Here is a 56,231-nt window from a genome sequence, read left to right as displayed (position 1 = left end):
ATTATGTTGGATTTTTTTACAAAATATCCTCAATGTCTTCTTGCTTTTTCCTCTGATTTTCCAACTCCTTTATCTCCTTCCAAACTTGCAGAAAACAAAAAAGGTTCTTCTTTTTAGCTTTCTAGTGAGTCTTGGAATCGAGTGCACACAGCTAGTTTTAGACTTTTTCTTTGATTTCAATCGGGTATTTGAGATTGATGATTTGTGGACCAATACCTTGGGTGGCTATCTGGCTTGGCTACTTTATAAACGATTACATAAAAACAAGATAAGGAATTAAAATGAGTATTTTAGAAGTTAAAAATCTGAGTCACGGTTTTGGTGACCGTGCAATTTTTGAAGATGTGTCCTTCCGTCTTCTCAAGGGAGAACATATCGGTCTGGTCGGTGCCAATGGTGAAGGGAAATCAACCTTTATGAGTATTGTGACTGGTAAGATGTTGCCAGATGAAGGGAAGGTTGAGTGGTCTAAATATGTTACTGCTGGTTACTTGGATCAGCACTCAGTACTTGCTGAAGGGCAGTCGGTGCGTGATGTTCTCCGTACAGCCTTTGATGAGCTTTTTAAAGCTGAATCCCGTATCAATGACCTTTATATGGAAATGGCTGAAGACGGAGCGGATGTTGATGCTCTCATGGAAGAAGTTGGCGAACTTCAAGACCGTCTGGAGAGTCGTGATTTCTATACCTTGGATGCTAAGATTGATGAAGTAGCGCGTGCCCTTGGTGTTATGGACTTTGGTATGGATACAGATGTAACTTCTTTGTCAGGTGGGCAAAGAACCAAGGTGCTTTTGGCCAAGCTTCTCCTTGAAAAGCCAGATATCTTGCTCTTGGACGAGCCGACCAACTACTTGGATGCTGAGCATATTGAATGGCTCAAGCGTTATCTGCAGAATTATGAGAATGCCTTTGTCCTTATTTCGCACGATATTCCATTTCTGAACGACGTTATCAATATTGTTTATCATGTGGAAAATCAACAGCTGACGCGTTATTCTGGTGACTATTACCAGTTCCAAGAAGTTTATGCAATGAAGAAATCTCAGTTGGAGGCTGCCTACGAACGCCAGCAAAAAGAGATTGCCGACCTCAAGGATTTTGTGGCTCGAAACAAAGCGCGTGTTGCAACACGAAATATGGCCATGTCTCGTCAGAAGAAATTGGATAAGATGGATATTATCGAGTTGCAAAGTGAGAAACCAAAACCATCCTTTGATTTCAAACCAGCTCGTACACCAGGGCGCTTTATCTTCCAAGCCAAGGACTTGCAGATAGGTTATGATCGTCCACTTACAAAGCCTTTAAATCTTACCTTTGAACGCAATCAAAAGGTTGCCATTATCGGAGCAAATGGTATTGGGAAAACAACTCTCTTGAAGAGTCTCTTGGGAATTATCCCTCCAATCGCTGGGGAAGTGGAACGCGGTGACTACCTAGAACTCGGTTACTTTGAGCAGGAAGTAGAAGGAGGCAATCGTCAGACACCTTTAGAAGCAGTCTGGAATGCCTTTCCAGCCCTTAATCAAGCAGAAGTTCGTGCAGCCCTTGCTCGTTGTGGTTTGACCACCAAGCATATTGAAAGTCAGATTCAAGTTCTGTCAGGTGGAGAACAAGCCAAGGTTCGTTTCTGTCTCTTGATGAACCGTGAGAACAATGTCCTTGTTCTAGACGAACCTACCAACCACTTGGATGTGGATGCTAAGGACGAGCTCAAACGAGCTCTGAAAGAATATAAAGGATCTATCCTTATGGTTTGCCACGAACCAGACTTTTATGAAGGCTGGATGGACCAAATCTGGGATTTTAATAATTTAACTTAAGAATGAGAGTAAAAGAAATACAGTATCGAATGTGGATACTGTATTTTTTGGATTTTTAATACTCTTCGAAAATCTCTTCAAACCACGTCAGCGTCGCCTTACCGTAGGTATAGGTAACTGACTTCGTCAGTCTTATCTAAAACCTCAAAACTGTGTTTTTAGCAGCCTGCGGCTAGCTTCCTAGTTTGCTCTTTGATTTTCATTGAGTATAAGAATGAGAGTAAAAGAAATACAGTACCGAATGTGGATACTGTATTTTTTGGTTTTTAAGATTTAAAATCGTAGTCTTTCACCACTTCGATGCTATCGATAGTAATAGCAGTAGTTGGCTTGTCTTTTTCATCTTTTTCGGCTTTAGCAATCTTATCTACAACATCCATACCATCAATCACTTGACCAAAGACTGGGTGTTTGCCATCAAGGCTAGGATTTCCCCCTTCTTTATATGCTTCGATGATTTTCTTTGGATACTTGCTTGTAGGCAGTTTAGCAGAATAGTCTGTTGTACTTTGGTTGATGAAGAATTGGCTACCATTTGAGCTTGGTTGACCAGTATTAGCCATGGATAGAGAACCACGGATATTATAAAGGTATGGAGAGATTTCATTTTTAAAACCTGTCCCCTTGTCCTTGGTTTTATCTTTATCGTGCCAGATAGATTCACCACCTGTACCATCCCCTTTTGGATCTCCGGTTTGTACCATAAATCCGTCAATCACACGATGGAAAGTAACCCCATTGTAGTAGCCTTCCTTAGCGTGAGTAAGGAAGTTTTCAACCGCAAGTGGAGCTAACTTTGGAAAGAGCTTGATGCGGATATCCCCTTGGCTGGTGTGGAGGATAGCTTCAGCCTCGTTCTCAGCAACTTCCTTAGAAAGTTGAGGGAAGTTAGCATTTTCATTAGTTAAGGCGTCTTTCAAATCTTTTTCTGCTTGGGCAGTCGTTTTTGAACTTTCCTCAGCAGCAATCTTAGAATCCACGTAATCATCACCACGCAGACTACGTTGGATACTGCTACATCCGGCTAGGGCCACAGTGGACAGTAAAAGAAGGGTTGCTAGTTTTTTCATTCTATTCCTCTCAAAAATTCATTTCTACCATTGTACCCTAAAAGGAAGGGGATTTCAAATATTAGTGACAATACAATTTTAGAGAAAGTCAACCAAAAAGTCGCTTGCTTAGAGATTTTTATTTGGATAACGGTCGATAATTTCCTGGTACTGTCTCAGTATATGCTCTCCTTTTGGAGTCAATTTGTAGCCACGAATGGTAAAGTGACTTGCTAATTCTTCCTCCGTCAAGTTGTCATGAAGGGGTTGGTCCAGATCTGTATCCTTCATTTTAGAAAGACCTGTAATTCCCTTTCTTTTCAGGATATTCTTTTTCATAGTAGCATTTAGATGGTTAAGTGAGTCAAATGCAGTTTCAATAAGAGCATAACCTTTTTCTACCAGAGTTTTTAGATGTTTAGGGGCATCAATACCATAAGTGTATTCAAAGTATTTAGGAAACCAGATTTTAAGAAAGTTTTTAAAGCATCACAATTAGTAAACGTTAATTCGAAAGAATTACTATATTTTAAAAGAGCACATTTCAAATGATTCTTTCTTTTGGCTTCAATTCCTAATTAATCAATGAATTTAATACTAGGTCTCGAAAAGAATTATGCTTCCTCATTCTGTCTGAGTTCAAAGAGATCTTCTACTTTCAGATTAAAAACTTGAGCAATTTTAAGAGCCATTTCCAGCGAAGGATTGTAACGGTTATTTTCCAAGTGAAGAATTGTCTCGCGTCGCATGCCGATGAGGTCGGCTAACTCTTGCTGGGTCATGCCTGTGGACTCACGAACAGATTTGAGATTAGTAATAATATTGCTTTCTTTGGCCATACTTATCCTCTCCGTTCCAAGATAAGATAGACAACCGCAAAGATGCAAATCAAGGCAGCTATGCTAAAAAATATCTGTCCCATGTAAAGAGTGAGAGACCCCATATACCCAATGATAACTGCTAGGATCATCAGTGCGCCTAGTATAAAAACAAACATCAAGCTAGCTGCCTTGGCTAAATTAGCATAAAAGCGTTCGTCCGGAGTTTCCTTGACATTTTTCAAACAGAAAAAAGCAAATAAAATCACTTCAATAATGAGGCCAATTCCCAAAATCCATTCTTTAATACCAGAACTTAAGCTTGGGGTCGCAACCCAAATTCCTAATGTATAAAAAATACTTGCTGCAAACAAAAGTATCGTGTAAAGCTTAGCAGACAAGTCAAAAATAATCTTTCCCTTACCTTTCTGACTTTTATGAGACCATAGTTTCATATGTAGCCAGCTCCAAATAGCTATAATTTGGCCTGACACTGAAATACCAGTAATAACTAACTTGGGTCCCCAACTAAGATTAGAACCAAATAAAACAATAAAATCAATAATGAGAGCTACGGCAATCATTGCAATGAGGCCACGCATTTTTTGACTTTTTTTCATGATAGACTCCTTTTTTGTGTTATAAATATATAACATTTAAATGTTATGTTATAAATATATCACACTTAAATTTAGAAAGCAAGAATTTTATGTGTCAATGTGGTAATTATTTGAAAAAATTTTTTAATTAAAGACCTCGCTAGTCAAACAACTAAAGAATTCTTTGAAGCAATGCATTGGATTTGATTTGGATAGTTTCGTTAATAATATTTGATGATAAAGAATATTTGGAAAATCTAGATACTGTATGAATCTCTACTTTTTTCTTAGACTGTTATAAAGTCTGTCAGAATAAGCTTTGTAGGTGTAGATGTTAATTTTTCAGAATTAAATTATTCCCCTATTTAGAATCTATTAATTCATATTTTATAAATTAATTAGTAGATATCGTTCTTAAAATCTTTGATATTTCACTTGGGAACAGGCTTTGGATTTAGGATTTAGGCATCTAAATCACGTTCAGGAGAGATGAAAGGTTTGACTTGATGGTCTTTGTAAATTTTCTCAATAGTAGTACTCATAAAGTTTCTCTTTCTAATTTATCCCTATTAGTCTAACAAATTTCTAAAAAATTTAAAAATTTTAAAGTCTGTCAAGTTTTTTTCTTGACACCTGTTAGAAATCTGCTATAATAGAACATGTGCTAAATAGCTCAGCTATTTCACTGAACTAAAAAATAAAAGAAAAGAGATATTAAAAATGGCAGTAAAAATCCGTTTGACTCGTATGGGTTCTAAGAAAAAACCTTTCTACCGTATTAACGTAGCAGATTCACGTTCACCACGTGACGGACGTTTCATCGAAACAGTTGGAACTTACAACCCACTTGTTGCTGAAAACCAAGTAACTTTGAAAGAAGACCGCGTTCTTGCATGGTTGGCTGATGGAGCTCAACCTTCAGATACAGTACGTAACATCCTTTCAAAAGAAGGCGTATTGAAAAAATTCCACGATTCTAAATTCTCAAAATAAGTTTAAAGTAGGTTGACAGATGGATACGATTGAAAATCTCATTATTGCGATTGTGAAACCCTTGATTTCACAACCAGATGCCTTAACTATCAAGATTGAAGATACACCAGAATTTTTGGAATATCACTTGGATCTTGATCAAAGCGATGTGGGTCGTGTAATCGGTCGTAAGGGTCGCACTATTTCTGCGATAAGAACGATTGTCTACTCTGTCCCAACTGAAGACAAAAAAGTAAGAATCGTTATTGACGAAAAATAAGAAGGGCGGGACGAATGTCTCGCTTTTTTGTGAGGAATAGAGGATGAAAGATTTAACGTTTAGACAATTACAAGACTACTTACTCGAACATTACCGGCAGTCTAGGACTGAGGAAGGTCTTTTTATCAAGCTAGTGGAGGAAGTCGGAGAAGTAGCCGAAGTTTTGAATGGGCGCTCTGGTCGAAAAGAGGGGGTTCAGGACTCGAACGAGGAACTTGCCAAAGAACTGGCTGATATCATTCACTACACCGTCGCAATCGCAGCTATTAATCATATTGACCTTACTAAAACTATCTTTGAGAAAGATAAAACTGCAGCCATTAAGTACCAACATGAACGAGATTTGGAAGGATTTCTGAAAGGAAACTGAAAGAAGAATGAATATTGATTGTGTTTTTAACATAGATTGGTCAATGTGTATTGATTGGCTATTACGAATTTTACAAATTGCGACATTTATTGCTGTGATTATAAAGATAACTTTCCAGAATAAGGTTTATATCAATAATATTGAAATCAAGGAAATTAAACCATTCGAGTTTGAATCTTTACATATAAAGTTTCACTATATTCATGAATTTACACATAATGTAAGTAGCAAACCTTTTAATCATTTGATTTTTTATCCCAAAGAAGTTGATATTGAAATAGTAGAATTTTATTCTTTAAACTATGATTCAAAAAGCAATTGTTTGATTGTTAATAATAAACTGCATACAATTAAAAATTTAAAGAATTATACATGCTTATTGATTCATACAAATTTACCAGAGAATATGCCTAGTTTAAGAATGAAATGGAAAACAAGTCAGGGTGAAATTGGGGAATATACATTTTATAGCAATATGTATAACGGGAATGTAAATATCTCATCTTTTAAATATAAATTAACATTAAAGAGAAAATTATTAGCACTTTTGGGACTATAGGGCCCCTCTATGTATCTTCCTCCAACTTGTGAAAATCCATAGAACGTGATAAAATAAAGGATAGAAATAGATACAGGAGACAAGATGAACTACTTTAATGTTGGGAAAATCGTCAATACGCAAGGGTTGCAGGGTGAGATGCGAGTCTTGTCTGTGACGGATTTTGCAGAAGAACGCTTTAAAAAAGGCGCTGAGCTGTCTTTGTTTGATGAAAAAGATCAGTTTGTCCAAACAGTGACTATCGCTAGTCACCGTAAACAGAAGAATTTTGACATTATTAAATTCAAAGATATGTACCATATCAATGCGATTGAAAAATTCAAGGGATACAGTCTCAAGGTAGCTGAGGAAGATTTGAATGACCTAGACGATGGTGAATTTTACTATCACGAGATTATCGGTTTGGAGGTCTATGAGGGGGATAACTTGATTGGAACCATCAAGGAAATCCTGCAACCAGGTGCCAACGATGTCTGGGTAGTCAAGAGAAAAGGCAAACGTGATTTGTTACTGCCTTATATCCCACCAGTGATTCTCAATGTGGATATTCCAAATAAACGGGTCGATGTGGAAATCTTAGAAGGATTAGACGATGAAGATTGATATATTAACCCTCTTTCCAGAGATGTTCTCTCCACTGGAGCACTCAATCGTCGGAAAGGCTCGAGAAAAAGGGCTCTTGGATATCCAGTATCATAATTTTCGAGAACATGCTGAAAAGGCTCGCCATGTAGACGACGAGCCATACGGAGGCGGACAGGGGATGTTGCTCCGGGCGCAACCTATTTTCGATGCCTTTGACGCTATTGAAAAGAAAAATCCGCGCGTCATTCTCCTCGATCCAGCTGGAAAGCAGTTTGATCAGGCCTATGCTGAGGATTTGGCTCAAGAGGAAGAACTTATCTTTATCTGCGGGCACTACGAGGGTTATGATGAGCGTATTAAGACCTTGGTAACAGATGAGATTTCCCTAGGAGACTATGTCTTGACTGGTGGAGAACTGGCAGCAATGACCATGATTGATGCTACGGTTCGCTTGATTCCAGAGGTGATTGGCAAGGAGTCTAGCCACCAAGATGATAGTTTTTCATCAGGACTTCTCGAATATCCTCAGTATACCCGTCCTTACGACTATCGAGGAATGGTCGTCCCAGATGTTCTGATGAGTGGTCACCATGAAAAGATTCGTCAGTGGCGTCTGTATGAGAGTTTAAAGAAAACCTACGAGCGCAGACCGGATTTGTTAAAACATTATCAACTGACAGCAGAAGAAGAAAAAATGCTGGCAGAAATCAAGGAAAATAAAGATTAAAGGAGAAACCAATGCAAGTAATCAAACGTGATGGTGAAATTGCTGAATTTAATCCAGATAAGATTTACCAAGCTATCTTAAAGGCGGCCCAGACTGTCTATGTATTGACAGATGATTTGCGTCAAAACCTTGCACAAGTCACTAAGAAAGTGGTTTTGGATTTGGAAGAAGCCAAGGTGGAACGTGCTACCATTAGCATGATTCAGTCTTTAGTTGAACATCGTTTATTGGGCGCAGGTTACATTACCATTGCAGAGCACTACATTTCCTATCGTTTACAACGTGACTTGGAAAGAAGTGGTTATGGAGATCATATCGCCGTTCATTTGCATTTTGAACAAGTTCGCTAAGAAAAAAGAGTGGGATGAAGCAAGACATCTCACTCTTTCTTAAATCTATTTTTTTGGGCTGTTTGGACAGTTGAAGGGACAAATCGCAGGCGTTGAATATCGCTTATGCGGATAATACGGGTCATATTTTTGGCAAAATTTTTCACGATAATTTGCTGGCGTTGCTGATCGTATTTGATGATGTCACCTGTAAAGCTTGCCTCAGACAAGATAAGGTGAACAGCAGTTTGTTTCTGGATAGCCTCTTCAATAGTGGCTGTAAGGGAGTTGCTTTCAGTATGGTCTGGTTCTTCATGTCCATTTAAAAAGTCATGTATTTTATCTATAACTTGCTGGAATTTATGTCTCATATTGGCCTCCCTTCTTTTATACCATATTATATAAAATTTTCCTAAAATCTACAAGATTTTACGAATAATCAAATGAAAGCTAAAAAAGGAGAAGAAAATGGCAGAATTTAAATTTGAAATCGAAGAGCACTTGTTGACTCTTTCTGAAAACGAAAAAGGTTGGACCAAGGAAATCAACCGTGTGAGCTTTAATGGTGCCCCTGCAAAGTTTGATATTCGTGCTTGGAGTCCAGATCATACTAAAATGGGCAAAGGGATTACTCTCTCCAATGAAGAATTTCAAACAATGGTGGATGCCTTTAAAGGAAACTAAGTTTTCAAAATGAAAGAAAAGGATATTGAGTTATGACAACTCGATATCCTTTTTTAGTTAGCAAAGTAAGCCTGATTTTTAAGGCGTTGAAGTAATGGACGGCTAATAAAACTAATAGCAATAATTTTACCAAAATCTGGGATGATAAAGGGAAATACCCCCACAATAAGAGCTTTTTCAAATGCCATTCCAGCTAGGAAATGCAATCCAATGATCCCACCGACAAAAACAAGTGTATCTCCCAAGAGATTTGCTAGAAAAATTCTGACAAAACCACTATCACTGCTAGTTAGAGAAGAGGTAAGTCCAGAATAAACAAGATAAAACCAAAGATAGCCTGCAGTAGGACCAATCAAAGCATGAAATCCAGCTCCACCTCCTGCAAAGACAGGAAGACCGATAGCACCTAGAAGAAGATAGAGTCCAACAGAAAGTACAGCCTCTCTAGGTCTAAAGACAGTAGCAATCAAGCCGATTGCAAAGTTCTGCAGAGTGAAGGGAACAGGTCCAATTGGAAGACTGATTTGTGCCAAAACAGCAATGAGAGCAGCCCCAATAGCAGGGATAGCATAAACGTGAGCTTTTTTCAAAATAGTTAACCTCTTTTCTGATGTATAGTAACTATTATACTCGTAGAGTAATTATTGTCAACCATTTTTTAAAACAAGGTAACAAAAAACTGTAACGGCCGATTTTGCTTACTGGGTAAGTTGTTTTCATCGATTGTAAATCATCAAAAAAGAAGCCGACACATTTGTATCAGCTTCTTTTGTTTCGATTAACGCATAGTTACAAATTCTTCAGATGCAGTTGGGTGAATTGCCACAGTTGCATCAAAGTCTGCTTTGGTTGCTCCCATTTTGATAGCAACAGCAAATCCTTGAATCATTTCATCAACGCCGTAGCCAATTCCATGAAGTCCGACAACTTTTTCTTCTGAACCAGCTGTTATCAATTTGAAACGAGTTTCTTGACGGTTGCAAGTGCAAGCAGAGTACATAGACGTAAAGCTTGATTTGTAAACCTTGATTTGGTCTTGACCGTATTCTTTAATAGCTTGCTCTTCTGTCAAACCAACCGTTCCGATAGCAGGGTGTGAAAAGACAACAGTTGGAATAGTTGAGTAGTCCATTTTTGCAGTTGTTTTTCCGTTAAAGAGACGTTCAGATAGGGTACGCCCAGCCTTGATAGCAACTGGAGTCAGTTCTTTTTCACCAGTTACATCACCTAGAGCATAGATTCCCTCAACAACAGTATTTTGGTATTCATCCACTTGGATAAAGCCACGTTCGTTCAGAGTTACTCCAGCTTTTTCAAGTTGCAAGCTCTTAACATTTGGACGGCGGCCTGTAGCCCAGATAACTTGGCTAGCTGTGTGACTAGTACCATCTTCGAAATGAATGGTAATGCCATCAGTAGTTTTTTCTAACTTGGCAGGGACTTTGTGAGTATGAAGTGGCAAGTTTGTTCTTTCCATTTCCTTTACCAAACCTTCAACGATGTAAGAATCAAAACCACGTAAAGGACGATCGCGGCGAACAAAGAGGTCTGTCTTGACACCAAAGGTGTGGAGTACGCCAGCCAATTCCACAGCGATATAACCAGCGCCTAGAATAGCAACTGACTCTGGCAATTCTTCCCAAGCAAATACATCATCAGAAGAGCCACCTAGCTCAGCACCAGGAATATTTGGGATACTTGGATGGGCACCAGTCGCAATCACAATATGTTTAGCACGAATCAGTTCACCATTTACGCTAACAGTATGAGAATCTACAAATTCAGCATGACCTTCAATCAAATCTACACCGTTGCGTTTAAAACTGCCATCATAAGAAGAACGAGCGAGATCGATGTAGGCTTCACGATTGCGACGTAGTGTTGCAAAGTCAAAGTTAAGATCAGTAGTCTTAAAGCCGTAGTCTTCTCCAAATTGATGGAAAGTTTCAGCGATTTGCGCTCCGTACCACATGATTTTTTTAGGAACACAACCGACGTTGACACAGGTTCCACCTAATTTCTTTTCCTCAATAACGGCCGCTTTAGCTCCGTGTTCACCAGCACGGTTCATGGTAGCAATTCCTCCGCTACCTCCACCGATAGCAATGATATCGTATTCTCTCATTGAAAACTCCTTTATACTCTTTGAAATAGTAGAGTGTCATTTTTTGATAGTCATATTCTATCTTTTTTTTTATCTGATTGCAAAAATCTGCTACGTTCAAAAAAATTAAAGAAAAGGCTTGCAAAAAGGAAAAATAAAGCGTATTATATATCTAGTACAATAACTAAACAAAAATTCCGAACAATAATTGAGTCCTGAAATGTCATTATTTCGTTCTAAACTGTTATTGTTTATATTTGGTAATTTTTGTATAATATTGTTAAGGACTTTAAATCAAAAAGGAGTTTCATTATGAAAAAGAATGGTAAAGCTAAAAAGTGGCAATTGTATGCAGCAATAGGTGCTGCAAGTGTAGTTGTATTGGGTGCTGGAGGGATTTTACTCTTTAGACAACCATCTCAAACCGCTGTAAAAGATGAACCTACTCATCTTGTTGTTGCCAAGGAAGGAAGCGTGGTATCCTCTGTTTTATTGTCAGGGACAGTAACAGCAAAAAATGAACAATATGTTTATTTTGATGCTAGTAAGGGAGATTTAGATGAAATCCTTGTTTCTGTGGGTGATAAGGTCAGCGAAGGGCAGGCTTTAGTCAAGTACAGTAGTTCAGAAGCCCAGGCGGCCTATGATTCAGCGAGCCGAGCAGTCGCGAAGGCAGACCGTCATATCAACGAACTCAATCAAGCACGAAATGAAGCCGCTTCAGCTCCGGCTCCACAGTTACCAGCGTCAGCAGGAGGAGAAAGTGCAGCAGCCCAAACTCCAGCTCCAGTCTCAGGAAATTCAGTTTCATCTATTGATGCACAACTAGGTGATGCTCGTGATGCTCGTGCAGATGCAGCAGCACAATTAAGTAAGGCTCAAAGTCAGTTGGATGCAATGACGGTTCTCAGCACTCTAGAAGGAACTGTGGTCGAAGTCAACCGTAATGTTTCTAAATCTCCAACTGGAGCTAGCCAGGTGGTAGTTCATGTCGTTAGCAATGAAAACTTGCAAGTTAAGGGTGAACTATCTGAATATAACCTTGCCAACTTATCTGTAGGTCAAGAAGTGACCTTTACTTCTAAAGTTTATCAAGATAAGAGCTGGACAGGTAAGCTTAGCTATATTTCTGACTACCCTAAAAACAATGGCGAAGCAGCAAGCGTAGCTGCAGCAGCAGGCGGTAACTCTGGTTCTAAATATCCATATACCATCGATGTTACAAGTGAAATCGGTGATTTGAAACAAGGATTTTCAGTAAGTGTTGAGGTTAAGAATAAGAGTAAAGCTATTCTAGTTCCTTTAACAAGTGTTGTGACTGAAAATGATAAGAACTATGTCTGGGTACTTGACGAGCAGAAAAAGGCCAAGAAAGTGGAAGTTGGTTTGGGGAATGCTGATGCAGACAACCAAGAAATCACTTCAGGTCTGACAAATGGAGTCAAGGTCATCAGTAACCCAACGTCTTCTCTAGAGGAAGGAAAAGAGGTGAAGGCTGATGAAGCAACTAATTAGTCTAAAAAATATCTGCAGAAGTTACCGGAATGGTGACCAAGAACTGCAGGTTCTCAAAAATATCAACCTAGAAGTGAATGAGGGTGAATTTGTTGCCATCATGGGACCATCTGGTTCAGGTAAGTCAACCCTCATGAACACCATTGGGATGTTGGATACTCCTACAAGTGGTCAGTATTTTCTAGATGGCAAAGAAGTAGCCGGTCTGGGTGAAAAACAATTAGCCAAGGTTCGAAATCAGGAAATCGGCTTCGTCTTTCAACAATTCTTTCTCTTGTCTAAAATGAATGCCCTCCAAAATGTGGAACTTCCTCTGATTTATGCAGGAGTTGGTGCTTCAAAACGTCGCAAATTAGCAGAAGAGTATCTGGAAAAGGTTGAGTTGACTGAGCGTAGTCATCACTTACCTTCGGAGTTGTCAGGTGGTCAGAAGCAACGTGTGGCTATTGCGCGTGCCTTGGTAAACAATCCTTCTATTATCTTAGCAGACGAACCGACAGGAGCCTTGGATACCAAAACAGGGAATCAAATCATGCAATTATTAGTTGAACTAAATAAAGAAGGAAAAACTATTATCATGGTAACGCATGAGCCTGAGATCGCTGCTTATGCCCAACGCCAAATTGTCATTCGAGATGGAGTTATTTCATCTGATAGTGCGCAGTTAGAAAAGGAGGAAAACTAAGATGCAGAATCTGAAATTTGCCTTTTCATCCATTATGGCTCACAAGATGCGTTCTTTCTTAACCATGATTGGTATCATTATCGGCGTATCATCCGTTGTCGTCATCATGGCCTTGGGAGACTCCCTGTCGCGCCAAGTCAATAAAAACATGACCAAGTCCCAGAAAGATATCCATGTCTTTTTCTCACCTACCAAGAGTAAGGACGGTTCCTTTACCCAGAAGCAATCTGCTTTAACAGTTTCTGGGAAAGAAGAGGAAATTCCTGTGGAACTACCAAAACCGCAAGAATCTTGGGTTAGGGAGGCGGCTAAACTCAAGGGAGTGGATAGTTACTATGTGACTAACTCAGCCAATGTGACCTTGACTTATAAGGATAAAAAGGTTGAACGTGCCAGCTTGACAGGTGGAAATATCACTTATATGGATGCAGTCGAAAATGTAATCGTCGCAGGCCGTAGTTTAAAACCACAAGATTATAAGGATTTCGCTAGTGTTATCATTTTAGATGAAGAACTTGCTAATAGTCTTTTTGGTTCTGCACAGGAAGCACTCAATCAGCTTGTTGAAGTAAATGAAATCAGTTATCGTGTTATTGGTGTTTATGCTAGTAAGGAAGCTAAGGCTGCAAAAACCTTTGGGATTGGAGGACTACCAATCACGACCAATATTTCTCTTGCGGCCAATTTTAACACCGACGAAATTTCTAATATCGTTTTTCGTGTTAACGATACGACCTTAACTCAGACTTTAGGACCAGAATTGGCTAGAAGAATGACAGAGATTGCAGGTCTCCAACAAGGGGAGTATCAGGTAGGAGATGCTTCTGCCGCCTTCCAAGAAGTACAACAAATGTTTGGCTTTGTAACAACTGTCATCAGTGCTATTGCTGGGATTTCCCTCTTTGTTGGTGGTACCGGTGTTATGAACATTATGCTGGTTTCGGTGACAGAGCGTACCCGTGAGATTGGTCTACGAAAAGCACTAGGAGCTACACGAGCTAATATTCTGGTTCAATTTTTGATTGAATCAATGATTTTAACCTTGTTAGGAGGGTTCATCGGTCTTGTGCTGGCTGCAGGAGTGACAATGCTTGCAGGAGTTCTTCTTCAAAATATGATTGCAGGAATCGAAGTTGGCGTATCCATTCCAATCGCTCTCTTTAGCTTAGCTGTCTCAGCTGGCATCGGTATGATTTTTGGAGTCTTGCCAGCCAACAAGGCATCGAAACTTGATCCAATTGAAGCCCTTCGTTATGAATAAGATCAACAAGGTGGACACTTGTCTATCTTGTTTTTGTATAGATTTCCCTATCGAAAATCCTTAAAAATGTGATATAATGAAGTGTTAGAAAAACAGGTTTCATTTGCCTGGAAAGGAAAAATTATGTCTGAAAAGAATTTTTATATTACAACGCCGATTTACTATCCATCTGGTAAACTTCATATCGGTTCTGCCTACACAACTATCGCATGTGATGTCCTAGCACGTTACAAACGCCTGATGGGCTACGATGTCTTTTATTTGACAGGTCTTGATGAGCATGGTCAAAAGATTCAACAAAAAGCAGAAGAAGCTGGCATTACACCACAAGCCTATGTTGATGGAATGGCAGTTGGAGTTAAAGAACTCTGGCAATTACTCGATATCTCATACGATAAATTTATCCGTACAACGGATGATTACCATGAAAAAGTAGTGGCTCAAGTATTTGAGCGCTTGCTTGCTCAAGATGATATCTATTTGGGTGAATACTCTGGTTGGTATTCAGTCTCAGATGAGGAGTTCTTTACAGAAAGCCAGCTTGCAGAAGTTTTCCGTGACGAAGCTGGAAATGTGACTGGGGGTATTGCTCCATCAGGTCACGAGGTTGAATGGGTATCTGAAGAATCATACTTCCTTCGCCTCAGCAAATACCAAGACCGTTTGGTCGAATTTTTCAAATCACATCCTGATTTTATCACTCCTGATGGTCGTCTCAATGAAATGTTGCGTAACTTCATTGAGCCTGGTTTGGAAGACTTGGCAGTTTCTCGTACAACCTTTACTTGGGGTGTACCAGTTCCATCAAATCCGAAACACGTTGTCTATGTTTGGATTGATGCCCTTCTTAACTATGCGACAGCTCTTGGTTACGGTCAAGATGAACATGGTAACTTTGATAAGTTCTGGAATGGAACGGTCTTCCATATGGTAGGGAAAGACATCCTTCGTTTCCACTCAATCTACTGGCCAATCCTTCTTATGATGTTGGATATTAAATTGCCAGATCGTTTGATTGCTCACGGTTGGTTTGTCATGAAAGACGGTAAGATGTCTAAGTCAAAAGGAAATGTGGTTTACCCTGAAATGTTGGTAGAGCGTTATGGACTAGATCCACTTCGTTACTACCTCATGCGTAGCCTTCCGGTTGGTTCAGACGGAACCTTCACTCCAGAAGACTATGTAGGCCGTATCAACTATGAATTAGCAAATGACCTTGGAAACCTTCTTAACCGTACGGTTTCTATGATTAACAAGTACTTTGATGGGCAAATCCCTGCCTATGTAGAGGGTGTGACAGAGTTTGATAATGCTCTTGCTGACGTTGCAGAACAATCAATCGCTGACTACCACACATATATGGAAGCAGTTGACTACCCACGTTCACTTGAAGCAGTCTGGACACTGATCTCTCGTACTAACAAATACATTGATGAGACAGCACCATGGGTCTTGGCTAAGGATGAAGCTCTCCGTGACCAATTGGCAAGTGTTATGAGCCACTTGGCAGCTAGCCTTCGTGTCGTAGCGCATTTGATTGAACCATTTATGATCGAAACCAGTCGTGCAGTCTTGACTCAACTTGGTCTAGCAGAAGTTGCTAGCCTTGAGAACTTGAGTTTAGCTGGTTTCCCTGCAGGTGTAACGGTAGTTGCCAAAGGAACACCAATCTTCCCACGTCTGGATATGGAAGAAGAAATCGCCTATATCAAGGAACAAATGGAAGGCAACAAGCCAGCTGTCGAGAAAGAATGGAATCCAGATGAAGTCGAACTCAAACTAAACAAGGAAGAAATCAAGTTTGAAGACTTCGATAAGGTTGAAATTCGTGTCGCAGAAGTCAAAGAAGTTTCTAAAGTAGAAGGTTCTGATAAGTTGCTTCAATTCCGCCTAGATGCTGGCGATGGTGAAGATCGTCAAATCCTCTCTGGAATTGCCAAATACTATCCAAATGAACAAGAATTGGTCGGCAAGAAAGTTCAAATCGTTGCCAATCTCAAACCACGTAAGATGATGAAAAAATATGTCAGCCAAGGAATGATTCTCTCAGCTGAGCATGATGGCAAATTAACCCTTCTCACAGTGGATCCAGCTGTACCAAATGGAAGTGTGATTGGGTAATATTTAAAAGGACCAGTTTGAACTGGTTCTTTTCTTTTGTAAGGTGTCAGTTGATAAAAGTGTCATTCTCCTTTATAATGAATGAAGACGGAGGAAGTTGCTATGAAATACATTAGATTTGGTCAAGAGAAAAAAGAACTGTCAGAAATTGTGCTCGGTATGATGCGCATCAGTGATAAGTCGGTCAAAGAGGTTGAGGAGCTGGTTGAAACAGCCCTGTCCGTTGAAATCAATGCCTTTGACTTGGCGGATATTTACGGTCGTGGTCGTTGTGAAGAACTGTTAGGTCTTGTCCTAAAAAATCGTCCAGATTTAAGAGAAAAGATGTGGATTCAGTCCAAATGTGGCATTCGAATAGAAGAATTTACTTATTTTGATTTTTCTAAGGACTATATTATAAAATCAGTAGACGGAATTTTGCAAAGATTGAAGATTGATCATCTAGATAGCTTGCTTCTTCACCGTCCAGATGCTTTGATGGAAGCTGACCAAGTAGCAGAAGCATTTGACATTCTCCACACATCAGGCAAAGTTCGAGATTTTGGTGTGTCCAACCAAAATCCTATGATGATGGAGTTGCTGAAGAAAGAAGTCAAACAGCCTCTAACTATCAATCAATTACAACTAAGTGCAGCTTTCACACCTGGCTTTGAAGCAGGATTTCATGTCAATATGGAAGGGAACAAGGCGGCTGTCCGTGATGGAAGCGTCTTCGAATACTGTAAATTGAACGACATGGTTATTCAAGCCTGGTCAGTTTTGCAGTTTGGCTACTTTAAGGGTAATTTTGTTGGCAATGAGAAGTTCCAACAACTAAACCAAGTCCTAAATCGACTAGCCTTAAAATACGGTGTGAGCTCATCAGCTATTGCTATCGCTTGGGTGTTACGCTACCCAGCCAAGATGCAGGCAGTGGTAGGGACCACCAATCCGAAGCATTTAGTAGAGGCAAGTCAAGCAAGTCGTATCAACCTGACTCGAAAAGAATGGTATGAGATTTACCTCGCTGCAGGGAATGATTTGCCGTAAGGGGAATTTGCAATTCAGAAATCATAGTCAAAAAGCCGTTGGAAAGCGGTTTTTTGTTATAATGAAATTAAGGGTTATAGATAACAAAGGAGAAAATCATGACATTTGAAGAAATCTTGCCTGGACTAAAGGCAAAAAAGAAATATGTGCGTACTGGTTGGAGTGGAGCTGAAAACTATGTCCAGCTCTTTGATACCATTGAACAAAATGGCGTCGCCCTTGAAGTGACACCCTATTTCCTCATCAACGTATCAGGTGAAGGGGAAGGTTTTTCTATGTGGAGCCCAACTCCTTGTGATGTCTTAGCGACAGATTGGGTGGAAGTCCATGACTAAACGTGTACTGATTACAGGCGTTAGCTCAGGTATCGGTCTTGCCCAGGCTCGTCTATTTTTAGAAAAAGGTTATCAGGTTTATGGTGTAGATCAAGGAGAAAATCCAGTCTTAGACGGTGATTTCCACTTTTTACAACGTGATTTAACGCTTGACTTGGAACCAATTTTTGACTGGTGCCCTCAGGTGGATGTTCTCTGCAATACGGCTGGAGTTTTGGATGATTACAAACCTTTACTAGAACAATCTGCCCAGGAAATTCAAGAGATTTTTGAAATCAACTATGTGACTCCAGTGGAGTTGGCTCGACATTATTTGACACAAATGCTGGAGAATAAAAAAGGAATCATTATCAATATGTGCTCCATTGCTTCAAGCCTGGCAGGCGGTGGTGGTCACGCCTATACCTCGTCTAAGCACGCCTTGGCTGGCTTTACCAAGCAATTGGCTCTAGACTATGCTGAAGCTGGGATTCAGGTCTTTGGTATCGCTCCAGGAGCAGTCAAGACAGCTATGACTGCTGCGGACTTTGAGCCAGGTGGATTGGCTGACTGGGTGGCTAGCGAAACGCCAATCAAGCGCTGGATTGAGCCAGAGGAAGTGGCAGAAGTCAGTCTCTTCTTAGCCAGTGGAAAGGCATCTGCCATGCAAGGACAAATATTGACAATAGATGGTGGCTGGAGTTTGAAGTAGGAGGGGGTGGATGGAAATCAAACATCATTTTGGTGTATACGGAGTCTGTCTTCAAGATGGTAGACTTCTCTGCATTGAAAAAACGAGAGGCCCTTATCAAAATCGTTATGATTTACCTGGTGGTAGTCAGAAACTAGGTGAGGGGTTGACAGAAACTCTCAAGAGGGAAGTTATGGAAGAGACGGGGTATACGCTTAGAGATTATTCAAACCCTAGAATCTATGATGTGCTAGTTCAAGAAAATGGGCAAAACTTCGCCGTACATCATATTATGGCCTTTTATGATATTGAGATAAACGAGGAGGAACCTCAAGTTACGATTTCTGAAGCTGTTTCTGATGGTGCGAATGACTCTCATGGATATATTTGGAAGGATATTCAAGAAATCACAGAAGAAAACGCATCGCCATTAGTCTTGAAGGTTAAGGCAGAGTTACTAGGATTTCCAGAATTAGAACTGACAAGCTATAGAAATTGGAATGTGAAGAAGGTGAATAATGGAACTATTTAAAACATGGAAGAAAAATATGGTTCTCTATGGTCTTAAATCTCAAATCGGAACTGTCTACCGAAACAGTGATAGGACAACAAGCTTTTATGATGTTGGGAATTTTTTATACTTAGCAGGGGAGGTGAATTCCAGATTTTGGGAAGATTTTGTTAGGAAATATGGTTTAGATTATAAGATTATTATTTCAGAAAATACCAATTGGCAAGATTTTTTGCATAGGAAAGTGGGGCTAATTTCTTTTACTCGCTATTCTTTTAAAGATAAGGCAAATTTTCAAGTTGAATTTCTAAATAATCTAGTTAGTCAGTTAGAGGAAGGTTACAATATTGTGCCTATTGATAATCATATTTATGACTGCTTTTCTGAGGAAGAATGGTCACAAGATTTACAGGGAGATTTTGAGCACTATCAGGATTTTGATTTAAAAGGTGGATTTGGTTTTGTGATTCTTAAAAATAAAGAACTGATTGCTGGGATTTCCTCAGGGTTAGTTTACCAAGGAGCAGTTGAAGTGGAAGTTGCAACTAGACCAAATGAACAAGGGAATGGATTTGCTAAAAAGCTTGGTGCTGCAATGATTCTAGAGAGTTTAAAGAGAGATATGTTTCCTCTTTGGGATGCTCATAACGAGGCTTCCAAAAAAATAGCAGAATTTTTAGGATATGAGATAGTTGAACCCTATGAAGCTTTTGAACTAGAGGAAAGTGTCGTATAATGATATCTGATATTGTATCTTTTAAGACGAGGTGAATGGACATGCAAAACCAACTAGCTCTTAGTGGCGAAAAAATTGTTGAAAAAGTTTATCCCCATTTATTGCACCACGTCGGCTTGATTCGTGGGGAATACTTGTTGAGAGAACTAAACCAAAACATACTATTACCAAGTTGTCAGCGATTTGTGAAAGATTATCTAGACACTATTTGTCATTTGTACTCAGATGAAGAAGTCTGGTATCGCTTTTCAGAACTAACAAATGCAGAAGCAAATAGTCTAGACGGGACTAAAGAGTATTTTGATGAACGCCACCCCTTATTTGGATACAGAGGAATCAGGCATTTATTAGCGTGTCCAGATGAATTTCAGGCTGAGGCAAATGTCGTTACAGATGTTTATCAAAATAATCCCAATCTGTCTGTTATTTTTCCTTTTGTCAATGATGCTGAGCAGTTAAAGCAAGTTATTACAGTATTACGTCAGCATGGTTTTACTGGGAAAATCGGCACGATGATTGAATTACCGTCAGCGTATTTTGACTTGGACAGGATACTGGAAACGGGTATTTCAAAGATTATGGTTGGAATGAATGATTTGACTTCTTTTGTTTTTGCGACTGTGAGAAACAGTCAATGGCATGATATGGAAAGTCCAATAATGTTAGATATGCTAAGACAAATGCAGGAAAAAGCAAGGGCGAAAAAGATTGACTTTGCAGTGGCAGGCTATCTGAATGATTCTTTCATACAAAAAATGAATCAGATGGGTTTCAAGTGCATTATCCACTACAGTTCTATTCCAGATATTTTTAATGTAGAGATTGACCATCCAGACCACCTCAAACGTGTAAAAGAAGTAAGTAAAAAATTACAAAGGAGCAACCATGACACCTCAAGAAATGTGGAATAAATACAAGCAAATCAATCCTTCTATCGGAGATGAGATAGATGCCTGGGCTTTTGGAGTGGAAGCCGATTTCTTGGCAGATTTGGTTTTAAAAGGCGAAAAGACAGCAACAGCGTCAGCCTACGACCTTTATGCAGTTGATAACGAACCTCTTCCACGAGAAGGCACCTTTGACATCATTTTAGACAGCCAAGATCAGGCTGTCTGCATTGTCGAAATTACAAAGGTTTCCGTTCAGCCTTTTCATCAAGTGTCAGCTGATCATGCCTTCAAGGAAGGTGAAGGTGACAAATCCCTAGCTTATTGGCGTCAGGTTCATGAGGACTGTTTCGCTGAGTGGCTGGAGGAAGCGGGGTTGACTTTTACCCCTGACAGCAAGGTTGTTTTGGAAGAATTTCGCAAGGTCTACCCTCTGTAGACTACTAGAAGGAAGAAAGTTTTGGAAATCGCCGTCCAAAACTTTTTTCTGACTTAAAATATGATAAAATAGGTATGTTTGAACTAGAGCAAAAGCTCAGAAATTTAGAATAGGAGAATATGATGAAAGCAGTAGAACATTATATTGAAACATTTGTTCCTGAACATTATGATTTATTTTTAGACTTGAGTCGTGAGACCAAGACCTTTTCCGGGAAGGTGACCATCACTGGTCAAGCAAGAAGTGAACGTATTTCCCTTCACCAAAAAGACTTGGAAATTACTTCAGTTGAGGTTGCAGGTCAAGCTCGCCCATTCACAGTTGAAAACGAAAACGAAGCCCTTCATATCGAACTTGCAGAAGCAGGTCAAGTTGAAGTGGTTATCGCTTTCTCAGGAAAAATTACAGATAACATGACAGGGATTTACCCTTCTTATTACACTGTTGATGGAGTCAAGAAGGAAGTCTTGTCTACACAGTTTGAGAGCCACTTTGCCCGTGAAGCCTTCCCATGTGTGGATGAGCCAGAAGCTAAAGCAACTTTTGACCTCTCTCTACGTTTTGACCAAGCAGAAGGTGAATTGGCCTTGTCTAACATGCCAGAAATCGATGTTGAAAACCGCAAGGAAACAGGTATCTGGAAATTTGAAACAACACCTCGTATGTCTTCTTACTTGTTAGCCTTTGTTGCTGGTGATTTGCAAGGTGTGACCGCAAAAACTAAAAACGGTACCCTTGTAGGTGTCTACTCAACCAAAGCTCACCCACTTTCTAACCTTGATTTCTCATTGGACATCGCTGTTCGCTCAATTGAGTTTTACGAAGATTACTACGGAGTTAAGTACCCAATCCCTCAATCTCTTCATATCGCCCTTCCTGACTTCTCAGCAGGTGCTATGGAAAACTGGGGGCTAGTGACTTACCGTGAAGTTTACTTGGTTGTGGATGAGAACTCAACATTTGCTAGTCGTCAACAAGTTGCCCTTGTTGTGGCACATGAATTGGCTCACCAATGGTTCGGTAACCTCGTGACTATGAAATGGTGGGATGACCTTTGGCTCAATGAAAGTTTTGCCAATATGATGGAATACGTTTGTGTGGATGCCATCGAGCCAAGCTGGAATATCTTTGAAGATTTCCAAACAGGAGGTGTTCCGTCTGCCTTGAAACGTGACGCGACGGATGGCGTACAGTCTGTTCACGTCGAAGTCAAACACCCAGATGAAATCAATACGCTCTTTGACGGTGCTATCGTCTATGCCAAAGGAAGCCGCCTCATGCACATGCTTCGTCGTTGGCTAGGTGATGCAGATTTTGCCAAAGGTTTGCACGCTTACTTTGAAAAACACCAATACAGCAACACCATTGGTCGTGACCTTTGGGATGCCCTTGGTCAAGCATCAGGACGTGATGTGGCAGCCTTCATGGATTCTTGGTTAGAACAACCTGGTTACCCAGTTCTTACTGTCAAAGTTGAAAATGATGTCTTGAAGATTTCACAAAAACAATTCTTCATCGGTGAGCACGAAGACAAGAACCGTCTCTGGGTGGTGCCACTCAACAGCAACTGGAAAGGCTTGCCAGATACACTTGAAACTGAAAGTATCGAAATCCCTGGCTACGCAGCTCTTCTTGCAGAAAACAAAACAGCACTTCGTCTCAACACAGAAAATACAGCCCACTACATTACAGACTATCAAGGAGACTTGTTAGATGCTGTTCTTGCTGACCTAGTTGAGCTTGATAACACAAGTAAACTACAGATCGTTCAAGAACGTCGTCTGCTTGCTGAAGCGGGTCACATTTCTTATGCAGACTTGCTCCCAGTCCTTGATAAACTTGCTAAGGAAGAATCTTATCTTGTCGTTTCAGCTGTTTCTCAAGTAATTTCTGCCCTTGAGCGCTTTATCGATGAAGGTACAGAAGCTGAGAAAGCCTTTAACGGTCTGGTTGCTAAATTGGCTCGTCATAACTATAACCGTCTTGGTTTTGAAGCTAAAGACGGAGAATCAGATGAGGATGAATTGGTTCGTCAGTTGACCATTTCTATGATGATTCGCTCAAATGATGCAGAAGCTAGCCAAGAAGCTAGCCAAATCTTCGCAGCTCACAAGGAGAATCTTGCAGGACTTCCAGCAGCAATCCGTTCCCAAGTCCTTATCAATGAGATGAAACATCATGAGACTAAAGACTTGCTAGCACTTTATCTTGATATTTATACTCACGCAACAGATGCTGTCTTTAAACGTCAGTTGGCAGGTGCTCTTGCCTATAGTAAAGATGCGGACAATATCCAAACCTTGATTGCTTCTTGGAAGGACAAATTTGTTGTCAAACCACAAGACTTGTCAGCTTGGTATAATCATTTCCTATCTCATCAAGCAACTCAGGAAACAGCTTGGTCTTGGGCGCGTGAAAACTGGGTTTGGATTAAGGCAGCTCTTGGAGGAGATATGAGCTTTGATAGTTTTGTTATCCTTCCTGCCCATGTATTTAAGACAGAACAACGCTTGGCGGAATACAAGGAGTTCTTTGAACCACAACTTTCTGACCTTGCTCTTAGCCGTAATATCGGCATGGGAATCAAGGACATTGCAGCGCGTGTTGACTTGATTAACCGTGAAAAATCTGCAGTGGAAGCAGTCGTTCTTCAATATGGGAAAGCTTAAACATTCGTAAAATAATAAAAACTCAACTTTCTCTCTTAAAGTAAGAGGGAGTTGAGTTTTTTTTAAGGCAAATTTGGTATAATGGTTTTAATTAAGGAGGAGTTTCTCATGATAAAAATCTTATTGGTTGAGGATGACCTAGGCCTGTCAAATTCAGTATTTGACTTTTTAGACGATTTTGCGGATGTCATGCAGGTATTTGATGGGGAAGAAGGTCTCTACGAAGCTGAGAGTGGCGTCTATGACTTGATTTTGCTCGATTTGATGTTGCCAGAAAAAAATGGTTTTCAAGTCTTGAAAGAATTGCGTGAAAAGGGAATTACGACTCCAGTTCTGATTATGACTGCCAAGGAAAGCTTGGATGACAAGGGACATGGATTTGAACTGGGAGCGGATGATTATCTGACAAAACCTTTCTACTTAGAAGAACTCAAAATGCGGATTCAAGCCCTGCTAAAACGTTCAGGTAAGTTTAATGAAAACACCTTGACTTATGGAAATATTGTAGTTAATTTGTCAACAAATACCGTTAAGGTTGAAGATACTCCTGTCGAATTGCTGGGGAAAGAGTTCGATTTATTAGTCTATTTCCTTCAAAATCAAAATGTGATTTTGCCTAAGACACAGATTTTTGATCGTCTTTGGGGATTTGATAGTGATACAACGATTTCGGTTGTCGAAGTCTATGTTTCAAAAGTCCGTAAGAAATTAAAAGGGACCACTTTTGCAGAGAATTTGCAAACCTTGCGCAGTGTTGGGTATATTTTAAAAGATGTTCAGTAAACTAAAAAAAACATGGTATGCGGATGACTTTAGCTACTTTATTCGCAACTTTGGTGTCTTCACTCTGATTTTCTCTACCATGACCCTGATTATTTTACAAGTCATGCATTCGAGTCTCTATACTTCGGTGGATGATACGCTCCATGGATTGAGTAATAATCCTCAGGCAGTTATTCAGCTGGCAGTAAATAGGGCAACAGAAGAGATTAAAGATTTAGAGAATGCTGCTAAAGATACCAGCAAGACTGAGGTAAAGCCCAATGTCAGCTCCAATACGGAGGTTATTCTTTTTGATAAGAATTTTACTCAGCTCCTTTCTGGAAATCGATTCTTGGGTTTGGATAAGATTAAGTTAGAAAAGAAAGAACTAGGCCATATCTACCAGATTCAAGTTTTTAATAGCTATGGACAAGAAGAAATCTATCGCATGATTTTGATGGAAACGAATATTAGTTCAGTTTCAACCAATATCAAGTATGCGGCTGTCTTGATTAATACTAGTCAGTTGGAGCAGGCCAGTCAAAAGCATGAGCAATTGATTGTGGTTGTGATGGCTAGTTTCTGGATTTTGTCTTTACTTGCCAGTCTCTATCTAGCTAGGGTTAGTGTTCGTCCTCTGCTTGAGAGCATGCAGAAGCAACAGTCCTTTGTGGAAAATGCTAGTCATGAGTTACGAACTCCACTTGCTGTTTTGCAAAATCGTTTAGAGACCCTTTTCCGTAAGCCAGAAGCTACCATTATGGATGTGAGTGAAAGTATTGCGTCTAGTTTGGAAGAAGTCCGAAATATGCGGTTTTTGACGACAAACTTGTTGAATTTAGCTCGGAGAGATGATGGGATTAAGCCGGAACTTGCTGAAGTTCCAACTAGCTTTTTTAATACAACTTTCACAAATTATGAGATGATTGCTTCGGAAAATGACCGTGTCTTCCGTTTTGAAAATCGCATCCATCGAACGATTGTCACAGATCATCTTCTATTGAAACAACTGATGACCATCCTATTTGATAATGCTATCAAATATACTGAAGAGGATGGTGAAATTGATTTTGTGATTTCAGCGACTGATCGCAATCTGTATTTACTTGTTTCTGATAACGGTGTCGGTATTTCGACAGAAGATAAGAAGAAAATTTTTGACCGCTTTTATCGAGTGGACAAGGCTAGAACCCGTCAAAAAGGTGGTTTTGGTTTAGGATTATCCCTAGCCAAGCAAATTGTAGATGCCTTAAAAGGAAGCATTACTGTTAAAGATAATAAACCAAAAGGAACAATCTTTGAAGTGAAGATTGCCATTCAGACACCATCTAAAAAGAAAAAATAAAAATATCGCTCCAGCTGGGGCGATATTTTGGATTTATCTTCTACGTTTTCGTTTGATAATAGATCGTTGAACTTTTAAGACAAGTAAACTGGAGCCGATTGCTGCGGCAAAGGCAAGAGCAGTTGATAATTTTAATGCTAAAAAGATAAAACTAAAGATAGCAATACAGATACAAAAAACAGCGATATTAACAAAAAATAGGATTTCCTTGAGATTGGCATCAGATTGGGCTTCAGGTGTATAATCTTGATAACGAGGAACCTGATGGTTTAATTCTTCTTGATAGTCCACCTCATAGGATTGTAATTTTCTTACGGGCATTATTCTCTCCTTAACAGTACATAACCATTTTATCATTTTTTCAGCAGAGAATTATTACAGAAAGGTTACAAAAAGAATAAAGTCCCTTTTCAAAATCACTTTTCTTGACACCATAATGTGAAAATGATAGGATGAATAGATACTAAATACTTATTAATATTCATAATTGATTATATTTTTAAGAAAATAGGGCTATCAAATGATTCATTTTTACGAAAATTTGTTTCCTTATTTTCTTTAATTTTATTAGTGAGATTTGTTTTGAATATAGAGACAGATTTTCTGTCTCCTATTTTTATAGTAGTGAGGTGTCTAATTGATGCCTCTTGGAAAAGTTAAAGGAGATAAGCATGTATCTTGCTATCAAAGAAATATTACGAAACAAACTTCGATATAGTTTGATTTTAACTACCATTTTTCTTATCGCTTTCATGGTCTTTTTTATGACCAGTTTAGCTCTTGGTCTTGTACGTAACAACCGATCCGCTATTGATAACTGGCAAGCGACGGGTGTGGTTTTATCTGACTACGCAAATGATAATTTGACGGCATCTTTAATTCCTGAAAAGGACTACAAGGAGAAGAGTTCTAAAGAGGCTGCTCCACTGGGGTATATGTTCGCTGTGACCAATCTAATCAATGATAGTGAAAAGGTCAATGTTTCCATCTTTGCTCAAGAGTGGGACGCCTTCATCTCTCCGAGTTTGACGGAGGGACGCTATCCTGAGGGGGATGATGAGGTTGTCGTGGATCAGTCCTTTGAGAACTATGGAATCAAGCTAGGTGATGCCATTCAGCTGAATGGAAGTGAGACAGGTTACAAGATTGTAGGCCTAGCTCAAGGAAATAAATTTTTTACTGAGCCTGTTGTCTTTACGAGTCTGACAACTTATTGGACATTACAAGGAACTTTAAAATCTAATAAATCGATCTCTGCCTTGGTATTGAAAAATGATATAGAAGTGGCTGGTGATGGACTGAAACAGATTTCCATTCCAAAAATGATTTCGAAAATTCCTGGTTACACACCTCAGGTTAATGTATTTTCAGGGATGATTCTTGCTATGATTATCATCACAGGCTTGATTGTGGGTATATTTGTCTATATCATTACCATCCAAAAACTAGGACTTTATGGAATAATGCGGGCTCAGGGAATACAGATTAAAACTATTGTATGGTCTCTTTTCTGTCAAATCTTCCTCCTAGCCGGTATGGGAATTGCTTTAGCTTTGCTGGCTATTGGTGGAGTGATTTTAGTCTTACCAGCTACCTTCTTTTTCTACCCAAGTTGGTTAGCCTATTCTATCCTAAGCTTGGTGATTTGCTTGGTGATTTGCTTGATGGCCCTGCTAGGTGGTGTCATTTCACTTCCACGCTTGCTAAAGGTGGACCCGATTACTGCTATTGCAGAATGATAAGGAGAATAGTATGACAGCATTGATTGAAATGACTCAAGTGACAAAAACGTACGGGGAAGGAAAGATGAAAGTCGTAGCTCTGCATGAGACGGATTTTCAGCTAAATGAGGGAGAGTTCGTGGCTATCGTTGGGCCTTCAGGTTCTGGAAAAACGACTTTTCTAACAACTCTTGGACAACTTCAGGAAGCATCGAGTGGAAAGATTTTGGTAAAGGGGAAAGAAACAGGCAGTTTGACGGAGAAGGAGAAAACAGACCTCCGTTTTAGAGAGTTTGGCTTTATTCTACAAGCTTCAAACTTAATTCCTTTTCTTACGGTCAAGGAACAGCTGGATTTGATTGACAAACTGGATAAGGAAAAAAATAGTAAAAGTGATCGAAAAGAGTTACTTGACTTGTTGGATTTGGAAAAAGTACAAGATCAGTATCCCAAGGCTTTATCAGGTGGAGAACGTCAACGTGCGGCGATTGCTAGAGCACTTTACAACAATCCAAGTATCGTGCTTGCAGATGAGCCGACAGCAAGTCTGGATACCGAGCGTGCTTACCAAGTAACGGAGATGTTGGCTGCCATTGCCCACGCACAAGGTAGAGGAGTTGTTATGATTACACATGATACACGCCTTCTTGAGAAGGTTGACCGAGTTTATGTTATGAATGACGGCCATCTAGTTGAAAAAATACATGCATAAAAAAGAGAGTGAACGGTGCTAGTTACTGTTCACTTTTTGATTGCGAACTTTAAAAAATGACTTTGACTTTTTAGAAAACTCCTAGTATTCATAGCTGATTTTTGAGAAATGTGGTATAATTTTTCTTATGGAAAAGATTATCATTACAGCAACTGCTGAAAGTATTGAACAAGTTAAACAACTGCTCGAAGCTGGCGTAGACCGTATCTATGTTGGTGAGAAAGATTTTGGCCTTCGTCTGCCAACGACCTTTAGTTATGACCAATTGCGTGAAATCGCTAAGCTGGTTCATGATGCGGATAAGGAATTGATTGTTGCGGTTAACGCCCTCATGCACCAAGATATGATGGACCGTATCAAGCCTTTCTTAGACTTTTTGGAAGAAATCAAGACAGACTACATTACGATTGGGGATGCAGGTGTCTTTTACGTAGTCAACCGCGATGGTTATTCATTTAAGACCATCTACGATGCTTCAACCATGGTAACTAGCAGTCGTCAGATTAACTTCTGGGGACAGAAGGCTGGCGCATCTGAGGCTGTTTTGGCGCGTGAAATTCCATCGGCTGAACTCTTCAAAATGCCAGAGATTTTGGAAATTCCTGCTGAAGTGTTGGTTTATGGAGCTAGTGTTATTCACCATTCTAAGCGTCCGCTCTTGCAAAACTACTATAATTTCACTCAAATTGATGACGAAAAAACACGTCAGCGTGATTTGTTCTTGGCTGAACCAAGTGACCCAGAGAGCCACTATTCCATTTTTGAAGACAATCATGGTACTCACATCTTTGCCAACAATGACCTTGATTTGATGACCAAATTAACAGAATTGGTAGAGCATGGTTTTACTCACTGGAAACTAGAAGGGCTCTACACTCCAGGTCAGAACTTTGTTGAGATTGCAAAACTCTTTATTCAAGCGCGTAGCTTGATTCAAGAGGGCAACTTTAGCCATGACCAAGCCTTCTTGTTGGATGAAGAAGTTCGTAAACTTCACCCTAAAAACCGTTTCCTTGATACAGGTTTCTATGACTACGATCCTGATATGGTTAAATAAAGTAAATAGATAGTTGAGAGAAGGAAGATGTAAACATTTCTTCTCTCAATTTTTCGTATTTCTTCACTATTTTCAAAAAATCAGCAGGCTAGGCTGCTCTGTTTGACGGTGTTTTTAAGAAAAGTGACCTTCTTGAGTTTGAAAATTATCCCATGTTTGCAGGTGCCAAATGGCCCTTTTTTTGGTATAATTTTTTATAATGAAAACGATTGGTAATCGCTATGTTGTGGTTGATTTAGAGGCAACTAGCACAGGTAGTAAGGCTAAAATTATCCAAGTGGGAATTGTTGTGATTGAGGACGGAAAAATCGTCGATCACTATACGACGGATGTCAATCCATACGAACCTTTGGATGCTCATATCAAAGAACTGACAGGATTGACAGATCAACGTCTGGCGCAAGCACCTGATTTTTCGCAAGTTGCTAGAAAAATCTTTGACTTGGTGGAGGATGGGATTTTTGTAGCCCATAATGTTCAGTTTGATGCCAATCTCTTGGCGGAAAATTTATTTTTTGAAGGCTATGAGCTAAGAAATCCTCGTGTTGATACGGTCGAATTGGCCCAGGTCTTTTTCCCTGAACTGGAAAAATATAGCTTGCCGATATTGTGCCGAGAATTAGGAATTCCTCTTAAACACGCTCACACAGCCCTTTCAGATGCCCAAGCTACAGCAGAATTACTTCTTTTTTTACGGGAAAAGATGGCCCAGCTTCCTAAAGGTCTCTTGGAACGCTTGTTGGAAATGGCTGATGCCCTCCTATATGAATCCTACTTGGTTATTGAAGAAATTTATCGCAGCCGATCTATCCTGAGTTCTCCAGACTTGGTCCATGTTCAAGGACTGTATTTCAAGAAAAATGAAGCTTCCCTGGAGCCACGAAAACTATCTCAAGATTTTCCGAAAAATATTTCTCTATTGAACCTTGAAGTGAGGGAGGAACAAGAAAGTTTTGCTAAAGAAGTCGGCTTGCTATTGAAAGATGAGCCTGTCTCATTAATTCAAGCGCCGACAGGAATTGGAAAAACCTACGGCTATCTCTTACCCGCTTTATCTCAATCCAAAGAGCGTCAAATTGTTCTTAGTGTTCCGACAAAGATTCTTCAAAATCAAATCATGGAAGAAGAAGGTAAACATCTCAAGGAAGTGTTCCATATAGATATTCATAGTTTAAAGGGGCCACACAATTATTTGAAGTTGGATGCCTTTTATCGTTCCTTGCAGGAAAATGATGAAAATCGCTTATTTAGACGCTTTAAAATGCAACTCTTGGTCTGGCTGACTGAGACAGGGACAGGAGATTTGGATGAAATTGGGCAACTTTACCGTTACCAACATTTTCTAGCAGACCTTCGTCATGACGGGAATTTATCATCTCGAAGCTTATTTATGACGGAAGATTTCTGGAAACGTAGTCAAGAAAGGGCACAAACCTGCAAGCTTTTAGTGACCAATCATGCCTATCTTGTAACCAGACTGGAAGATAATCCTGAATTTGTCAGCGATCGTTTACTGATTGTTGATGAAGTTCAAAAGATTTTGTTAGCTTTAGAAAATCTGCTTCAAGAGACCTACGATATCCAGTCCATTATCGATTTGCTTGATAAGGCTTTACTGGACGAGCAAAATAAGATCCAGCAACGAATACTAGAAAGTATTCGATTTGAGTGTCTCTACTTAATAGAACAATTCCAGTCTGGGAAATCTAAGAAAAATATCTTAGATTCTCTTGCCAATCTCCATCAGTATTTTTCAGAATTAGAAGTAGAAGGCTTTGAAGAGCTGGTTCGCTATTTTACAACTGAACGAGATTACTGGCTTGAAGCAACTGAAACGAGTCAAAAGAAAATTCAGATTTCTTCTACGAAATCAGGCCGTATTCTTTTATCTTCTTTAGTACCTAATTCGTGTCAAGTCTTGGGAGTGTCGGCTACTCTTGAGATTAGTCAGAGAGTTTCTTTTGCAGACCTTCTAGGCTATCCTGAAGCCAAATTTGTCAAGATTGAAGCTAGGGGAAAACAGGAGCAAGAAGTGGTCTTGGTTAAAGATTTCCCTCTGGTAACAGAAACTTCCTTAGAAGTTTACGCCAAAGAGGTAGCTAATTTGCTGATGGAAGTTCAAGCTTTCCAGCAACCGATTTTAGTTCTCTTTACTGCTAAAGACATGCTTCTAGCAGTATCGGATTTACTTCCAGTTAGCCACTTGGCCCAGTATAAAAATGGGGATGTTCATCAGCTTAAGAAACGCTTTGAAAAAGGTGAACAACAAATCCTGCTTGGTGCAGCAAGTTTCTGGGAGGGAGTTGATTTTTCAAGTCATCCTTTTGTGATTCAAGTTGTACCAAGACTTCCTTTCCAAAATCCCCAAGAGCCCTTGACGAAAAAGATTAATCAGGAACTGAATCAAGAAGGAAAAAATGCCTTTTATGATTATCAGTTGCCAATGGCCATTATTCGTTTAAAACAGGCTTTGGGAAGAAGTATGAGACGCGAACACCAACGTTCCTTAACTCTTATTTTGGATAGGAGAATTGTCGGAAAGAGATATGGCAAACAAATAGTGGCATCTCTAGCAAAAGAGGCGACTGTTAAAACCCTCTCTCAGTCTGAAGTTAATGAAGTTATTGATACATTTTTAAATGAACTTTGATAAGTAGTATAGTATGAAAGTATAAGGTTAGTATATATGAAACGTTCTCTCGACTCTAGAGTCGATTATAGTTTGCTCTTGCCAGTATTTTTTCTACTGGTTATCGGCGTGGTGGCTATTTATATAGCCGTTAGTCATGATTATCCAAACAATATTCTGCCCATTTTAGGGCAGCAGGTCGCCTGGATTGCCTTGGGGCTTGTGATTGGTTTTGTCGTCATGCTCTTCAATACAGAGTTTCTTTGGAAGGTGACCCCCTTTCTTTATATTTTAGGCTTGGGACTCATGGTTTTACCTATCGTCTTTTATAATCCAAGCTTAGTCGCATCTACAGGTGCTAAAAACTGGATTTCAGTAAATGGAATCACCTTGTTTCAACCGTCAGAGTTTATGAAGATATCCTACATCCTCATGCTAGCCCGTGTCATTGTCCAGTTTACAAAAAAACATAAGGAATGGCGTCGAACGGTTCCGCTGGACTTTTTGTTGATTTTCTGGATGATTCTCTTTACCATTCCAGTCTTACTTCTTTTGGCACTTCAAAGTGACTTGGGGACGGCCTTGGTTTTTGTGGCTATTTTCTCAGGAATCGTTTTATTATCGGGGGTTTCTTGGAAAATTATTATCCCAGTATTTGTGACTGCTGTAACAGGAGTTGCTGGTTTCTTAGCTATTTTTATCAGCAAGGACGGCCGGGCTTTTCTCCATCAACTGGGAATGCCGACCTACCAAATCAATCGTATTTTGGCTTGGCTCAACCCATTTGACTTTGCTCAAACAACTACTTACCAGCAGGCTCAAGGGCAGATTGCTATTGGAAGCGGTGGCTTATTTGGTCAAGGATTTAATGCTTCTAATTTGCTTATTCCAGTTAGAGAGTCTGATATGATTTTCACGGTCATTGCAGAAGATTTTGGCTTCATTGGCTCTGTTCTTGTTATTGCACTTTATCTCATGCTGATTTACCGTATGTTGAAGATTACACTTAAATCAAATAACCAGTTCTATACTTATATTTCCACAGGTTTGATTATGATGTTGCTCTTCCATATCTTTGAGAATATCGGTGCCGTTACTGGCTTGCTTCCCTTGACGGGGATTCCATTGCCTTTCATTTCACAAGGTGGGTCGGCGATTATCAGTAACTTGATTGGTGTTGGATTACTTTTATCGATGAGTTACCAGACCAATTTAGCTGAAGAAAAGAGTGGAAAAGTTCCATTTAAGCGAAAAAAAGTTGTATTAAAACGAATCAAATAAGGAGAAAATCATGGTTAAAGTAGCAGTTATGTTAGCTCAGGGATTTGAAGAAATTGAAGCTTTGACAGTTGTAGACGTCTTGCGCCGTGCCAATATCACTTGTGATATGGTTGGTTTTGAAGAGCAAGTGACGGGTTCGCATGCAATCCAAGTAAGAGCAGATCGTGTCTTTGATGGAGATTTGTCAGACTATGATATGATAGTCCTTCCTGGAGGAATGCCTGGTTCTGCACATTTACGTGACAACCAGGCCTTGATGCAAGAATTGCAAAGCTTCGGGCAAGAAGGGAAGAAACTGGCAGCCATTTGTGCGGCACCAATCGCCCTCAATCAAGCAGGGCTATTGAAAAACAAGCAGTACACTTGCTATGATGGTGTTCAAGAGCAAATCCTTGATGGTCAATACATCAAGGAAACAGTAGTGGTAGATGGTCATTTGACAACCAGTCGAGGCCCTTCAACAGCCCTTGCCTTTGCCTACGAATTAGTGGAGCAATTAGGAGGAGACGCAGAGAGTTTACGAACAGGAATGCTCTATCGAGATGTCTTTGGTAAAAATCAGTAAAACGGGAGTCAACCTCTCGTTTTTTTATGTGGAAAACTCAGGGAAATCATCGCTTTTTTAAGGAAAAAATGGTATAATGAAAGCTATGAAATATCACGATTATATCTGGGATTTAGGTGGAACTTTACTAGATAATTATGAAACTTCAACAGCTGCCTTTGTTGAAACATTGGCACTGTATGGTATCACACAAGACCATGACAGTGTCTATCAAGCTTTAAAGGTTTCTACTGATTTTGCGATTGAGACATTCGCTCCCAACTTAGAGCATTTTTTAGAAAAGTACAAGGAAAATGAAGCCAGAGAGCTTGAACACCCGATTTTATTTGATGGAGTTTCTGACTTATTGGAAGACATTTCAAATCAAGGAGGACGTCATTTTTTGGTCTCTCATCGAAATGATCAAGTCTTGGAAATTTTAGAAAAAACCTCTATAGCAGCTTATTTTACAGAAGTGGTTACTTCTAACTCAGGCTTTAAGAGAAAACCAGATCCTGAGTCCATGATTTATTTAAGAGAAAAGTATCAAATTAGCTCTGGCCTTGTCATTGGTGATCGGCCGATTGATATCGAAGCCGGGCAAGCTGCAGGACTAGCTACCCACTTGTTTACCAGTATCGTGAATTTAAGACAAGTATTAGACATGTAAGAAAAAGGAAAAAGATGACAGAAGAAATCAAAAATCTGCAGGCACAAGATTATGATGCCAGTCAAATTCAAGTTTTAGAGGGCTTAGAGGCTGTTCGTATGCGTCCAGGGATGTATATCGGGTCAACTTCAAAAGAAGGTCTTCACCATCTAGTCTGGGAAATTGTTGATAACTCAATTGATGAGGCATTGGCAGGATTTGCCAGCCATATTCAAGTCTTTATTGAGCCAGATGATTCGATTACTGTTGTCGATGATGGGCGTGGTATCCCAGTCGATATTCAGGAAAAAACAGGTCGACCTGCCGTTGAGACTGTCTTTACAGTCCTTCACGCTGGAGGAAAGTTTGGCGGTGGCGGATACAAGGTTTCAGGTGGTCTTCACGGAGTGGGATCCTCAGTTGTTAACGCCCTTTCCACTCAATTAGACGTTCATGTCCACAAAAACGGTAAAATTCATTACCAAGAATACCGTCGTGGTCATGTTGTTGCGGATCTTGAGGTGGTTGGCGATACAGATAAAACGGGAACAACAGTTCACTTCACACCAGACCCAGAAATCTTCACAGAAACAACAACCTTTGATTTCGATAAATTAAATAAACGGATTCAAGAGTTGGCCTTTCTAAATCGTGGTCTTCAAATCTCCATCACTGATAAGCGTGACGGTTTGGAACAAACCAAGCATTACCATTACGAAGGTGGGATTGCTAGTTACGTTGAATATATCAATGAGAACAAGGATGTGATCTTTGACACACCAATCTACACAGATGGTGAGATGGATGATATCACAGTTGAAGTAGCCATGCAGTATACAACGGGTTACCATGAAAATGTCATGAGTTTCGCTAATAATATTCATACCCATGAAGGTGGAACGCATGAACAAGGGTTCCGTACAGCCTTGACACGTGTTATCAACGATTATGCTCGTAAGAATAAGTTACTGAAAGACAATGAAGACAATTTAACAGGGGAAGATGTCCGCGAAGGATTAACTGCAGTTATCTCAGTTAAACACCCAAATCCGCAGTTTGAAGGACAAACTAAGACCAAATTGGGAAATAGTGAAGTGGTCAAGATTACCAATCGCCTCTTCAGTGATGCCTTCTCTGATTTTCTCATGGAAAATCCACAGATTGCTAAACGTATCGTGGAAAAAGGGATTTTGGCTGCTAAGGCTCGTGTGGCTGCCAAGCGTGCGCGTGAAGTCACTCGTAAAAAATCTGGTTTGGAAATTTCCAACCTTCCAGGTAAACTAGCAGACTGTTCTTCTAACAATCCAGCTGAAACAGAACTCTTTATCGTCGAAGGAGACTCAGCTGGTGGATCAGCCAAATCTGGTCGTAACCGTGAATTTCAGGCTATTCTTCCGATTCGTGGTAAAATCTTGAACGTTGAAAAGGCAAGTATGGATAAAATTCTTGCTAACGAAGAAATTCGTAGTCTTTTCACAGCCATGGGAACAGGATTTGGAGCAGAATTTGATGTTTCAAAAGCCCGTTACCAAAAACTCGTTCTGATGACAGATGCCGATGTCGATGGAGCCCACATCCGTACCCTTCTTTTAACCTTGATTTATCGTTATATGAAACCAATCCTAGAAGCTGGTTATGTTTATATTGCCCAACCACCAATCTATGGTGTCAAGGTTGGAAGCGAGATTAAAGAATATATCCAGCCAGGTGCAGATCAAGAAATTAAACTCCAAGAAGCTTTGGCCCGTTATAGTGAAGGTCGTACCAAACCGACCATTCAGCGTTATAAGGGGCTAGGTGAAATGGACGATCATCAGTTATGGGAAACAACCATGGATCCCGAACATCGTTTGATGGCTAGAGTTTCTGTAGATGATGCTGCAGAAGCAGATAAAATCTTTGATATGTTGATGGGGGATCGAGTAGAGCCTCGTCGAGAGTTTATCGAAGAAAATGCCGTCTATAGTACACTGGATGTCTAAAAAATCGGGAGAAGTAGTTCCCTTGGTCTAAAAAATATGATATAATCATTACGATTGTTTCAAGTAAAAAAGGAGTTTAATATGTCTGCTAGACTAGTAATTTATTTAATAATTGCAGTTGCAGTTTTATTGGTCATTGCCTATGCTATCGCAATCTATGTACGAAAACGCAATGAAAGTAAACTAGCAATTTTAGAAGAGAAAAAAGAAGAACTGTACAATCTTCCAGTTAATGATGAAGTTGAAGCTGTAAAAAATATGCACTTGATTGGACAAAGTCAAGTGACTTTCCGTGAATGGAATCAAAAATGGGTTGATCTATCTCTTAATTCTTTTGCCGATATCGAAAATAATCTTTTCGAGGCAGAAGGCTACAATAACTCATTCCGTTTTTTCAAGGCCAGTAATCAAATTGATCAAATCGAAAGTCAAATTACCTTGATTGAAGAAGATATTGCGGCAATTCGCAATGCCTTGGCAGATTTGGAGAAACAAGAATCTAAAAATAGTGGACGTGTTCTTCATACCTTGGACTTGTTTGAAGAGTTACAACACCGAGTTGCTGATCATTCTGAAGAATATGGCCAAGGTTTGTCTGAAATCGAAAAACAATTGGAAAATATCCAATCAGAGTTTTCTCAGTTTGTAACTTTAAACTCGTCTGGAGATCCAGTAGAAGCAGCCGTGATTTTGGATAATGCTGAAAATCATATCTTGGCTTTAACGCATATTGTTGACCGTATCCCAGCAATTGTAGCAACATTATCTAAAGACCTACCTGATCAGCTGGAAGATTTAGAAGATGGCTACCGTAAGCTTTTAGATGCTAATTATCATTTTGCTGAAACGGATATTGAATCTCGCTTCCAGTTGCTTTATGAAGCTTTGAAGAAAAACCATGAAAATATTGCACAATTAGAGTTGGATAATGCTGAGTATGAAAATACTCAAGTTCAAGAAGAAATCAATGCACTCTATGATATCTTTACTCGAGAAATCGCCGCTCAAAAAGTAGTAGAAGGCTTAGTTGTGACCCTTCCTACATATTTGAAACACATGAAAGATAGTAATGCTGTGTTAGTGGAAGATATTCAACGATTGAGTAACAATTACCTACTATCTGAAACGGATGTTAGTCATGTTCATCGATTACAAGCTGAGCTAGAGTCTTTGGAAGAATCTGTACTGGAATTAACTTCTGAACAAGAGGAACAGTTGGAGCCCTATTCATTCCTTGAAGAACGTTTGGAAGACTTACAAGCGACTTTGAAGGAAATTGAAGATGAACAAGTTGAGGTTAGTCAACGTCTTGCTCAGATTGAAAAAGATGATATCAATGCTCGCCAGAAGGCAAATGTTTATGTAAATCGTCTTCATACGATTAAGAGATATATGGAAAAACGCAATCTTCCAGGTATTCCTCAGAATTTCTTACAGTTATTCTTTACAGCAAGTAACCATACTGAAGATTTGATGGCTGAACTAGAAGAAGCTCGGGTCAATATCGAAGCTGTGAACCGTATGCTTGAAATTACAACAAATGATATGGAAGCACTTGAAGAAGAAACCTATAATATTGTTCAATATGCAACATTGACAGAACAATTGCTACAGTATTCGAACCGTTACCGCTCATTTGATGAACGAATTCAAGAAGCCTTTAATGAATCATTAGAAATTTTTGAAAAAGAATTTGATTACCATGCTTCATTTGATAAGATTTCGCAAGCTTTGGAAGTTGCAGAACCAGGTGTAACCAACCGTTTTGTTACTTCATACGAAAAAACTCGTGAGACGATTCGTTTCTAACATAATAAAAAAGATTTGGTTCTGTGAGAAGCAGAACCAAATCTTTTTTATAGTGATACTCATCAAAAATCTCTTCAAACCACGTCAGCTTCACCTTGGATTATATGTGACTGCCTTCGTCAGTTCTATCTGCAACCTCAAAGCAGTGCTTTGAATAACCTGCGACTAGCTTCCTAGTTTGCTCTCTGATTTTTATTGAGTATTACTTAACTTCTTTACTTGGTTGGAATCGAAATTTCAATTAATTTTTCTGAATAGAGGGTTTTGATATTAGCCTCATCAATAGAGTCCTTATCAATTTTACGTTTCAAGAAAAATTCTTGGATGGATTCAATTTCAGTTTCGCGAATAGCACGGTGTTTGTTTGAGATGAGGATTTCATAGTGAAGCGGAGCTTGGGTAAAAATAACATCGGTATTCCCCGCAGAATAGACCTCAACAAGGGTTGCATCAGTACTTTCTAGCTGGCTTTTTACAAGTTGCGAGTGTGAGTTTGTCGTATTGATAAGCTTCATAACATTTCCTCCGATTTTCTAATTCTATTATAGCACTTTTTGAATAAAGTAGCTTGATTTAGTCAATCTTATGTTGTTTTTTCCAAGATTGGATGGCCCATTTATGACTACCACGTTTGAGGTTTTCAATAGCCTCGTCAATAGGGAACCAAGCAATATGATTAAAGTCTTCTAGTGGTTTTTGTACTTCTTTGAAGGAAGTCGCTTCATAGAGGTATGCAGGATTGTAGTAGTAGGTATCACGGTGACGAGAGTAGAAATATTCGTCAGCTTGTCCGTAATAGACACCAATTTCAGCTGTGAAGCCAAGCTCTTCAATCAATTCACGTTTTAGGGCTTCTTGATGATTTTCACCTGCTTCAATTTCACCACCTGGTAAGAACCAAGCGCCATTTGGTGCTTGAACAAGAACAATTTGTTTTTGTTCAGCGTCAGGGATAACAGCATATACACCATAACGAGCAACATAGCTTGTATTCTCTTTTTTTTCTCCGAAAGTTGGGTTTGCCATTGTATTTTCCTCATTATCTATTATCTTTATTATTATCTTAATGGACAAAGACCGAGCTGTCAAGAACTTATAGTTATTTTAGTAAAAAGGAGCAGAAAAATTTCATTTTCTACTCCTTTTCTATAGGATTTATACTTCTTTTTCAGAAGTTTTTACTTCAGCTTTCTTGGCAGACTTGATTTGAATCTTGCCCTTACTGGTCATAACTGCCTTGAGGTCTTTTTCGCTTGGATTTTCAAGGTAGTAGTCAGTGATTGCGTCCTCAATATAATCTTGAATAGTTCGACGAAGTGGGCGTGCGCCCATTTTTGGATCATAACCGAGGTCAACCAATTTTTCCTTGACCTTATCCGTTACATCTAAATGAATGTTGTTGCTAGAAAGGCGTTTGTTAACATCTGCTAGCATGAGCTCGACAATCTGAAGGAGGTTGTCCTTGCTGAGAGCCTTAAATTCGATAATACCATCAAAGCGGTTCATAAACTCTGGGCTAAAGAAGTTACCGAGTTCACCAAGAACAGAGTTGGTTCGTCCTTCTCTAGCAGCACCAAATCCAACGCTGGCTTCGGATTTTCCAGTCCCAGCATTTGAGGTCATGATGATGATGGCGTCCTTGAAGCTAACAGTCCGTCCTTGTCCGTCTGTCAAACGACCATCGTCCAAGACTTGAAGGAACATATGTATAACATCAGGATGGGCTTTCTCCACTTCATCTAAGAGAATAAGAGAGTATGGGTTGCGACGAACTTTTTCCGTTAACTGCCCAGCCTCATCGTAGCCAACATAACCTGGAGGGGCACCAACCAACTTAGCCACGCTGTGTTTTTCCATGTATTCGCTCATGTCAAAGCGAATCATGCTGTCAGCAGAACCAAAAAGTTCAATGGCTAGTTGTTTGGAAAGTTCTGTCTTACCGACACCAGTTGGTCCGACAAAGAGGAAGCTTCCAATTGGACGGTTAGGCGTACCAAGTCCAACACGATTACGGCGAATAGCCTTGCTAATCTTATCGACTGCATCATCTTGGCCAATAACATGAGACTTGAGATCTTCGGCTAGATGGATGAGTTGAGATTGTTCTTTCTCTTTTAAGTCACCAACAGGGATGTTTGTTTTCTGCTCGATAATGTGCTCAATGGTTTTTTCACTGATGATAGGAGTATCCTGGTCTGTGACCTTTTTCTTTTGCATTTCCTTATACTTGGCAATCTGATCGCGGAAATAGGCCGCCTTCTCAAAATCTTCTTCTCGTGTAGCTTGAGATTTGAGATTTTCAGCCTCAATCAAGCGCTGATCAATCACTTTAGGATCCACAAAATTCAAGGTCAGGTTCATCTTAGAGCCAGCTTCATCCAGGAGGTCAATGGCCTTGTCAGGTAAGAAGCGATCTTGGATGTAGCGGTTGGAAAGAGTTGCAGCTGCTTCAATTGCAGCATCGGTATAGTGAACGTGGTGATAGTCTTCGTATTTCTTTTGAATCCCTTTGAGGATAGTGATTGTTTCGTCTACCGTTGGTTCATCGACTTTAACAGGCTGCATACGACGCTCTAGGGCAGCATCCTTTTCAATAATACGGTATTCATTGAGGGTAGTAGCACCGACCAACTGCAGTTCTCCACGAGCAAGGGCTGGCTTGAGGATATTTCCAGCATCCATATTGCCATCGCCTGCAGAACCTGCACCGACAATTTCATGGATTTCGTCGATAAAGAGAATGATGTCCTCACGTTTGCGAATTTCTTCCATGAGTTTTTGCATGCGTTCTTCAAATTGTCCTCGGATACCCGTTCCTTGAACCAAGCTAACCACATCCAGACGGATGACTTGTTTTCCTTGGAGTTTATGTGGAACATCTCCATCGACGATCTTCTGAGCTAGGCCTTCGACAACGGCCGTTTTTCCGACACCAGGTTCACCTATAAGGACAGGATTATTCTTGGTTCTGCGATTGAGAATCTCGATGACACGGACAATCTCATCGTCGCGCCCAATAACAGGGTCAATATCTCCACGACGTGCAATCTCAGTTACGTTGATACCAAATTCTTCTAGCAGCCCTTTTTCTTGGCTAGGTGGCGGAGTTTGAGCAGGCCCACGATTTTGCGAACCATAACCGCCATTTCCACCGTAACCTCCACCTGATTGGGTTGGGGGAGTCGGAGGAGTGTTGTTAGAAGGTCTAAAATTGTTTAGGTCATTGAAGAAATCACCAAAAGGATCAAAGTCACGATTGTTCAGATCCGTCATACCTTTAAAGAGGCTATTGTTAGGATCAGTTTTGATAATCTTGTAGCAGTTTTGACAGAGGTCAATTTGCTTTTGTTTTCCATTGAGATTGGTATAAAGATGAATTGTTGAGTCATTGATTTTACAGTTTTGACAAAGCATACATCTACCTCATTTCTTTCTTTAGCCTGACCTGTATAAAGGTCAAAAATAGTCAAATTTCTATACTCTCATTATAACAGGATTGGGGTGTAAAGCAAGTAAAAAGATTGTAGATATGATAATACTCAATGAAAATCAAAGAGCAAACTAGGAAACTAGCCGCAGGCTGTACTTGAGTACGCAAGGCGAAGCTGACGTGGTTTGAATTTGATTTTCGAAGAGTATAAGTTGTTACAATGAAAATCTTTGTAGATTTGGACTAAAAAAATCCTATTTGTGAGACAAAAAGGATTTTGGTTAGACATGCAGGGTTTAATCCCAGCTTGTGTTATATTAGTAAAGGAGTTCGTAAATCTCCATTGCAATCAAGTCAATGCTGTCAAACGTATAAGTTTCGCGAGCTTCGACATCACGAAGGGTAAAGATTGATCCGTTTTCTTCGTCGTGGCTGTATGCAACTTCTGCAACAACAACTCCTTCGCGTTCAAAATTACGTTTTAAATTTCCGCCGTCTTTTGCCATTGCTTCAAGGCGGTTGATGATTCTAACCAAATGTGATTCCATTTTGATTCTCCTTCATTTCTTATCGTTACTATTTTACCATAAAGGAGGTCAACTTGACTAGAAAAAACTAAGATTTCTCGCTAATTCTACTAGTTGAAAGTTTTTTTGAATAAATTAGATAAAGGATTTGAATTTTAATTCAAATCATGTTATAATCATACAGTATTCTATTTTAGAAAGTAGTGTGACTATGAATTTTTCTTTTTTACCTAAGTATTTACCTTATTTTAACTATGGAGCTGTTGTTACGGTTCTCATTTCTATCTGTGTTGTCTTTTTGGGGACTATTTTGGGTGTTGTCTTGGCTTTTGGGCAACGTTCAAAGTTTAAACCGCTTGTTTGGCTCGCCAACTTGTACGTTTGGATTTTCCGTGGGACGCCGATGATGGTTCAGATTATGATTGCCTTTGCTCTTATGCATATCAATGCTCCGACTATTCAGGTTGGGATTTTGGGAGTTGATCTGTCTCGTCTGATTCCAGGGATTTTGATTATCTCTATGAACAGTGGTGCTTATGTTTCTGAGACTGTTCGGGCTGGGATTAATGCGGTTCCAAAAGGTCAGTTAGAGGCGGCTTATTCTTTAGGGATTCGTCCTAAAAATGCTATGCGCTATGTGATTTTGCCACAAGCAATTAAAAATATCTTGCCAGCATTGGGAAACGAATTTATCACTATTATCAAGGATAGCTCCCTCTTATCAGCTATTGGTGTCATGGAGTTGTGGAATGGGGCTACAACAGTTTCTACAACGACCTATCTACCTTTAACACCACTTTTATTTGCAGCCTTTTATTACTTGATTATGACCTCTATTTTGACAGTAGCCTTGAAAGCTTTTGAAAAACGTATGGGACAAGGAGATAAGAAATAATGACAGAAACCTTGATAAAAATTGAAAATTTACATAAATCCTTTGGAAAGAATGAAGTATTGAAGGGCATCAACCTCGAGATTAAAAGAGGAGAGGTTGTTGTTATCATAGGTCCTTCAGGAAGTGGGAAATCTACCTTGCTTCGCTCTATGAATTTGCTAGAAGAAGCAACTAAAGGGAAGGTTATCTTTGAGGGAGTCGATATTACGGACAAGAAGAATGACCTCTTTGCCATGCGTGAGAAGATGGGTATGGTTTTCCAACAATTTAACCTCTTTCCTAATATGACTGTGATGGAAAATATCACCTTGTCACCTATCAAGACCAAAGGTGAAAGTAAGGCAGTTGCTGAGAAGAGAGCTCAGGAACTTTTGGAAAAAGTTGGTTTACCAGATAAGGCAATTGCTTATCCACAGAGTTTGTCAGGTGGACAGCAACAGCGTATTGCCATTGCGCGTGGTTTGGCTATGGAACCTGATGTGTTGCTCTTTGACGAGCCGACTTCAGCCCTGGACCCTGAAATGGTAGGGGAGGTGCTGGCTGTTATGCAAGACCTAGCTAAGTCAGGAATGACCATGGTTATCGTAACACATGAAATGGGATTTGCCCGTGAAGTGGCAGACCGTGTCATCTTTATGGCAGACGGTGTGGTTGTTGAAGACGGAACACCAGAACAGATTTTTGAACAAACCCAAGAACAACGGACCAAGGAGTTTTTGAGTAAGGTTTTATAAGTTAGCTTTGTGGAGTATTTATAGCCAACTTTAAACTTCCAAGAAAAGATTAGTGAAAAGCTCGATCAGAGCTTTTTCTTATAGTTTGAAACTATAGGATAGACTAGGAAAGAAGTGTTAGAGGTGACAAGTAGTTTTTGGTATAATGAAAGATAGTTTGAAAGAAAAGAGAAGTGATATGACACAGATTATTGATGGGAAGGCTCTAGCAGCTAAGTTACAAGGACAGCTGGCTGAAAAGACTGCAAGATTAAAGGAAGAAACAGGTTTAGTACCTGGTTTGGTCGTGATTTTGGTTGGGGACAACCCTGCCAGCCAAGTCTATGTTCGCAACAAGGAACGTTCAGCCCTTGCGGCTGGTTTCCGTAGTGAAGTTGTGCGAGTTCCAGAAACAATTACTCAAGCGGAATTGTTGGATTTGATTGCCACATACAATCAAGATCCAGCTTGGCATGGGATTTTGGTCCAGTTACCATTACCAAAACATATCGATGAAGAGGCAGTTTTATTGGCCATTGATCCTGAGAAGGATGTAGATGGTTTTCATCCGTTAAATATGGGGCGTCTTTGGTCTGGTCACCCAGTCATGATTCCTTCTACACCTGCAGGAATTATGGAAATGTTTCATGAATATGGGATTGACTTGGAAGGTAAAAATGCGGTCGTCATCGGTCGTTCCAATATCGTCGGAAAACCCATGGCCCAGCTTCTTTTGGCTAAAAATGCGACAGTAACCTTGACTCACTCACGCACCCATCATCTTGCCAAGGTGGCTGCTAAAGCAGATATTCTCGTAGTAGCAATCGGCCGCGCCAAGTTTGTGACTGCTGATTTTGTGAAACCTGGTGCGGTTGTTATTGATGTCGGGATGAACCGCGATGAAAATGGCAAGCTCTGTGGGGATGTTGATTATGAGGCAGTTGCCCCACTTGCCAGTCATATCACGCCAGTACCAGGAGGTGTCGGTCCTATGACCATTACCATGCTGATGGAACAAACCTATCAGGCAGCGCTGCGGACATTGAACAAGGACTAGGAAGATGAAATTCGTATTTGATCTGGATGGGACGCTGTCTTTTGACTATATGACCATAGATGAAGAGATTAAGCAGGTTCTTTTAAAGGCTGAAGATTATGGGCATGAGGTTGTCTTTACCTCAGCTCGCTCTTATCGGGATTGTTTGGGCTTGTTGGGTCCTGTACTCAGTCAGCGTTTGGTTATAGGTTTGAATGGTGGCGTAGCCTATTATCTGGGGAAAGCTATCTATGAAAGAAATCTCGATACTAGAGTTTATCAGGCGCTAGTAGATTATTGCCAGACCTACAATCTCCCTTTCTTTGCAGATGATTGCTTTGACTATAGTGGTCAGATCGTGGAGAAGATTCCATTTATCTCTAGTGTGGATCCCCTAAAGGTAGCTCGTCATCAGAAACTCGAGGATTTGGGTACTCCGATTAAGGTAGTCGTTTATATGGGAGACCATGAGGATTTGCTTGATGACCTGCTTGGACAGTTAGAAAGACTGGGGCAGGTTCATCTGTCCTATCATGCCCATGAAAAGTGCCTTTATGTCAATCCCTGGGATACTCATAAGGCGTCAACTGTTGAAAAATTGTGTGGAGAGAACTTCATTGCTTTTGGAAATGACCAAAATGATATTGAACTGTTTAAAACATCTCTCTATTCAGTCCAGATAGGAGATTTTGCTGGCCTTACTCCATATGCAGATGAAACGTTTGAGCTAAAAGGAGAACCTTCTCCAGCAGTGGCAGCTAAAATCTTACAGACCTTTGCGGAATTTAAGGGAAAATAGATAAAAGGAGGTAAGCGCCTCCTTTTTGTTGTATAATAAAGTGAGGTGATCAGATGATTTTAAAAATTGATAATGGAGAATATAGTTTGCAATGGGATGGAATATATCACTTAGCACTAATTGATTATCCCAATATTCAAAAGTGGGAATTAGAAAAAATTGCTAAATTTATAGCTTACGAAAAACTTCATAAACGTCAAACAAGTATCGAGTGTACTGATTCTTGTTTAAAAAAAGAAATTTTAGATTACCTCTGTCAGCATACTTTTCTGCCACCATTTACCCCTACAGATAAAAGAGTAGCCTCGACTTATGATTTACATAAGAGGTTAGTGACTTCAGACTACTGTAGTCATACTGCGACTATAGATGCAGCGATTTCTATTCTTAAAACTGGTCTGCTCTTATCTGCTGTGAAAGCCTTTGGTCGAGCTGCTGAGGAGTTGGTTTTGGATAGTCGAAATGCTGCATCCGATCCGATAGATTATTTTGACTATGTAATGTTAGGGTGGTCAAATACAAGTTCTGGTTATCGATTAGCGATGGAGCGTTTATTAGGTCGAGCTCCTTCAGAGAAAGAATTACAAGACAAGTTTATTCCTGGAGTAAGTTTTCATTTTATCTATACAGATTTGATTAAAGTTACTGGCTATATTTTTGATGGCTATCATGTTGCAAAAATTAAGGATATGTTGAATTTATTTAGTGAATTGTATATTTGCATTATTCCAACTCATAATAAGAGTCAATTTGAAAATATTATTCCAAGTCGATTACTAGATAGGGTGTATTATCTTGACCATGATGGAGAAGGTTTGGAAGAGTGGACTAAAAAAGTGTCTCGGATTGTCTTAAAACAATCAGGTAAAGGATAGTTGAGGAAAAAACGATGAAAGTGATTGATCAAACTTTACTAGAAAAAGTTATTATTGAACGTTCTCGTACAAGTCATAAAGGTGACTATGGTCGTCTGCTGTTGCTGGGTGGAACTTATCCTTATGGAGGTGCCATCATCATGGCTGCTTTAGCAGCTGTAAAAAGCGGTGCAGGTTTGGTGACCGTTGGAACAGACAGGGAAAATATTTCAGCTCTGCACAGCCATTTACCTGAGGCTATGGCCTTTTCTCTTCAAGACCAGCAATTGTTAAAAGAGCAGTTGGAGAAGGCAGAAGTTGTCTTACTGGGACCTGGTTTACGAGACGATGCTTTTGGAGAAAATCTAGTAAAACAAGTCTTTGCTAGCTTAAGACAGAAACAGATCTTGATTGTAGACGGAGGTGCTTTGACTATTCTTGCTAGGACAAAGTTGTCATTTCCGTCTAACCAGCTTATCCTAACTCCCCACCAAAAAGAATGGGAAAAGCTGTCTGGTATTGCTATTGAAAAGCAAAACGAGGATGCAACAGCTAGTGCCCTGACGTCTTTCCCTCAAGGAATAATTTTGGTAGAGAAAGGTCCAGCTACTCGTATTTGGAAAGTTGGCCAGTCTGATTATTACCAGTTACAGGTTGGTGGCCCTTATCAGTCGACTGGTGGTATGGGAGATACTCTGGCTGGAATGATTGCAGGATTTGCAGGCCAGTTTAAACAAGCCAGTCTCTACGAGCGTGTGGCAGTAGCGACCCATCTTCATTCAGCCATAGCCCAAGAACTAGCTCAAGAACATTATGTGGTCTTGCCGACGGAAATCAGCAGTTGTCTGACTAAAATAATGAAAAAAATATCTCATAAAGGCACCTGATGGTTTCAGGCGCCTTTATATCTTTTAGAAAAAACCTTTAATCTTTCCAACGAGGCCATCTAGACCTTCAGAACCAGAAATCAACTGCTGAGCTTGAGAGAAGTATTCTCCAAGTTGTTCTTGATTTTCTGCAACAAATGTTTTTGCAGCTTCGAAATCTTTTGTTTCGATTAATTCTTTTACTTGATTAAACAAATCTAATGGGTTCATCTTATGTCTCCTTTTCTGTACTTAACTATTTAACCATCTTTATGATAAAAAATCAACCTAGTAAAATTTCTTCTAGAATAGATATCGGTTTCAAATTTTCAGATGAATATTAAGCCTTTACATGGTATAATAGAAGTAGCTCTTTAATGGAGGTGTTTGAGTGGAAAATCTGAAGAAAATGGCAGGTATCAAGGCTGCTGAATTTGTCAAGGATGGGATGGTTGTCGGACTGGGAACGGGTTCTACTGCCTACTATTTCGTTGAAGAGATAGGCCGTCGTATCAAGGAAGAGGGCCTACAGATTACGGCTGTTACGACTTCTAGTGTAACCAGCAAGCAGGCAGAAGGACTCAATATTCCTCTTAAGTCAATTGACCAAGTGGACTTTGTAGACCTAACCGTTGATGGTGCTGATGAAGTGGATAGTCAGTTTAATGGAATCAAAGGCGGTGGTGGTGCCCTTTTGATGGAGAAGGTTGTGGCAACGCCTTCAAAAGAATACATTTGGGTGGTGGATGAAAGCAAGCTGGTCGACAAACTAGGTGCTTTTAAATTACCTGTAGAGGTAGTTCAGTATGGTGCTGAGCAAGTCTTTCGTCGTTTCGAGCGATCTGGCTACAAACCAAGTTTCCGTGAAAAAGACGGTCAACGTTTTGTGACAGATATGCAGAACTTTATCATTGACCTTGCCTTGGATGTCATTGAAGATCCAATTGCCTTCGGGCAAGAATTGGACCATGTCGTTGGCGTTGTAGAACACGGCTTATTTAACCAAATGGTGGATAAGGTCATCGTAGCTGGACAACAGGGCGTTCAGATTTTAACTTCAACAAAAGCAAACTAATCAAAGCAATAAGGAGACAGACTATGTCAAAATTTAATCGTATTCACTTGGTAGTACTAGATTCTGTAGGAATCGGTGCAGCACCAGATGCTAATAACTTTGTCAATGCTGGGGTTCCAGATGGAGCTTCTGACACACTGGGACACATTTCTAAAACAGTTGGTTTGAATGTGCCAAACATGGCTAAAATCGGTCTAGGAAATATTCCTCGTGAAACTCCTCTTAAGACTGTACCAGCAGAAAGCAATCCAACTGGATATGCAACGAAATTGGAAGAAGTATCTCTTGGTAAGGATACCATGACTGGACACTGGGAAATCATGGGCCTCAACATTACGGAGCCTTTCGATACTTTTTGGAATGGATTCCCAGAAGAAATCTTGACTAAAATTGAAGAATTCTCAGGACGCAAGGTTATTCGTGAGGCCAACAAACCATACTCAGGAACAGCTGTTATCGATGATTTTGGACCACGTCAAATGGAAACTGGCGAGTTGATTATCTATACTTCAGCTGACCCAGTTCTTCAAATCGCAGCTCACGAAGATATCATTCCTTTAGATGAACTCTACCGTATCTGTGAATACGCTCGTTCGATTACTTTAGAGCGTCCAGCTCTTCTAGGGCGTATTATTGCTCGTCCTTATGTTGGTGAGCCTGGAAACTTCACTCGTACGGCTAACCGTCGTGACTTGGCTGTATCTCCATTTGCTCCAACTGTATTGGACAAATTGAATGAAGCTGGTATCGACACCTATGCAGTTGGTAAGATCAACGATATCTTCAACGGTGCTGGTATCAACCACGATATGGGTCACAATAAGTCAAATAGTCATGGAATTGATACACTATTGAAGACTATGGGACTTCCTGAATTTGAAAAAGGGTTCTCCTTCACAAACTTGGTAGACTTTGATGCTTTATATGGACACCGTCGTGATCCACACGGCTATCGTGATTGTTTGCATGAGTTTGATGAGCGCTTGCCAGAAATTATGGCAGCAATGAGAGAAGACGATCTTCTTTTGATTACTGCTGACCACGGAAATGACCCAACCTATGCTGGTACTGACCATACTCGTGAATATATTCCACTTTTGGCATACAGTCCATCCTTTAAAGGCAATGGATTAATTCCAGTTGGACACTTCGCCGACATCTCAGCAACAATTGCGGATAACTTTGGCGTTGAAACTGCCATGATTGGTGAAAGTTTCTTAGATAAATTAGTTTAAGATGATTTGCTACGCTCTACTTGTTAGAGGAATTAATGTCGGTGGAAAGAACAAGGTGGTCATGGCTCAGCTGCGTCAAGAATTGACGGAGTTGGAATTAGAAAATGTAGAAACCTACATCAATAGTGGCAATATTTTCTTTAATAGCATTGTGCCTAGAACTAAATTAATAGAGAAATTACAGGCTTTCTTTGAAAGACGTTATCCATTTATCCAGAGTTTTTCCTTGTTGTCTCACGAAGACTATGAAAAGGAGCTTAGAAATCTTCCTGATTGGTGGAATCATGAGATGGCTCGAAAGGATGTGCTCTTTTACACTGAGGGCTTGGATGTGGATCAAGCCATCGAGAAAGTGAACAGTTTGGAACTGGTCGATGAAGTGCTTCATTTTGGGAAATTAGGGATCTTCTGGGGTAAATTGTCAGAAGCTAGCTACTCTAAAACAGCTTATCACAAGCACTTGCTTAAGATGCCTTTCTATCGCAATATTACCATTCGTAACGCTAATACCTTTGACAAAATTGGTCAATTTTTAAAACATAAAGAAGGAGATACCTAATGACATTATTAAATAAAATCAATGAAACAGCAGCATTTTTGAAGGGCAAAGGAATCGAAGCTCCTGAGTTCGGTTTGATCCTTGGTTCAGGTCTTGGAGAATTGGCTGAAGAAATCGAAAATGCAGTCGTAGTAGACTACTCTGACATTCCAAACTGGGGTCAATCCACAGTAGTCGGACATGCTGGTAAATTGGTTTATGGTGATCTTGCTGGACGTAAAGTCTTGGTTCTTCAAGGTCGTTTCCATTTCTATGAAGGAAATCCTCTTGAAGTCGTGACTTTCCCAGTACGTGTGATGAAAGTTCTTGGATGCGAAGGTGTCATTGTAACCAATGCAGCTGGAGGTATTGGATTTGGGCCTGGTACCTTGATGGCTATCTCAGACCATATCAATATGACGGGGCAAAACCCATTGATGGGTGAAAACTTGGATGATTTTGGTCCACGTTTCCCAGATATGTCTAAAGCCTACACTCCAGAATATCGTGCTACTGCCCATGAAGTGGCTAAGAAACTTGGTATCAAGCTTGATGAAGGTGTCTATATTGGTGTAACAGGTCCGACTTATGAAACCCCAGCAGAAATTCGTGCCTATAAGACATTGGGAGCAGATGCAGTTGGTATGTCTACTGTTCCTGAAGTTATTGTGGCAGCCCACTCAGGCATGAAAGTTCTAGGAATTTCATGTATCACTAACCATGCTGCAGGTTTCCAAGAAGAACTCAACCACGAAGAAGTTGTAGAAGTAACTGAACGCGTCAAAGGCGACTTCAAAGGATTGCTGAAAGCGATTCTTGCTGAATTATAAGATGATGAAAGTACGACTCCAAAGCCTACCCTACGGATGGCGTCTGCTTTTAGCGACTCTCGCTTTGGGAGTAGGTACGGGTCTAGTCGGACTTGCCTGTCATTATCTGCTAGAAGGCGTGCAGATGTTGGCTTTTGGCCAAGAGCGATCTGATCTGCTCCAGCAATTTCAAGAAGCTGGAGGGCTTCGTAGATTTCTTGTCTTATGTGTGACAGGGATTTTGGCAGCAGATTTCTGGTATATTCTACAAGAGCGTTATAAAATTCTCTCTATTCGCAGGCAAATCGACCTGGTTGGAGATAGAGATCCAGCGCCCCTAGCCCACCTCCTTCATGCAACTATGCAGGTTGCGATTGTTGGAGCTGGCGCTTCGGTCGGAAAAGAAGGAGCTCCACGTGAGGTTGGGGCTCTTCTAGCTAGTCGTTTGGGGAAAGTCTTGTCCTTGACGATCAAAGAACGAAGAGTTTTGATTGCTTGTGGAGCTGGAGCCGGCTTGGCTGCTGTCTATCAGGTTCCCTTTGCCAGTAGCTTGTTTGTCTTTGAGACATTAGGGGTGGCCTATCACTGGAAAAATATCTTACTGGTCTTGTCCAGTACTTATTTGGCGACTTGGGTTGCCCAGCCAATTGTTGGACATGGTGCTATATATCACATGTCGCCAGTTCATTGGTCAACCAGTAGTTTTATCCAGGCTGTAATAGTGGCTCTATTGCTTACTCCCTTGGCACTGGCTTTTCGTTTTCTAGCCAATCGTGCTAGTCTCAAACGGCGGAAGGATTGGACCATTCTTTGGACTCTGCCTGTAGCCTTTATGGTGCTTGCTGGCATCGTGACCTTATACCCGATTTTTATGGGAAATGGACAGGTACTAGCCCAAGCCCTCTTATCAGGCCAGCCATTTTCTAGTCTAGCCTTGACCTTGACCGTAAAAGGGTTCCTGGTCTATCTCCTTTTACGAAATGGGGCTTACGGAGGGACCTTGACACCGTCATTTGCTTTGGGAATTGGATCTGGTTATTTGGTAACCATGATTGTTTCTGCAGTTGGCATTCATCTAGATCCTGGTCTAGGTATGTTGCTTGGAGCGACGGTCTTTTTAGGGACAATCTTACAAGCTCCCTTGACTGCCATTATCCTAAGTCTTGGTTTTACAGGACAGAGCTGGGCTTTGATTCTACCGCTGGCACTAGCTGCTGGTGTATCTTATGTGATTCAAAATAGATGGGAGAATAAACGATGAAGGTGCATTTTGTCTTGCACGAAACATTTGAAGTACCGGGTGCTTATCTAAAGTGGGCGCAGGAGCGTGGTCATCAGGTGACCATGACCAAGGTCTACGAGCGAGAAGTTCTACCTGAGACAGTGGATGAGATCGATTTTTTGATTGTCATGGGAGGACCACAATCACCAGATGAGGATCGCGCAAACTTTCCTTACTATGATCTACAAGCTGAGATTAAACTGATCCAAAAAGCGATGAAGGCGGATCGCTACATCGTTGGTGTCTGTCTGGGAGCGCAGCTCCTGTCAGTTGCTTATGGCGCGGAGTATGAGCATAGTCCAGAGCGGGAAATTGGGGTGTATCCTGTGACCTTGACGTCTGAAGGATTGGCAGATCCGCATGTCAGCTTATTTGGTGCAAACTTTGATTCAGGTCACTGGCATGGTGATATGCCGGGATTGACGGAGGATGCCATTGTCCTTGCGACCAGTCAAGGTTGTCCACGCCAGATTGTCCGGTTTTCTCCCAAACACTATGCCTTCCAAGCCCACTTGGAATTTGATTCAGAAGCTGTGAATCTCTTGATTGCTGCAGATGGTGAAGTTGCTTTGGAAGAGCAAAGTAAACAATTGCCATTTGTCGAAAAACCTGAAGCCATTCGTGCTTACGATTATCTAGAAATGAATGCAAAATTGTACGAATTTTTGGATTCATTAACAAACTAAATAAAAAAGAAAGGATGGATTAACCGTATTCGCAGAACTGAATACGGGCGCCTCTCCTCTAAATCAAAATTAAGAAAGAAAGGAATTGAACCCACCCTAAAAGCAGTGAGAAAAAGATAGTTGATCTAGCGAGCGTCGCTCACTACGTCCAACTCCTATTTTCCCTTCGCTTTTTGACGGGTTTGGTATCTTTCTAAATATCAAATATAAAATAAAGAAAGGTAGAGCGTGTGTTCTGATTTGAACACGAGCGGAAAACTCGGAAAATAGATAATCTGACCTAGAAATCAGGATTTCTCGTCAGATTCCTAATTTTCAGTTGTTTTCTGGTCGCTCTTTGTATCATAAATTATGTCTATCCATATTGCTGCTAAGCAGGGTGAAATTGCTGATAAAATTCTTCTTCCTGGGGATCCTCTTCGTGCGAAATTTATTGCTGAGAATTTTCTTGAAGATGCTGTTTGTTTTAACGAAGTGCGTAACATGTTTGGTTACACAGGTACTTACAAGGGCCACCGTGTATCTGTCATGGGAACTGGGATGGGAATGCCATCGATTTCGATTTATGCGCGTGAGTTGATTGTTGACTACGGTGTGAAAAAATTGATCCGTGTGGGAACTGCTGGTTCTTTGAATGAAGATGTTCACGTCCGTGAATTGGTTTTGGCGCAGGCAGCTGCAACCAACTCAAACATCGTCCGTAATGACTGGCCACAGTACGATTTTCCACAAATCGCTAGCTTTGATTTGTTAGATAAGGCTTACCATATTGCCAAAGACCTTGGTATGACTACTCACGTCGGCAATGTATTGTCTTCTGATGTCTTTTATTCAAACTACTTTGAAAAGAATATCGAGCTTGGCAAGTGGGGTGTGAAAGCCGTTGAGATGGAAGCGGCAGCTCTATACTATCTAGCTGCTCAACACCATGTTGATTCCCTTGCCATCATGACCATTTCGGATAGCTTGGTCAATCCAGATGAGGACACTACAGCAGAAGAACGTCAAAACACCTTCACTGATATGATGAAGGTTGGTCTAGAGACTTTAATTGCAGAATAAAAGGAAATAAAAGAGTCTGGGACAAAAAGATTTTGATTTTAGAAATTCTTTATTATAAATTTTAAAAATCGATAGATTAGATAAAAAAGCGAACAAAGCAGAATTCTGAGTGTCAGATAACTTGTTTTGTTCGCTTTTTATATTTAAGGTTAGACTTTTGTCCCAGAATCTTTTTAGTCATTCAGCCCATGCTGATCTTAATGAAATGTTACTCTATCGTCTATTTTTAAGAGATTGCAAGAAATAGTCAATCTCAGTTTGAGAATGGAGAATGTGCATCTTTTCTGGGTAAGTATTGTTTAAGTATTGGTATCTTTCCTTAGCATTTTTTGTTCGTCCATCCCGAAGAATCCAACGAATAAATTCCCAATTAAATTGTTCTTGACAACCAGCTGCCATGCTTTCTCTGACCTTGCCTCGGTATGTGAGGTAACGTTTAAAGGCTCGAAAGAGACAGGTCAATGGGGAAAAATTAAGAAAGATGATTTGGTCAGCTTCCTGCATTCTTTCCTCGTAATAACACCAAGAATAATTACCATCAATCACCCAATCGGAATGTTCGGTGAGAAAGTCTCTCATCTCTTTTAACATCCAATCGCGGTCACTGTCTACCCAGCCTGGCTGAAATTGAAGAGTGTCCATATGAAGTTTGGGAATGGAGTAGTAGCGAGACAAGTTTTCAGCTAGAGTTGATTTACCAGCCCCAGAATATCCGATAATTGCGATTTTCATTTTCTGACTTCTCCTATTTTGGGACAAAAAAACAGCCTCTATAGACTGTTTCTTATTTAGCAAGTTTAGCTGAAAGACGAGCTTTGTCGCGGCTTGCTTTGTTTTTGTGAATCAAACCTTTAGTTTCTGCTTTATCGATAGCTGAGCTAGCAGCACGGAAAAGTTCTTCAGATGGGTTTGCTTCGAAAGCTTTGATAGCAGTACGCATAGCTGATTTTTGAGCTGAGTTCTTTTCGTTTTGTTTAACGTTCAATTCAGCGCGTTTGATAGCTGATTTAATGTTTGCCAATGTTCTTACCTCCATATTTACTAACTATACCATTATATCTGAAAACTTACGTTTTGACAAGGGAAAATTATTTTTTTAAGTAAATTTCATCTATTTCATGGTCCTTTGTTTTATGAAGAATCACTTCTGCACGATTTCTAGTCGGTTCAATATAATTTTGTAAATTTGTGAGATTAATACCGGTCCAGACCTGATGGGCAAAGGACTCCACTTCCCCAATCGGCATCTGAGTAAATCGATAATAGTAGCTATCAGGGTCGTTTTGGGCTAGGCTCAGCATTTTCAAGAAACGGTCGAGATACCAACTCTCAATGTCATCAACTGCAGCATCAACATAGATAGAAAAGTCAAAGAAGTCAGTAATATAGAGACGCTCGTTTTGTGGATTTTGAAAGACATTGATTCCTTCGACAATCACAAAGTCAGCTGCTTTTACTCGTTGTTTTGCTTCAGGTACGATGTCGTAGACTTCATGAGAATAGACAGGAATATCAACATCTTGTCCGTTTTTGATGCGGTCCAAGAAGTTGAGAAGAGCTTCCATATCATAGCTTTCAGGAAATCCCTTACGATTTAAAATCCCTTGCTCAATCAAGGTCTGGTTGGGATAGAGAAAACCATCAGTTGTTACTAACTCAACCGTAGCATCTGTAAGCGTACGGGACAGTAGGATTTGAAGCAGGCGACTAGTTGTGGATTTTCCAACGGCAACACTCCCAGAAACCCCAATGATAAAAGGCTGGGATTTGCTTTCACGTTGAAGGAAAATTCCTTTTGAAAAGGCCAAATCATCCTTGGTACGCTTGTAAATTTGGATGAGATGGGCTAAGGGAAGATAGACATCGGTAACATCCTGCAAGCTAATCTGGTCATTAAAACTCTTGATTGATTCTAATTCCTCTTCAGTCAAAGGAGGGGTTGTCTTTCGATGTAAAGATTGCCAAGTTTGGCGGCTGATTTTTTCAAAATGTAAAAATTCGTTGGTCATTTGTTTTCCCCTAGATATTTTGTCTATCATACCATAAAAAGCTAAAAAAATAAAGCGGTTTCTTGATGATAGTAAGCTAATATCGTATAAGGTAACTTCTCAAAGTAACTTCCACTTGTCTAACCAAAGTGGAAGTTAGTCTAAAACGGATTTTTATGGTGGAATTA

The 56,231-nt window shown here is 40.1% G+C and carries 62 protein-coding genes (1 of these 62 running past the window's edge); 46 read left to right on the top strand and 16 right to left on the bottom strand.

Going from position 1 to position 56,231, the window contains the following annotated elements:
* Together M1F37_RS07705 and M1F37_RS07700 are read left to right on the top strand one after the other, a co-directional pair.
* Positions 1-280: the 3' portion of a VanZ family protein gene (locus tag M1F37_RS07705; RefSeq protein WP_247935351.1), read on the top strand. It extends 203 nt beyond the left edge of the window; the window shows 280 of its 483 coding nt (coding positions 204-483); the start codon falls outside the window, past its left edge; it ends in the stop codon at positions 278-280.
* 1 nt (position 281) lies between these two features.
* On the top strand, positions 282-1,823 hold the full coding sequence (locus M1F37_RS07700; RefSeq protein ID WP_247935350.1) for an ABC-F family ATP-binding cassette domain-containing protein: 1,542 nt from the start codon (positions 282-284) through the stop codon (positions 1,821-1,823).
* Positions 1,824-2,089: 266 nt separating this feature from the next.
* Here M1F37_RS07700 and M1F37_RS07695 read toward each other — a convergent pair whose 3' ends face one another.
* From M1F37_RS07695 to M1F37_RS07680, 4 genes are all read right to left on the bottom strand, one after another.
* Positions 2,090-2,893 (bottom strand): peptidylprolyl isomerase, encoded by an 804-nt coding sequence (locus M1F37_RS07695; protein WP_247935349.1) that lies wholly within the window; start codon positions 2,891-2,893, stop codon positions 2,090-2,092.
* Positions 2,894-3,001: 108 nt separating this feature from the next.
* Positions 3,002-3,211 carry a hypothetical protein gene (locus tag M1F37_RS07690; RefSeq protein ID WP_247935348.1) on the bottom strand — a complete coding sequence of 70 codons (210 nt, stop codon included), beginning with the start codon at positions 3,209-3,211 and terminating at the stop codon, positions 3,002-3,004.
* Between the two features lie 275 nt (positions 3,212-3,486).
* On the bottom strand, positions 3,487-3,711 hold the full coding sequence (locus M1F37_RS07685; protein ID WP_247935347.1) for a helix-turn-helix transcriptional regulator: 225 nt from the start codon (positions 3,709-3,711) through the stop codon (positions 3,487-3,489).
* A gap of 2 nt (positions 3,712-3,713) precedes the next feature.
* Entirely contained in the window at positions 3,714-4,310 is a 597-nt protein-coding gene (locus M1F37_RS07680; RefSeq protein ID WP_247935346.1) for a DUF3796 domain-containing protein, read from the bottom strand.
* A gap of 699 nt (positions 4,311-5,009) precedes the next feature.
* Between M1F37_RS07680 and rpsP the strand changes: the two genes are divergently transcribed.
* The 7 genes from rpsP (at position 5,010) to M1F37_RS07645 (ending at position 8,132) form a co-directional block, all read left to right on the top strand.
* Entirely contained in the window at positions 5,010-5,282 is a 273-nt protein-coding gene (gene rpsP / locus M1F37_RS07675; protein ID WP_000268760.1) for a 30S ribosomal protein S16, read from the top strand.
* Between the two features lie 19 nt (positions 5,283-5,301).
* The gene (gene kphA / locus M1F37_RS07670; RefSeq protein ID WP_000379617.1) at positions 5,302-5,541 is read left to right on the top strand and encodes an RNA-binding protein KphA; all 240 of its coding nucleotides are present in this window, start codon (positions 5,302-5,304) and stop codon (positions 5,539-5,541) included.
* A 43-nt stretch (positions 5,542-5,584) separates the two neighbouring features.
* Positions 5,585-5,911: a MazG nucleotide pyrophosphohydrolase domain-containing protein gene (locus tag M1F37_RS07665; RefSeq protein WP_247935345.1), complete on the top strand. Its 327-nt coding sequence runs from the start codon at positions 5,585-5,587 to the stop codon at positions 5,909-5,911.
* A 7-nt stretch (positions 5,912-5,918) separates the two neighbouring features.
* Positions 5,919-6,470 carry a hypothetical protein gene (locus M1F37_RS07660; protein ID WP_247935344.1) on the top strand — a complete coding sequence of 184 codons (552 nt, stop codon included), beginning with the start codon at positions 5,919-5,921 and terminating at the stop codon, positions 6,468-6,470.
* A gap of 84 nt (positions 6,471-6,554) precedes the next feature.
* Entirely contained in the window at positions 6,555-7,073 is a 519-nt protein-coding gene (rimM, locus tag M1F37_RS07655) for a ribosome maturation factor RimM (protein WP_247935343.1), read from the top strand.
* The gene (gene trmD / locus M1F37_RS07650) at positions 7,063-7,782 is read left to right on the top strand and encodes a tRNA (guanosine(37)-N1)-methyltransferase TrmD (RefSeq protein WP_247935342.1); all 720 of its coding nucleotides are present in this window, start codon (positions 7,063-7,065) and stop codon (positions 7,780-7,782) included. Before rimM ends, trmD begins: the two co-directional genes overlap by 11 nt.
* A gap of 11 nt (positions 7,783-7,793) precedes the next feature.
* On the top strand, positions 7,794-8,132 hold the full coding sequence (locus tag M1F37_RS07645) for an ATP cone domain-containing protein (protein ID WP_001196039.1): 339 nt from the start codon (positions 7,794-7,796) through the stop codon (positions 8,130-8,132).
* A 29-nt stretch (positions 8,133-8,161) separates the two neighbouring features.
* Here M1F37_RS07645 and M1F37_RS07640 read toward each other — a convergent pair whose 3' ends face one another.
* Positions 8,162-8,482, bottom strand: a complete 321-nt coding sequence (locus tag M1F37_RS07640) for a hypothetical protein (protein ID WP_247935341.1) — start codon at positions 8,480-8,482, stop codon at positions 8,162-8,164.
* Positions 8,483-8,579: 97 nt separating this feature from the next.
* On the opposite strand from M1F37_RS07640, the gene M1F37_RS07635 reads away from it, so the two are divergent.
* Positions 8,580-8,795: a YdbC family protein gene (locus M1F37_RS07635; protein WP_061630725.1), complete on the top strand. Its 216-nt coding sequence runs from the start codon at positions 8,580-8,582 to the stop codon at positions 8,793-8,795.
* A gap of 53 nt (positions 8,796-8,848) precedes the next feature.
* Here the strand turns inward: M1F37_RS07635 and M1F37_RS07630 are convergent, their stop codons facing one another.
* Together M1F37_RS07630 and gor are read right to left on the bottom strand one after the other, a co-directional pair.
* On the bottom strand, positions 8,849-9,385 hold the full coding sequence (locus M1F37_RS07630; RefSeq protein ID WP_247935340.1) for a biotin transporter BioY: 537 nt from the start codon (positions 9,383-9,385) through the stop codon (positions 8,849-8,851).
* A 188-nt stretch (positions 9,386-9,573) separates the two neighbouring features.
* Complete coding sequence (gor, locus tag M1F37_RS07625) at positions 9,574-10,920, bottom strand: glutathione-disulfide reductase (protein ID WP_247935339.1); 1,347 nt, start codon at positions 10,918-10,920, stop codon at positions 9,574-9,576.
* Positions 10,921-11,208: 288 nt separating this feature from the next.
* Here gor and M1F37_RS07620 point away from each other — a divergent pair, with 288 nt between their 5' ends.
* From M1F37_RS07620 to ciaH, 14 genes are all read left to right on the top strand, one after another.
* Positions 11,209-12,414 carry an efflux RND transporter periplasmic adaptor subunit gene (locus tag M1F37_RS07620; RefSeq protein WP_247935360.1) on the top strand — a complete coding sequence of 402 codons (1,206 nt, stop codon included), beginning with the start codon at positions 11,209-11,211 and terminating at the stop codon, positions 12,412-12,414.
* Positions 12,398-13,099: an ABC transporter ATP-binding protein gene (locus M1F37_RS07615; RefSeq protein ID WP_247935338.1), complete on the top strand. Its 702-nt coding sequence runs from the start codon at positions 12,398-12,400 to the stop codon at positions 13,097-13,099. The genes M1F37_RS07620 and M1F37_RS07615 overlap by 17 nt, the downstream gene beginning before the upstream one ends.
* A gap of 1 nt (position 13,100) precedes the next feature.
* Entirely contained in the window at positions 13,101-14,360 is a 1,260-nt protein-coding gene (locus tag M1F37_RS07610) for an ABC transporter permease (RefSeq protein ID WP_247935337.1), read from the top strand.
* Positions 14,361-14,483: 123 nt separating this feature from the next.
* Positions 14,484-16,481 carry a methionine--tRNA ligase gene (gene metG / locus M1F37_RS07605; RefSeq protein WP_247935336.1) on the top strand — a complete coding sequence of 666 codons (1,998 nt, stop codon included), beginning with the start codon at positions 14,484-14,486 and terminating at the stop codon, positions 16,479-16,481.
* A gap of 102 nt (positions 16,482-16,583) precedes the next feature.
* Positions 16,584-17,510 (top strand): aldo/keto reductase, encoded by a 927-nt coding sequence (locus tag M1F37_RS07600; protein WP_247935335.1) that lies wholly within the window; start codon positions 16,584-16,586, stop codon positions 17,508-17,510.
* A gap of 98 nt (positions 17,511-17,608) precedes the next feature.
* The gene (locus tag M1F37_RS07595) at positions 17,609-17,845 is read left to right on the top strand and encodes a DUF2829 domain-containing protein (protein ID WP_247935334.1); all 237 of its coding nucleotides are present in this window, start codon (positions 17,609-17,611) and stop codon (positions 17,843-17,845) included.
* Positions 17,838-18,536, top strand: a complete 699-nt coding sequence (locus M1F37_RS07590; RefSeq protein ID WP_247935333.1) for a 3-oxoacyl-ACP reductase — start codon at positions 17,838-17,840, stop codon at positions 18,534-18,536. Before M1F37_RS07595 ends, M1F37_RS07590 begins: the two co-directional genes overlap by 8 nt.
* Before the next feature lie 10 nt (positions 18,537-18,546).
* On the top strand, positions 18,547-19,047 hold the full coding sequence (locus M1F37_RS07585) for an NUDIX hydrolase (protein ID WP_247935332.1): 501 nt from the start codon (positions 18,547-18,549) through the stop codon (positions 19,045-19,047).
* The gene (locus tag M1F37_RS07580) at positions 19,034-19,762 is read left to right on the top strand and encodes a GNAT family N-acetyltransferase (RefSeq protein WP_247935331.1); all 729 of its coding nucleotides are present in this window, start codon (positions 19,034-19,036) and stop codon (positions 19,760-19,762) included. The genes M1F37_RS07585 and M1F37_RS07580 overlap by 14 nt, the downstream gene beginning before the upstream one ends.
* A gap of 41 nt (positions 19,763-19,803) precedes the next feature.
* The gene (locus M1F37_RS07575) at positions 19,804-20,673 is read left to right on the top strand and encodes a putative PEP-binding protein (RefSeq protein WP_247935330.1); all 870 of its coding nucleotides are present in this window, start codon (positions 19,804-19,806) and stop codon (positions 20,671-20,673) included.
* On the top strand, positions 20,648-21,088 hold the full coding sequence (locus M1F37_RS07570; protein ID WP_247935329.1) for an ASCH domain-containing protein: 441 nt from the start codon (positions 20,648-20,650) through the stop codon (positions 21,086-21,088). The genes M1F37_RS07575 and M1F37_RS07570 overlap by 26 nt, the downstream gene beginning before the upstream one ends.
* Before the next feature lie 122 nt (positions 21,089-21,210).
* A complete protein-coding gene (locus M1F37_RS07565) occupies positions 21,211-23,757 on the top strand; it encodes a M1 family metallopeptidase (protein WP_247935328.1) in 2,547 nt (848 codons plus the stop codon).
* Between the two features lie 108 nt (positions 23,758-23,865).
* Positions 23,866-24,540, top strand: coding sequence for a two-component system response regulator CiaR (gene ciaR / locus M1F37_RS07560; RefSeq protein WP_000590639.1), 675 nt, complete (start codon positions 23,866-23,868; stop codon positions 24,538-24,540).
* Complete coding sequence (gene ciaH, locus M1F37_RS07555) at positions 24,530-25,864, top strand: sensor histidine kinase (protein ID WP_247935327.1); 1,335 nt, start codon at positions 24,530-24,532, stop codon at positions 25,862-25,864. The genes ciaR and ciaH overlap by 11 nt, the downstream gene beginning before the upstream one ends.
* A gap of 33 nt (positions 25,865-25,897) precedes the next feature.
* Here ciaH and M1F37_RS07550 read toward each other — a convergent pair whose 3' ends face one another.
* Positions 25,898-26,185 carry a DUF3270 domain-containing protein gene (locus tag M1F37_RS07550; protein WP_042901174.1) on the bottom strand — a complete coding sequence of 96 codons (288 nt, stop codon included), beginning with the start codon at positions 26,183-26,185 and terminating at the stop codon, positions 25,898-25,900.
* A 350-nt stretch (positions 26,186-26,535) separates the two neighbouring features.
* Here M1F37_RS07550 and M1F37_RS07545 point away from each other — a divergent pair, with 350 nt between their 5' ends.
* From M1F37_RS07545 to ezrA, 9 genes are all read left to right on the top strand, one after another.
* Positions 26,536-27,603: an ABC transporter permease gene (locus M1F37_RS07545; protein WP_247935326.1), complete on the top strand. Its 1,068-nt coding sequence runs from the start codon at positions 26,536-26,538 to the stop codon at positions 27,601-27,603.
* Between the two features lie 13 nt (positions 27,604-27,616).
* Complete coding sequence (locus M1F37_RS07540) at positions 27,617-28,297, top strand: ABC transporter ATP-binding protein (RefSeq protein ID WP_247935325.1); 681 nt, start codon at positions 27,617-27,619, stop codon at positions 28,295-28,297.
* A 127-nt stretch (positions 28,298-28,424) separates the two neighbouring features.
* Positions 28,425-29,354, top strand: coding sequence for a peptidase U32 family protein (locus tag M1F37_RS07535; RefSeq protein ID WP_247935324.1), 930 nt, complete (start codon positions 28,425-28,427; stop codon positions 29,352-29,354).
* 199 nt (positions 29,355-29,553) lie between these two features.
* Complete coding sequence (locus tag M1F37_RS07530; protein ID WP_247935323.1) at positions 29,554-32,004, top strand: bifunctional DnaQ family exonuclease/ATP-dependent helicase; 2,451 nt, start codon at positions 29,554-29,556, stop codon at positions 32,002-32,004.
* A gap of 36 nt (positions 32,005-32,040) precedes the next feature.
* Positions 32,041-33,264 (top strand): FtsW/RodA/SpoVE family cell cycle protein, encoded by a 1,224-nt coding sequence (locus M1F37_RS07525; protein WP_247935322.1) that lies wholly within the window; start codon positions 32,041-32,043, stop codon positions 33,262-33,264.
* A 10-nt stretch (positions 33,265-33,274) separates the two neighbouring features.
* The gene (locus M1F37_RS07520) at positions 33,275-33,829 is read left to right on the top strand and encodes a DJ-1 family glyoxalase III (protein WP_247935321.1); all 555 of its coding nucleotides are present in this window, start codon (positions 33,275-33,277) and stop codon (positions 33,827-33,829) included.
* 85 nt (positions 33,830-33,914) lie between these two features.
* Entirely contained in the window at positions 33,915-34,478 is a 564-nt protein-coding gene (locus M1F37_RS07515) for an HAD family hydrolase (protein WP_247935359.1), read from the top strand.
* A gap of 14 nt (positions 34,479-34,492) precedes the next feature.
* The gene (gyrB, locus tag M1F37_RS07510; protein ID WP_247935320.1) at positions 34,493-36,439 is read left to right on the top strand and encodes a DNA topoisomerase (ATP-hydrolyzing) subunit B; all 1,947 of its coding nucleotides are present in this window, start codon (positions 34,493-34,495) and stop codon (positions 36,437-36,439) included.
* 81 nt (positions 36,440-36,520) lie between these two features.
* On the top strand, positions 36,521-38,248 hold the full coding sequence (gene ezrA / locus M1F37_RS07505; protein ID WP_247935319.1) for a septation ring formation regulator EzrA: 1,728 nt from the start codon (positions 36,521-36,523) through the stop codon (positions 38,246-38,248).
* 215 nt (positions 38,249-38,463) lie between these two features.
* Here ezrA and M1F37_RS07500 read toward each other — a convergent pair whose 3' ends face one another.
* The 4 genes from M1F37_RS07500 to M1F37_RS07485 form a co-directional block, all read right to left on the bottom strand.
* The gene (locus M1F37_RS07500; protein WP_247935318.1) at positions 38,464-38,763 is read right to left on the bottom strand and encodes a DUF1827 family protein; all 300 of its coding nucleotides are present in this window, start codon (positions 38,761-38,763) and stop codon (positions 38,464-38,466) included.
* A gap of 58 nt (positions 38,764-38,821) precedes the next feature.
* Complete coding sequence (locus M1F37_RS07495) at positions 38,822-39,274, bottom strand: NUDIX hydrolase (protein WP_247935317.1); 453 nt, start codon at positions 39,272-39,274, stop codon at positions 38,822-38,824.
* 129 nt (positions 39,275-39,403) lie between these two features.
* Positions 39,404-41,662: an ATP-dependent Clp protease ATP-binding subunit gene (locus tag M1F37_RS07490; RefSeq protein ID WP_247935316.1), complete on the bottom strand. Its 2,259-nt coding sequence runs from the start codon at positions 41,660-41,662 to the stop codon at positions 39,404-39,406.
* 333 nt (positions 41,663-41,995) lie between these two features.
* Complete coding sequence (locus tag M1F37_RS07485; protein WP_000443570.1) at positions 41,996-42,226, bottom strand: DUF1797 family protein; 231 nt, start codon at positions 42,224-42,226, stop codon at positions 41,996-41,998.
* A 190-nt stretch (positions 42,227-42,416) separates the two neighbouring features.
* Between M1F37_RS07485 and M1F37_RS07480 the strand changes: the two genes are divergently transcribed.
* The 6 genes from M1F37_RS07480 (at position 42,417) to M1F37_RS07455 (ending at position 47,389) form a co-directional block, all read left to right on the top strand.
* Positions 42,417-43,100, top strand: coding sequence for an amino acid ABC transporter permease (locus M1F37_RS07480; RefSeq protein WP_001011642.1), 684 nt, complete (start codon positions 42,417-42,419; stop codon positions 43,098-43,100).
* Positions 43,100-43,834, top strand: a complete 735-nt coding sequence (locus tag M1F37_RS07475) for an amino acid ABC transporter ATP-binding protein (RefSeq protein ID WP_247935315.1) — start codon at positions 43,100-43,102, stop codon at positions 43,832-43,834. The genes M1F37_RS07480 and M1F37_RS07475 overlap by 1 nt, the downstream gene beginning before the upstream one ends.
* 178 nt (positions 43,835-44,012) lie before the next feature.
* Entirely contained in the window at positions 44,013-44,870 is an 858-nt protein-coding gene (locus M1F37_RS07470) for a bifunctional methylenetetrahydrofolate dehydrogenase/methenyltetrahydrofolate cyclohydrolase (RefSeq protein ID WP_247935314.1), read from the top strand.
* 4 nt (positions 44,871-44,874) lie between these two features.
* The gene (locus tag M1F37_RS07465; RefSeq protein WP_247935313.1) at positions 44,875-45,648 is read left to right on the top strand and encodes an HAD hydrolase family protein; all 774 of its coding nucleotides are present in this window, start codon (positions 44,875-44,877) and stop codon (positions 45,646-45,648) included.
* Positions 45,649-45,701: 53 nt separating this feature from the next.
* Positions 45,702-46,523 carry a phosphate ABC transporter ATPase gene (locus M1F37_RS07460; RefSeq protein WP_247935312.1) on the top strand — a complete coding sequence of 274 codons (822 nt, stop codon included), beginning with the start codon at positions 45,702-45,704 and terminating at the stop codon, positions 46,521-46,523.
* A 14-nt stretch (positions 46,524-46,537) separates the two neighbouring features.
* Positions 46,538-47,389, top strand: coding sequence for an NAD(P)H-hydrate dehydratase (locus M1F37_RS07455; protein WP_247935311.1), 852 nt, complete (start codon positions 46,538-46,540; stop codon positions 47,387-47,389).
* A gap of 24 nt (positions 47,390-47,413) precedes the next feature.
* Here the strand turns inward: M1F37_RS07455 and M1F37_RS07450 are convergent, their stop codons facing one another.
* The gene (locus tag M1F37_RS07450; RefSeq protein WP_001068558.1) at positions 47,414-47,599 is read right to left on the bottom strand and encodes a hypothetical protein; all 186 of its coding nucleotides are present in this window, start codon (positions 47,597-47,599) and stop codon (positions 47,414-47,416) included.
* Positions 47,600-47,759: 160 nt separating this feature from the next.
* Between M1F37_RS07450 and rpiA the strand changes: the two genes are divergently transcribed.
* The 7 genes from rpiA to deoD all read left to right on the top strand — a co-directional run bounded on the left by rpiA (position 47,760) and on the right by deoD (position 54,055).
* Complete coding sequence (gene rpiA / locus M1F37_RS07445) at positions 47,760-48,443, top strand: ribose-5-phosphate isomerase RpiA (protein ID WP_247935310.1); 684 nt, start codon at positions 47,760-47,762, stop codon at positions 48,441-48,443.
* A 23-nt stretch (positions 48,444-48,466) separates the two neighbouring features.
* Positions 48,467-49,678, top strand: coding sequence for a phosphopentomutase (locus M1F37_RS07440; RefSeq protein WP_247935309.1), 1,212 nt, complete (start codon positions 48,467-48,469; stop codon positions 49,676-49,678).
* A 1-nt stretch (position 49,679) separates the two neighbouring features.
* Positions 49,680-50,237, top strand: coding sequence for a DUF1697 domain-containing protein (locus tag M1F37_RS07435; protein ID WP_247935308.1), 558 nt, complete (start codon positions 49,680-49,682; stop codon positions 50,235-50,237).
* Positions 50,237-51,046, top strand: coding sequence for a purine-nucleoside phosphorylase (locus M1F37_RS07430; RefSeq protein ID WP_247935307.1), 810 nt, complete (start codon positions 50,237-50,239; stop codon positions 51,044-51,046). The genes M1F37_RS07435 and M1F37_RS07430 overlap by 1 nt, the downstream gene beginning before the upstream one ends.
* Positions 51,047-51,050: 4 nt before the next feature.
* Entirely contained in the window at positions 51,051-52,286 is a 1,236-nt protein-coding gene (locus tag M1F37_RS07425; RefSeq protein ID WP_247935306.1) for a chloride channel protein, read from the top strand.
* Positions 52,283-52,993, top strand: a complete 711-nt coding sequence (locus tag M1F37_RS07420; RefSeq protein WP_247935305.1) for a glutamine amidotransferase-related protein — start codon at positions 52,283-52,285, stop codon at positions 52,991-52,993. Before M1F37_RS07425 ends, M1F37_RS07420 begins: the two co-directional genes overlap by 4 nt.
* A gap of 351 nt (positions 52,994-53,344) precedes the next feature.
* Positions 53,345-54,055 carry a purine-nucleoside phosphorylase gene (gene deoD, locus M1F37_RS07415; protein ID WP_247935304.1) on the top strand — a complete coding sequence of 237 codons (711 nt, stop codon included), beginning with the start codon at positions 53,345-53,347 and terminating at the stop codon, positions 54,053-54,055.
* Between the two features lie 213 nt (positions 54,056-54,268).
* On the opposite strand, the gene M1F37_RS07410 is transcribed toward deoD, so the two are convergent.
* The 3 genes from M1F37_RS07410 to coaA form a co-directional block, all read right to left on the bottom strand.
* Positions 54,269-54,787 (bottom strand): DNA topology modulation protein, encoded by a 519-nt coding sequence (locus tag M1F37_RS07410; protein WP_247935303.1) that lies wholly within the window; start codon positions 54,785-54,787, stop codon positions 54,269-54,271.
* Positions 54,788-54,839: 52 nt separating this feature from the next.
* Positions 54,840-55,076, bottom strand: a complete 237-nt coding sequence (gene rpsT / locus M1F37_RS07405; RefSeq protein ID WP_001274000.1) for a 30S ribosomal protein S20 — start codon at positions 55,074-55,076, stop codon at positions 54,840-54,842.
* A 67-nt stretch (positions 55,077-55,143) separates the two neighbouring features.
* Positions 55,144-56,064 carry a type I pantothenate kinase gene (gene coaA / locus M1F37_RS07400; protein ID WP_247935302.1) on the bottom strand — a complete coding sequence of 307 codons (921 nt, stop codon included), beginning with the start codon at positions 56,062-56,064 and terminating at the stop codon, positions 55,144-55,146.
* Positions 56,065-56,231: the final 167 nt, after the last annotated feature.

This window comes from Streptococcus mitis (assembly GCF_023109105.1).
Taxonomy (GTDB): Bacteria; Bacillota; Bacilli; order Lactobacillales; family Streptococcaceae; genus Streptococcus; species Streptococcus mitis_BW.
This window is presented reverse-complemented; position numbering and strand designations above follow the sequence as displayed.

Excerpts from the sequence above, each read along its gene's own strand:
- kphA (WP_000379617.1), top strand. The coding sequence starts at position 5,302 with ATGGATACGATTGAAAATCTCATTATTGCGATTGTGAAACCCTTGATT.
- M1F37_RS07570 (WP_247935329.1), top strand. The coding sequence starts at position 20,648 with ATGACACCTCAAGAAATGTGGAATAAATACAAGCAAATCAATCCTTCT.
- rpsP (WP_000268760.1), top strand. The coding sequence starts at position 5,010 with ATGGCAGTAAAAATCCGTTTGACTCGTATGGGTTCTAAGAAAAAACCT.
- ciaR (WP_000590639.1), top strand. The coding sequence starts at position 23,866 with ATGATAAAAATCTTATTGGTTGAGGATGACCTAGGCCTGTCAAATTCA.
- M1F37_RS07435 (WP_247935308.1), top strand. The coding sequence starts at position 49,680 with ATGATTTGCTACGCTCTACTTGTTAGAGGAATTAATGTCGGTGGAAAG.
- M1F37_RS07530 (WP_247935323.1), top strand. The coding sequence starts at position 29,554 with ATGAAAACGATTGGTAATCGCTATGTTGTGGTTGATTTAGAGGCAACT.
- trmD (WP_247935342.1), top strand. The coding sequence starts at position 7,063 with ATGAAGATTGATATATTAACCCTCTTTCCAGAGATGTTCTCTCCACTG.
- M1F37_RS07490 (WP_247935316.1), bottom strand. The coding sequence starts at position 41,662 with ATGCTTTGTCAAAACTGTAAAATCAATGACTCAACAATTCATCTTTAT.
- M1F37_RS07525 (WP_247935322.1), top strand. The coding sequence starts at position 32,041 with ATGAAACGTTCTCTCGACTCTAGAGTCGATTATAGTTTGCTCTTGCCA.
- gyrB (WP_247935320.1), top strand. The coding sequence starts at position 34,493 with ATGACAGAAGAAATCAAAAATCTGCAGGCACAAGATTATGATGCCAGT.
- M1F37_RS07470 (WP_247935314.1), top strand. The coding sequence starts at position 44,013 with ATGACACAGATTATTGATGGGAAGGCTCTAGCAGCTAAGTTACAAGGA.
- M1F37_RS07645 (WP_001196039.1), top strand. The coding sequence starts at position 7,794 with ATGCAAGTAATCAAACGTGATGGTGAAATTGCTGAATTTAATCCAGAT.
- metG (WP_247935336.1), top strand. The coding sequence starts at position 14,484 with ATGTCTGAAAAGAATTTTTATATTACAACGCCGATTTACTATCCATCT.
- ezrA (WP_247935319.1), top strand. The coding sequence starts at position 36,521 with ATGTCTGCTAGACTAGTAATTTATTTAATAATTGCAGTTGCAGTTTTA.
- M1F37_RS07455 (WP_247935311.1), top strand. The coding sequence starts at position 46,538 with ATGAAAGTGATTGATCAAACTTTACTAGAAAAAGTTATTATTGAACGT.
- M1F37_RS07690 (WP_247935348.1), bottom strand. The coding sequence starts at position 3,211 with ATGAAAAAGAATATCCTGAAAAGAAAGGGAATTACAGGTCTTTCTAAA.
- M1F37_RS07420 (WP_247935305.1), top strand. The coding sequence starts at position 52,283 with ATGAAGGTGCATTTTGTCTTGCACGAAACATTTGAAGTACCGGGTGCT.
- rimM (WP_247935343.1), top strand. The coding sequence starts at position 6,555 with ATGAACTACTTTAATGTTGGGAAAATCGTCAATACGCAAGGGTTGCAG.
- M1F37_RS07595 (WP_247935334.1), top strand. The coding sequence starts at position 17,609 with ATGACATTTGAAGAAATCTTGCCTGGACTAAAGGCAAAAAAGAAATAT.
- M1F37_RS07575 (WP_247935330.1), top strand. The coding sequence starts at position 19,804 with ATGCAAAACCAACTAGCTCTTAGTGGCGAAAAAATTGTTGAAAAAGTT.
- M1F37_RS07565 (WP_247935328.1), top strand. The coding sequence starts at position 21,211 with ATGAAAGCAGTAGAACATTATATTGAAACATTTGTTCCTGAACATTAT.
- coaA (WP_247935302.1), bottom strand. The coding sequence starts at position 56,064 with ATGACCAACGAATTTTTACATTTTGAAAAAATCAGCCGCCAAACTTGG.
- M1F37_RS07540 (WP_247935325.1), top strand. The coding sequence starts at position 27,617 with ATGACAGCATTGATTGAAATGACTCAAGTGACAAAAACGTACGGGGAA.
- M1F37_RS07440 (WP_247935309.1), top strand. The coding sequence starts at position 48,467 with ATGTCAAAATTTAATCGTATTCACTTGGTAGTACTAGATTCTGTAGGA.
- M1F37_RS07680 (WP_247935346.1), bottom strand. The coding sequence starts at position 4,310 with ATGAAAAAAAGTCAAAAAATGCGTGGCCTCATTGCAATGATTGCCGTA.
- M1F37_RS07450 (WP_001068558.1), bottom strand. The coding sequence starts at position 47,599 with ATGAACCCATTAGATTTGTTTAATCAAGTAAAAGAATTAATCGAAACA.
- M1F37_RS07610 (WP_247935337.1), top strand. The coding sequence starts at position 13,101 with ATGCAGAATCTGAAATTTGCCTTTTCATCCATTATGGCTCACAAGATG.
- M1F37_RS07495 (WP_247935317.1), bottom strand. The coding sequence starts at position 39,274 with ATGGCAAACCCAACTTTCGGAGAAAAAAAAGAGAATACAAGCTATGTT.
- M1F37_RS07430 (WP_247935307.1), top strand. The coding sequence starts at position 50,237 with ATGACATTATTAAATAAAATCAATGAAACAGCAGCATTTTTGAAGGGC.
- M1F37_RS07410 (WP_247935303.1), bottom strand. The coding sequence starts at position 54,787 with ATGAAAATCGCAATTATCGGATATTCTGGGGCTGGTAAATCAACTCTA.
- M1F37_RS07660 (WP_247935344.1), top strand. The coding sequence starts at position 5,919 with ATGAATATTGATTGTGTTTTTAACATAGATTGGTCAATGTGTATTGAT.
- deoD (WP_247935304.1), top strand. The coding sequence starts at position 53,345 with ATGTCTATCCATATTGCTGCTAAGCAGGGTGAAATTGCTGATAAAATT.
- M1F37_RS07685 (WP_247935347.1), bottom strand. The coding sequence starts at position 3,711 with ATGGCCAAAGAAAGCAATATTATTACTAATCTCAAATCTGTTCGTGAG.
- M1F37_RS07425 (WP_247935306.1), top strand. The coding sequence starts at position 51,051 with ATGAAAGTACGACTCCAAAGCCTACCCTACGGATGGCGTCTGCTTTTA.
- M1F37_RS07535 (WP_247935324.1), top strand. The coding sequence starts at position 28,425 with ATGGAAAAGATTATCATTACAGCAACTGCTGAAAGTATTGAACAAGTT.
- M1F37_RS07465 (WP_247935313.1), top strand. The coding sequence starts at position 44,875 with ATGAAATTCGTATTTGATCTGGATGGGACGCTGTCTTTTGACTATATG.
- M1F37_RS07500 (WP_247935318.1), bottom strand. The coding sequence starts at position 38,763 with ATGAAGCTTATCAATACGACAAACTCACACTCGCAACTTGTAAAAAGC.
- M1F37_RS07520 (WP_247935321.1), top strand. The coding sequence starts at position 33,275 with ATGGTTAAAGTAGCAGTTATGTTAGCTCAGGGATTTGAAGAAATTGAA.
- M1F37_RS07615 (WP_247935338.1), top strand. The coding sequence starts at position 12,398 with ATGAAGCAACTAATTAGTCTAAAAAATATCTGCAGAAGTTACCGGAAT.
- M1F37_RS07580 (WP_247935331.1), top strand. The coding sequence starts at position 19,034 with ATGGAACTATTTAAAACATGGAAGAAAAATATGGTTCTCTATGGTCTT.
- M1F37_RS07600 (WP_247935335.1), top strand. The coding sequence starts at position 16,584 with ATGAAATACATTAGATTTGGTCAAGAGAAAAAAGAACTGTCAGAAATT.
- gor (WP_247935339.1), bottom strand. The coding sequence starts at position 10,920 with ATGAGAGAATACGATATCATTGCTATCGGTGGAGGTAGCGGAGGAATT.
- M1F37_RS07545 (WP_247935326.1), top strand. The coding sequence starts at position 26,536 with ATGTATCTTGCTATCAAAGAAATATTACGAAACAAACTTCGATATAGT.
- M1F37_RS07460 (WP_247935312.1), top strand. The coding sequence starts at position 45,702 with ATGATTTTAAAAATTGATAATGGAGAATATAGTTTGCAATGGGATGGA.
- M1F37_RS07635 (WP_061630725.1), top strand. The coding sequence starts at position 8,580 with ATGGCAGAATTTAAATTTGAAATCGAAGAGCACTTGTTGACTCTTTCT.
- M1F37_RS07585 (WP_247935332.1), top strand. The coding sequence starts at position 18,547 with ATGGAAATCAAACATCATTTTGGTGTATACGGAGTCTGTCTTCAAGAT.
- M1F37_RS07485 (WP_000443570.1), bottom strand. The coding sequence starts at position 42,226 with ATGGAATCACATTTGGTTAGAATCATCAACCGCCTTGAAGCAATGGCA.
- M1F37_RS07515 (WP_247935359.1), top strand. The coding sequence starts at position 33,915 with ATGAAATATCACGATTATATCTGGGATTTAGGTGGAACTTTACTAGAT.
- M1F37_RS07695 (WP_247935349.1), bottom strand. The coding sequence starts at position 2,893 with ATGAAAAAACTAGCAACCCTTCTTTTACTGTCCACTGTGGCCCTAGCC.
- M1F37_RS07475 (WP_247935315.1), top strand. The coding sequence starts at position 43,100 with ATGACAGAAACCTTGATAAAAATTGAAAATTTACATAAATCCTTTGGA.
- M1F37_RS07640 (WP_247935341.1), bottom strand. The coding sequence starts at position 8,482 with ATGAGACATAAATTCCAGCAAGTTATAGATAAAATACATGACTTTTTA.
- ciaH (WP_247935327.1), top strand. The coding sequence starts at position 24,530 with ATGTTCAGTAAACTAAAAAAAACATGGTATGCGGATGACTTTAGCTAC.
- M1F37_RS07550 (WP_042901174.1), bottom strand. The coding sequence starts at position 26,185 with ATGCCCGTAAGAAAATTACAATCCTATGAGGTGGACTATCAAGAAGAA.
- M1F37_RS07665 (WP_247935345.1), top strand. The coding sequence starts at position 5,585 with ATGAAAGATTTAACGTTTAGACAATTACAAGACTACTTACTCGAACAT.
- M1F37_RS07590 (WP_247935333.1), top strand. The coding sequence starts at position 17,838 with ATGACTAAACGTGTACTGATTACAGGCGTTAGCTCAGGTATCGGTCTT.
- M1F37_RS07700 (WP_247935350.1), top strand. The coding sequence starts at position 282 with ATGAGTATTTTAGAAGTTAAAAATCTGAGTCACGGTTTTGGTGACCGT.
- M1F37_RS07480 (WP_001011642.1), top strand. The coding sequence starts at position 42,417 with ATGAATTTTTCTTTTTTACCTAAGTATTTACCTTATTTTAACTATGGA.